At 71.6% G+C, this 57671-nt stretch carries 47 protein-coding genes (2 of these 47 only partly in view); 32 read left to right on the top strand and 15 right to left on the bottom strand.

Going from position 1 to position 57671, the window contains the following annotated elements; genetic code table 11:
• On the bottom strand, nucleotides 1–353 hold the 5' end (the start) of the coding sequence (locus OF819_RS13850; protein ID WP_267243789.1) for a hypothetical protein. It extends 583 nt beyond the left edge of the window; only the first 353 of its 936 coding nucleotides appear in the window; its start codon is at nucleotides 351–353; its stop codon lies beyond the left edge, outside the window.
• 79 nt (nucleotides 354–432) lie between these two features.
• Between OF819_RS13850 and OF819_RS13845 the strand changes: the two genes are divergently transcribed.
• From OF819_RS13845 to recX, 4 genes are all read left to right on the top strand, one after another.
• A complete protein-coding gene (locus OF819_RS13845) occupies nucleotides 433–627 on the top strand; it encodes a DUF3046 domain-containing protein (RefSeq protein WP_267243788.1) in 195 nt (64 codons plus the stop codon).
• A gap of 610 nt (nucleotides 628–1237) precedes the next feature.
• Nucleotides 1238–2347, top strand: a complete 1110-nt coding sequence (locus OF819_RS13840; protein WP_323748924.1) for an AI-2E family transporter — start codon at nucleotides 1238–1240, stop codon at nucleotides 2345–2347.
• A 206-nt stretch (nucleotides 2348–2553) separates the two neighbouring features.
• Nucleotides 2554–3687 (top strand): recombinase RecA, encoded by a 1134-nt coding sequence (recA, locus tag OF819_RS13835; protein WP_267243787.1) that lies wholly within the window; start codon nucleotides 2554–2556, stop codon nucleotides 3685–3687.
• A 3-nt stretch (nucleotides 3688–3690) separates the two neighbouring features.
• On the top strand, nucleotides 3691–4263 hold the full coding sequence (gene recX / locus OF819_RS13830) for a recombination regulator RecX (RefSeq protein WP_267243786.1): 573 nt from the start codon (nucleotides 3691–3693) through the stop codon (nucleotides 4261–4263).
• 202 nt (nucleotides 4264–4465) lie between these two features.
• Here recX and OF819_RS13825 read toward each other — a convergent pair whose 3' ends face one another.
• A complete protein-coding gene (locus OF819_RS13825) occupies nucleotides 4466–4810 on the bottom strand; it encodes a hypothetical protein (protein ID WP_267243785.1) in 345 nt (114 codons plus the stop codon).
• A gap of 347 nt (nucleotides 4811–5157) precedes the next feature.
• Here OF819_RS13825 and OF819_RS13820 point away from each other — a divergent pair, with 347 nt between their 5' ends.
• Complete coding sequence (locus OF819_RS13820; RefSeq protein ID WP_267243784.1) at nucleotides 5158–6285, top strand: helix-turn-helix domain-containing protein; 1128 nt, start codon at nucleotides 5158–5160, stop codon at nucleotides 6283–6285.
• Nucleotides 6286–6350: 65 nt separating this feature from the next.
• Here OF819_RS13820 and OF819_RS13815 read toward each other — a convergent pair whose 3' ends face one another.
• The 5 genes from OF819_RS13815 to OF819_RS13795 all read right to left on the bottom strand — a co-directional run bounded on the left by OF819_RS13815 (nucleotide 6351) and on the right by OF819_RS13795 (nucleotide 11472).
• The gene (locus OF819_RS13815; protein ID WP_267243783.1) at nucleotides 6351–7946 is read right to left on the bottom strand and encodes an FAD-dependent monooxygenase; all 1596 of its coding nucleotides are present in this window, start codon (nucleotides 7944–7946) and stop codon (nucleotides 6351–6353) included.
• Nucleotides 7947–8134: 188 nt separating this feature from the next.
• Nucleotides 8135–9013, bottom strand: coding sequence for an amino acid ABC transporter permease (locus OF819_RS13810; protein WP_267243782.1), 879 nt, complete (start codon nucleotides 9011–9013; stop codon nucleotides 8135–8137).
• Nucleotides 9010–9684 (bottom strand): amino acid ABC transporter permease, encoded by a 675-nt coding sequence (locus OF819_RS13805; protein WP_267243781.1) that lies wholly within the window; start codon nucleotides 9682–9684, stop codon nucleotides 9010–9012. The genes OF819_RS13810 and OF819_RS13805 overlap by 4 nt, the downstream gene beginning before the upstream one ends.
• A 77-nt stretch (nucleotides 9685–9761) precedes the next feature.
• The gene (locus tag OF819_RS13800; protein ID WP_267243780.1) at nucleotides 9762–10589 is read right to left on the bottom strand and encodes a glutamate ABC transporter substrate-binding protein; all 828 of its coding nucleotides are present in this window, start codon (nucleotides 10587–10589) and stop codon (nucleotides 9762–9764) included.
• Nucleotides 10590–10677: 88 nt separating this feature from the next.
• Complete coding sequence (locus OF819_RS13795; protein WP_267243779.1) at nucleotides 10678–11472, bottom strand: amino acid ABC transporter ATP-binding protein; 795 nt, start codon at nucleotides 11470–11472, stop codon at nucleotides 10678–10680.
• Between the two features lie 340 nt (nucleotides 11473–11812).
• Between OF819_RS13795 and OF819_RS13790 the strand changes: the two genes are divergently transcribed.
• Nucleotides 11813–12535, top strand: a complete 723-nt coding sequence (locus OF819_RS13790; protein ID WP_267243778.1) for a response regulator transcription factor — start codon at nucleotides 11813–11815, stop codon at nucleotides 12533–12535.
• Nucleotides 12536–12554: 19 nt separating this feature from the next.
• On the top strand, nucleotides 12555–14033 hold the full coding sequence (locus tag OF819_RS13785) for a sensor histidine kinase (protein WP_267243777.1): 1479 nt from the start codon (nucleotides 12555–12557) through the stop codon (nucleotides 14031–14033).
• Between the two features lie 15 nt (nucleotides 14034–14048).
• Here the strand turns inward: OF819_RS13785 and OF819_RS13780 are convergent, their stop codons facing one another.
• Entirely contained in the window at nucleotides 14049–15092 is a 1044-nt protein-coding gene (locus OF819_RS13780; protein WP_267243776.1) for a TAXI family TRAP transporter solute-binding subunit, read from the bottom strand.
• A gap of 97 nt (nucleotides 15093–15189) precedes the next feature.
• On the opposite strand from OF819_RS13780, the gene miaB reads away from it, so the two are divergent.
• Entirely contained in the window at nucleotides 15190–16680 is a 1491-nt protein-coding gene (gene miaB / locus OF819_RS13775; RefSeq protein ID WP_267243775.1) for a tRNA (N6-isopentenyl adenosine(37)-C2)-methylthiotransferase MiaB, read from the top strand.
• Nucleotides 16681–16690: 10 nt separating this feature from the next.
• Nucleotides 16691–17404: a class III extradiol dioxygenase subunit B-like domain-containing protein gene (locus tag OF819_RS13770; protein WP_267243774.1), complete on the top strand. Its 714-nt coding sequence runs from the start codon at nucleotides 16691–16693 to the stop codon at nucleotides 17402–17404.
• A 149-nt stretch (nucleotides 17405–17553) separates the two neighbouring features.
• Here the strand turns inward: OF819_RS13770 and OF819_RS13765 are convergent, their stop codons facing one another.
• Both OF819_RS13765 and OF819_RS13760 read right to left on the bottom strand, forming a co-directional pair.
• Nucleotides 17554–17814 carry an antitoxin gene (locus OF819_RS13765; RefSeq protein ID WP_267243773.1) on the bottom strand — a complete coding sequence of 87 codons (261 nt, stop codon included), beginning with the start codon at nucleotides 17812–17814 and terminating at the stop codon, nucleotides 17554–17556.
• A gap of 22 nt (nucleotides 17815–17836) precedes the next feature.
• Nucleotides 17837–18283: a hypothetical protein gene (locus OF819_RS13760; protein ID WP_267243772.1), complete on the bottom strand. Its 447-nt coding sequence runs from the start codon at nucleotides 18281–18283 to the stop codon at nucleotides 17837–17839.
• A 181-nt stretch (nucleotides 18284–18464) separates the two neighbouring features.
• Between OF819_RS13760 and miaA the strand changes: the two genes are divergently transcribed.
• The 6 genes from miaA (at nucleotide 18465) to hflX (ending at nucleotide 26941) form a co-directional block, all read left to right on the top strand.
• Nucleotides 18465–19403: a tRNA (adenosine(37)-N6)-dimethylallyltransferase MiaA gene (gene miaA / locus OF819_RS13755; RefSeq protein ID WP_267243771.1), complete on the top strand. Its 939-nt coding sequence runs from the start codon at nucleotides 18465–18467 to the stop codon at nucleotides 19401–19403.
• Nucleotides 19404–19669: 266 nt separating this feature from the next.
• Nucleotides 19670–20086 carry a hypothetical protein gene (locus OF819_RS13750; RefSeq protein WP_267243817.1) on the top strand — a complete coding sequence of 139 codons (417 nt, stop codon included), beginning with the start codon at nucleotides 19670–19672 and terminating at the stop codon, nucleotides 20084–20086.
• Between the two features lie 147 nt (nucleotides 20087–20233).
• A complete protein-coding gene (dapF, locus tag OF819_RS13745) occupies nucleotides 20234–21121 on the top strand; it encodes a diaminopimelate epimerase (RefSeq protein WP_416370530.1) in 888 nt (295 codons plus the stop codon).
• Between the two features lie 177 nt (nucleotides 21122–21298).
• A complete protein-coding gene (locus OF819_RS13740) occupies nucleotides 21299–23611 on the top strand; it encodes a RelA/SpoT family protein (protein ID WP_267243769.1) in 2313 nt (770 codons plus the stop codon).
• 113 nt (nucleotides 23612–23724) lie between these two features.
• Nucleotides 23725–25248, top strand: a complete 1524-nt coding sequence (locus OF819_RS13735) for a M1 family metallopeptidase (protein WP_267243768.1) — start codon at nucleotides 23725–23727, stop codon at nucleotides 25246–25248.
• 190 nt (nucleotides 25249–25438) lie between these two features.
• Nucleotides 25439–26941, top strand: coding sequence for a GTPase HflX (gene hflX / locus OF819_RS13730; RefSeq protein ID WP_267243767.1), 1503 nt, complete (start codon nucleotides 25439–25441; stop codon nucleotides 26939–26941).
• A gap of 135 nt (nucleotides 26942–27076) precedes the next feature.
• Here the strand turns inward: hflX and OF819_RS13725 are convergent, their stop codons facing one another.
• Nucleotides 27077–28252 (bottom strand): trypsin-like serine peptidase, encoded by a 1176-nt coding sequence (locus OF819_RS13725; RefSeq protein ID WP_267243766.1) that lies wholly within the window; start codon nucleotides 28250–28252, stop codon nucleotides 27077–27079.
• 347 nt (nucleotides 28253–28599) lie between these two features.
• On the opposite strand from OF819_RS13725, the gene OF819_RS13720 reads away from it, so the two are divergent.
• From OF819_RS13720 to OF819_RS13700, 5 genes are all read left to right on the top strand, one after another.
• Nucleotides 28600–29973, top strand: coding sequence for a diaminobutyrate--2-oxoglutarate transaminase family protein (locus OF819_RS13720; RefSeq protein ID WP_267243765.1), 1374 nt, complete (start codon nucleotides 28600–28602; stop codon nucleotides 29971–29973).
• 40 nt (nucleotides 29974–30013) lie between these two features.
• Nucleotides 30014–31957, top strand: coding sequence for an IucA/IucC family protein (locus OF819_RS13715; protein ID WP_267243764.1), 1944 nt, complete (start codon nucleotides 30014–30016; stop codon nucleotides 31955–31957).
• Nucleotides 31958–32025: 68 nt separating this feature from the next.
• Entirely contained in the window at nucleotides 32026–32778 is a 753-nt protein-coding gene (locus tag OF819_RS13710; protein ID WP_416370529.1) for a GNAT family N-acetyltransferase, read from the top strand.
• 225 nt (nucleotides 32779–33003) lie between these two features.
• Nucleotides 33004–34770 (top strand): IucA/IucC family protein, encoded by a 1767-nt coding sequence (locus tag OF819_RS13705; protein ID WP_267243815.1) that lies wholly within the window; start codon nucleotides 33004–33006, stop codon nucleotides 34768–34770.
• Nucleotides 34771–34843: 73 nt separating this feature from the next.
• Nucleotides 34844–36847: an ATP-dependent DNA helicase gene (locus OF819_RS13700; protein WP_267243763.1), complete on the top strand. Its 2004-nt coding sequence runs from the start codon at nucleotides 34844–34846 to the stop codon at nucleotides 36845–36847.
• Nucleotides 36848–37032: 185 nt separating this feature from the next.
• On the opposite strand, the gene lexA is transcribed toward OF819_RS13700, so the two are convergent.
• Nucleotides 37033–37830, bottom strand: coding sequence for a transcriptional repressor LexA (lexA, locus tag OF819_RS13695; protein WP_267243762.1), 798 nt, complete (start codon nucleotides 37828–37830; stop codon nucleotides 37033–37035).
• 554 nt (nucleotides 37831–38384) lie between these two features.
• Between lexA and nrdR the strand changes: the two genes are divergently transcribed.
• Complete coding sequence (gene nrdR / locus OF819_RS13690; protein WP_267243761.1) at nucleotides 38385–38897, top strand: transcriptional regulator NrdR; 513 nt, start codon at nucleotides 38385–38387, stop codon at nucleotides 38895–38897.
• A gap of 184 nt (nucleotides 38898–39081) precedes the next feature.
• Nucleotides 39082–41979 (top strand): vitamin B12-dependent ribonucleotide reductase, encoded by a 2898-nt coding sequence (locus OF819_RS13685; RefSeq protein WP_267243760.1) that lies wholly within the window; start codon nucleotides 39082–39084, stop codon nucleotides 41977–41979.
• A gap of 109 nt (nucleotides 41980–42088) precedes the next feature.
• On the opposite strand, the gene OF819_RS13680 is transcribed toward OF819_RS13685, so the two are convergent.
• Complete coding sequence (locus tag OF819_RS13680) at nucleotides 42089–42622, bottom strand: TerD family protein (protein WP_267243759.1); 534 nt, start codon at nucleotides 42620–42622, stop codon at nucleotides 42089–42091.
• A 123-nt stretch (nucleotides 42623–42745) separates the two neighbouring features.
• On the opposite strand from OF819_RS13680, the gene OF819_RS13675 reads away from it, so the two are divergent.
• The 5 genes from OF819_RS13675 (at nucleotide 42746) to OF819_RS13655 (ending at nucleotide 46875) form a co-directional block, all read left to right on the top strand.
• Nucleotides 42746–43351 carry a YdbC family protein gene (locus OF819_RS13675; protein ID WP_267243758.1) on the top strand — a complete coding sequence of 202 codons (606 nt, stop codon included), beginning with the start codon at nucleotides 42746–42748 and terminating at the stop codon, nucleotides 43349–43351.
• A 119-nt stretch (nucleotides 43352–43470) separates the two neighbouring features.
• Nucleotides 43471–44130, top strand: coding sequence for a histidine phosphatase family protein (locus tag OF819_RS13670; protein ID WP_267243757.1), 660 nt, complete (start codon nucleotides 43471–43473; stop codon nucleotides 44128–44130).
• 12 nt (nucleotides 44131–44142) lie between these two features.
• A complete protein-coding gene (locus OF819_RS13665; RefSeq protein WP_267243756.1) occupies nucleotides 44143–45051 on the top strand; it encodes an ADP-ribosylglycohydrolase family protein in 909 nt (302 codons plus the stop codon).
• Between the two features lie 411 nt (nucleotides 45052–45462).
• Nucleotides 45463–46164 carry a ribonuclease HII gene (locus OF819_RS13660; protein ID WP_267243755.1) on the top strand — a complete coding sequence of 234 codons (702 nt, stop codon included), beginning with the start codon at nucleotides 45463–45465 and terminating at the stop codon, nucleotides 46162–46164.
• A gap of 84 nt (nucleotides 46165–46248) precedes the next feature.
• Nucleotides 46249–46875 (top strand): hypothetical protein, encoded by a 627-nt coding sequence (locus OF819_RS13655; protein WP_267243754.1) that lies wholly within the window; start codon nucleotides 46249–46251, stop codon nucleotides 46873–46875.
• Nucleotides 46876–47144: 269 nt separating this feature from the next.
• Here OF819_RS13655 and OF819_RS13650 read toward each other — a convergent pair whose 3' ends face one another.
• Both OF819_RS13650 and OF819_RS13645 read right to left on the bottom strand, forming a co-directional pair.
• Entirely contained in the window at nucleotides 47145–47774 is a 630-nt protein-coding gene (locus tag OF819_RS13650) for a hypothetical protein (RefSeq protein ID WP_267243753.1), read from the bottom strand.
• A gap of 216 nt (nucleotides 47775–47990) precedes the next feature.
• A complete protein-coding gene (locus OF819_RS13645; RefSeq protein WP_267243752.1) occupies nucleotides 47991–50165 on the bottom strand; it encodes a RecQ family ATP-dependent DNA helicase in 2175 nt (724 codons plus the stop codon).
• A 114-nt stretch (nucleotides 50166–50279) separates the two neighbouring features.
• Here OF819_RS13645 and OF819_RS13640 point away from each other — a divergent pair, with 114 nt between their 5' ends.
• The 5 genes from OF819_RS13640 to OF819_RS13620 all read left to right on the top strand — a co-directional run.
• Nucleotides 50280–51695: a DUF4192 domain-containing protein gene (locus OF819_RS13640; protein ID WP_267243751.1), complete on the top strand. Its 1416-nt coding sequence runs from the start codon at nucleotides 50280–50282 to the stop codon at nucleotides 51693–51695.
• A 106-nt stretch (nucleotides 51696–51801) separates the two neighbouring features.
• The gene (locus OF819_RS13635) at nucleotides 51802–53961 is read left to right on the top strand and encodes a glycogen debranching N-terminal domain-containing protein (protein WP_416370528.1); all 2160 of its coding nucleotides are present in this window, start codon (nucleotides 51802–51804) and stop codon (nucleotides 53959–53961) included.
• 79 nt (nucleotides 53962–54040) lie between these two features.
• Nucleotides 54041–54805 carry an NUDIX hydrolase gene (locus OF819_RS13630; RefSeq protein WP_267243749.1) on the top strand — a complete coding sequence of 255 codons (765 nt, stop codon included), beginning with the start codon at nucleotides 54041–54043 and terminating at the stop codon, nucleotides 54803–54805.
• Nucleotides 54806–54962: 157 nt separating this feature from the next.
• Nucleotides 54963–56759, top strand: a complete 1797-nt coding sequence (locus tag OF819_RS13625) for an ATP-binding cassette domain-containing protein (RefSeq protein WP_267243748.1) — start codon at nucleotides 54963–54965, stop codon at nucleotides 56757–56759.
• Nucleotides 56760–56935: 176 nt separating this feature from the next.
• A protein-coding gene (locus tag OF819_RS13620; RefSeq protein WP_267243747.1) for a FadR/GntR family transcriptional regulator crosses the window boundary here: on the top strand, nucleotides 56936–57671 show its 5' portion. Its footprint extends 152 nt past the window's final position; 736 of the gene's 888 nt are visible here — the first part of the coding sequence; it begins with the start codon at nucleotides 56936–56938; the stop codon falls past the right edge of the window.

The following is a 57671-nucleotide window of genomic DNA, read 5'->3' as shown; positions in this document are numbered from 1 at the left end:
TGGACGGCGGGCAGCGCGCCCTCGTGCGTGGACACCTCGGTGAGATAGCGGCAGATGCGCTCCGCGCGCAGCCCGCCGCAGCGGCCGATGGAGTCCAGGATGCGCAACGCGTGCGCGGTGTGCAGCGGCTGGCTCACCGGGCCGCGCAGATCCGGTTCGAGGGCGTGGCCGTAGCCCCCGTCCTCGTTGAGATAGGCGGAGAGGGCGGTCTCCACGGCTTCCGAGTCGCCGCCCAGGAAGTGATATGCGAACCTCCGCTGTTCCAGCACCCGGGCCGTGAGCCAGATGAAGCGCTCGGCACGGGCGAGGGGGGACGCGGGCGGGGTCGCGGGGTGTGCTCCGGTTCCGGCCATGCTCTGACCGTAGGGCGAAAAGAGCGCAGGACAAGGCGGACGGACACGGCTGCACTCTCAGGGGCGGGATACTGGCGTCATGCGGTTGACGACTTTCTGGGAGAGGATGGCCGAGCACTTCGGCACGGCATATGCCGACACGTTCGCGCGCGACCATGTGATGTCCGAGCTGGGCGGTCGCACGGTGAACGAGGCGCTGGCCGCCGGGTGGGAGGCGAAGGACGTCTGGCACGGCGTCTGCGCCGCCGTCGGCGTCCCCGCTGACAAGCGATGAGACGCATGCGACACGGTCCGGGCGGGGGATCGCCCGGACCGTAGGTGACACTTGCCGGGTGGCCGCGACCGACGAAACCGCACAGAACAGCCCCGCCGACGACGCTCGGCGGAGGAGCCGGGCGAGCGCCGACGCCCCACCCGGCCTGATCGCCGCATCCGCAGGCGCCACGGCCCCGGACGACGGCGGCGCACCCGCCGGATCCGGCGGTCTCGCCGACCGGGGTGCGTCCGCCGCCGACGGCCGGGGTGCGTCCGCCGCCGCGACCGGGGCGGCCGACGTCCGCGGCGCGTTCGCGGGGTCCGGCGGTTCCGGTGACGGGGGTGCGCCCGGCCCCGACGGCACGGATGCGTCCTCCGCGGCGGGCGGTCCCCTCGACCCGGTTGCGCGCGCCGGGGTCCCCGGCCGCGACGAGCGACGTACACCCCCCGCCGTAGGCGGCTCAGCCGTGGCCGGGCAGCCCGCCGGGGCGGACGGCACCGCATCTGGCGCGCCGGGCGCGGCCGCGTCCATGGGCGCACGGGCCTCGGTGCCCGCCCAGGGGCACGCGCCGGCGCAGCCGCCCCCGCCGCCGCCCGCCTCCGCCACCGGGGCGGCGGGCCCCGTCCGGATGCCGCGCTGGCTGCCGCGCGCGATGGTCCTCGCCCTCGCCCTCTACGCCTGCTTCCAGCTCGGCAGCTGGGCCTTCCACCAGCTCATCGGGCTGCTCGTCAATATCCTCATCGCCTTCTTCTTGGCGCTGGCCGTCGAGCCAGCGGTCGGGCGGATGGCGGAGCGGGGCATGCGGCGCGGACTCGCCACGTTCCTGGTGTTCCTGGGCGTGCTGGTCGCCGGGATCGGCTTTGTGGTGCTGCTCGGCTCGATGCTGGCCGGGCAGATCGTCGAGATGGTCGAGCGCTTCCCCCGCTATCTCGACGACGTGATCAACTGGATCAACCAGACCTTCCACACCGAGCTCTCCCGGGTGGAGGTGCAGGACAGCCTGTTGCGCTCCGACTGGCTGCGCAAGTACGTCGAGGACAGCGCCAGCGGCGTGCTCGACGTCTCCGCCACCGTGCTCGGCGGGCTGTTCAAGCTGCTGACGATCTTCCTGTTCTCGTTCTACTTCGCGGCCGACGGGCCCCGCCTGCGGCGCGCCCTGTGCTCCGTGCTGCCGCCGAGCAGGCAGGCGGAGGTGCTGCGCGCCTGGGAGATCGCGGTCGACAAGACGGGCGGCTATCTCTACTCCCGCGGGCTGATGGCGCTGATCTCCGGGGTCGCGCACTACATCCTGCTGGAGATCCTCGAAGTGCCGTACGCGCCGGCGCTCGCGGTCTGGGTGGGCCTGGTCTCGCAGTTCATCCCCACCATCGGCACCTACCTGGCAGGCGCGCTGCCGATGCTGATCGCCTTCCCGGTCGACCCCTGGTACTCGCTGTGGGTGCTCGGCTTCGTCGTGGTCTACCAGCAGTTCGAGAACTATGTGCTGCAGCCCAAGCTCACCGCCAAGACCGTGGACATCCACCCGGCGGTCGCCTTCGGCTCGGTGGTGGCGGGCACGGCGCTGCTGGGTGCGGTGGGCGCGCTGATCGCCATCCCCGCGGTGGCCACGCTCCAGGCGTTCCTGGGGGCGTACGTCAAGCGGTACGACGTGACGGACGACGCCAGGGTGCAGGGGCGCCGGCAGCGGGTTCCCGGCCGCAGGATGCTCGCACGGGCGCGGCGGGCGCTGCGCCGCTGACGCGAGCCGCCGCCCGGTCGGCAGGAGTGTGAAGAGCGCGCCGCGCGGGCCCGTGTGGCGCGCTTGACACCAAAATCGAACATCCATTCTTATGGGATTCCGGCCGCGGTTGTCCACAGGCTGGAAGGCGTCGGGGCCCATTGTCAGTGGCAGGGGTTAGCGTCTTTGACGTGAAGCGATCGACTCAAGCAAACCGGGTGGAACCCATGGCAGGAACCGACCGCGAGAAGGCGCTCGACGCCGCGCTCGCGCAGATTGAACGGCAATTCGGCAAGGGCGCCGTGATGCGCATGGGCGAGCGGTCGAAGGAGCCCATCGAGGTCATCCCGACCGGTTCGACCGCGCTTGACGTCGCGCTCGGCGTCGGCGGTCTGCCGCGCGGCCGTGTGGTGGAGATCTACGGCCCGGAGTCCTCCGGCAAGACGACCCTGACCCTGCACGCGGTGGCCAATGCGCAGAAGGCGGGCGGCCAGGTCGCCTTCGTCGATGCGGAACACGCCCTCGACCCCGAGTACGCGAAGAAGCTCGGCGTCGACATCGACAATCTGATCCTGTCCCAGCCCGACAACGGCGAGCAGGCGCTGGAGATCGTGGACATGCTGGTCCGCTCCGGCGCGCTGGACCTGATCGTCATCGACTCCGTCGCGGCCCTGGTGCCCCGCGCCGAGATCGAGGGCGAGATGGGCGACTCGCACGTGGGTCTGCAGGCGCGGCTGATGAGCCAGGCGCTGCGGAAGATCACCAGCGCGCTCAACCAGTCGAAGACCACCGCGATCTTCATCAACCAGCTCCGCGAGAAGATCGGCGTGATGTTCGGCTCCCCGGAGACCACGACCGGTGGCCGCGCGCTGAAGTTCTACGCCTCGGTGCGCATCGACATCCGCCGTATCGAGACCCTCAAGGACGGCACGGAGGCCGTCGGCAACCGCACCCGCTGCAAGGTCGTCAAGAACAAGGTCGCGCCGCCCTTCAAGCAGGCCGAGTTCGACATCCTCTACGGGCAGGGGATCAGCCGCGAGGGCGGGCTGATCGACATGGGTGTGGAGCACGGCTTCGTCCGCAAGGCCGGCGCCTGGTACACCTACGAGGGCGACCAGCTCGGCCAGGGCAAGGAGAACGCCCGCAACTTCCTCAAGGACAACCCCGACCTCGCGAACGAGATCGAGAAGAAGATCAAGGAGAAGCTGGGCGTCGGCGTCGGCGTCGTGCCGGGCGCGTCGGACGCCGAGCAGGGCGCGGACGCGGCCGGTGCGGCCGCCCCCGCCGAGGACGCGGCGAAGTCGGTGCCCGCACCCGCCTCCAAGGCCAAGTCGGCCAAGTCGGCGGCAGCCAAGGGCTAGCGCATGCCCCGGCGAACCGAATGGCCGGGTGACAGCGCCGACTCGTCGAGGGCCGAGAAGGAGCTGTCACCCCAGGACCCGGCGGAGCGGGCGCGGGCGATCTGCCTGCGCCTGCTCACCGGCACCCCGCGCACCCGCAAACAGCTCGCGGACGCGCTGCGCAAGCGGGAGATCCCCGAAGAGGTGGCCGAGGAGGTCCTCTCCCGCTTCGAGGACGTCGGCCTGATCAATGACGCGGCGTTCGCGGACGCCTGGGTGGAGTCCCGGCACCATGGGCGGGGGCTGGCCAGACGCGCCCTCGCCCGGGAGCTGCGGACCAAGGGCGTGGACTCCGCGCTGATCGACGAGGCGGTCGGACAGCTCGACTCGGAGCAGGAGGAGGAACGAGCCCGCGAGCTCGTCGCCCGCAGACTCCCCGCCACCCGCGGCCTCGACCGCGACCGCCGCGTCCGCCGCCTCGCCGGCATGCTCGCCCGCAAGGGCTACCCGGAGGGCCTGGCCCTCCGGGTGGTCCGCCAGGCACTCGAAGCGGAGGGGGAGTCACTGGACGACCTTCCGGAGCCGGACGCGCTCTGACGCCTGTCGCCGTCCGGCGGCGGGGGCTTGTGACAGGCGCACGCGCACCGGAGCGTGAACACCGGCCGCTCACCGGGTCGCGGGGTGCCGCTGGCGTAGACGTCCTGCGGGTGGCAGAAAGAGTGCTCGCCCATCTCGCACTCACCAGACCGGCCCGAACGCTCCGCGTCCGCCCGTACTTGGACGACTGACCGGCGGGCGCTCACCGCTCGCCCTCCGCCCGCTCGCGCCGCCCTGTCGTCAGCAGCTCCAGCGCATCGGGCAGGGCCGGGAACGACGGCGCGCACTCGGGGCACGCGTACACGTTGAAGCCGGGCCCGGACCCTGCGTGCACCTCGGAGACGACCACGGGACATGACGTCAGCGAGCTGCACCGCACGCACATCCGCATCGGCACCCTGCCGACACCGCCCGCCGCGCACGACTGGCACACCGCCCGGTGCCACCCACCGCGCGCCGTATCTGTCGTCACAGCGGCCAGCGGGCCCGCGGTCGCCCCGCACACCTCACACGCCTCCGCCGCAGGCGACTCAGGGGAGTCAGTCATCGAACACCCTCCGCGCCGACCGCGTGCACGTCAGGGCCGAGGCCCAAGTCCGCGGCAGCCGTCAGCGCGGCCGGACTGTAGGCCACGGGCCGGTACGCCAGAACGGCGGGACGGGCATGATGTCGGCCGTCGACGCGGGGCCGACCTAGCAGTCTCGCCCGCACGACGAGCACACGGATAGGGTCAGTCATGTCGACCTGCTCTCTCAGGTTGGCCATGCCCCGGGGCCCTGCCAGGCCGCCGGGGTCCTTGTGTCCCCGTCATCCTTGCCGCTGGGCGTGCGCAAAGGGAGTTGACAGCCGTTGACGGCTACTCTGGAGACGACGGTCAACACCAGGGGGCACACGATGACCGCCGATTTCGGGATCCGGCTCCGCGCACTGCTCGCAGACAGGGGAATGAGCCTGCGCGGCGCTGCCCGTGCTCTGAGATACGACGTCGCCTATCTGTCCCGCGTCGTCAACGGCCGTCAGCACCCCTCAGCGCAGTTGGCCGCCGGGCTCGACAAACTACTGCAAGCGGAAGGGGAATTGGCGGCACTCGCCGAGCGCATGACGCCGCCCGCCCGCCCAGACGGCAAGCCCCCCGGCCCGGCCTCAGACATCGCGCGCATGCAGGAAAGCGCTGCGTACCTGCTCGTACACGCCGACCGGTACGGCGGAGACACAGCTGCTCCCGCCGCCGTCCAGGTCTGGCGATCCGCGCAGAGCAAACTCGACTCTGGAGCGATTCCGGACAGGGCTCAGCGACGCTATCTGTCGGCCGTCTCCGAGGCCGCCCAAGTCGCCGGATGGCTCCTCTTCGACGCTGGTGACTGGGATGCCGCCCGCCGGGCATTTCTCGAAGCACACATGCTCGCCAGGCATGCCGGCGACCGGCCCAGGCAGTGGTTCGCCCTCGATATGCTCGCCATGCTCGACACAGAACTCAGCCGACCGGGCGGGACGCGGCGCATCGCAGAGGAGCTGTTGTCTGAGCGCCGTATCCCACCGCGCGTAGCGCTCTTGGCGCGCATGAGACGTGGCAGGGCCCAGGCCCAAGCAGGAGACCGCACCCGCGCGCTGGCGGATCTTGACGCGGCGCACGGTGGGCTGGAGGAGTCCCTGCATCCCCGTGACCCCGAGTGGACATGGTGGGTCAACCATTGCGAGGTCACAGGCCACGCCGGACACGCGCTGCTGAGTCTTGGAAACCCCGAAGCGGCGGTCCGCAAGCTCCGATCCGTTCTTCCGCAGGCCACACCTCGGGGGGTCATGCTCTACCGCATCGGACTCCTGCGCGGCTACGCGACAGCCAAGGCGTGGGCCGACGCCGAGGAAGAGCTACAGAAGATCACAACGCTCCTCGGCCAGATCAGCTCAGGCAGGAACCGACACCTGCTGCGAGAAGCCCTGAAAACTGCCGACGCGGCCTCCGGGGCCCCTGCCCGACTGCGGGCCTTGTGCGGAGAAACAGCTGCCAGCCTTGCGGCCTGAGCCAGGTTGCGGGGTGGGAGGTCCCCCACCTGCTCGGGGCGCAGAGGGAGGCGCCCCACACCCCGTCAGGTGACGTCCGCCGTGCGGTCCGTACGCGCCGCGGCAGGCGCGCCGCCGCGCACGGCGTCGGCCGCGGCGTACAGCTCCGCAGGCCGCACACCGGCAAACGCGGCGGCCAGATGGCCGTCCGGCCGCACCAGGAGCACCGTGTGCGCCGACGCACCGGGATAGCTCTCCGTCACCAGCAGCTCCGCCCGCATCGGCAGCGCCGCCACCGCCGCCGCCAGCCGTGGCATCACGCCCGCGGAGACCCAGTGCCGCCGGTCCCAGACACCCGTGCCCGGAGCGACGAGCACCACCAGCAGCCGGCCGTGCCCCAGCCGGTCCCACAGGCGGGCGGTGCTGCCGTCGGGTGCGGTGACCCGTACGTCGTCCACCGGAGCACCCGTCTCCGTGCCGACGGCCGTCTGGGAAGAGGCGTACTCGGGCGCGAGAGGGGAGTGCGTATGGACGGACGGCGCACCGAGCGGCCCCCGCCCCAGATGCGCCTCGCCCAGCAGGGAGTCATGCGCCCGCGCCGCGCCCGGCACACGGCCCCGCAGCCCCCCGCCGCCCCGCAGTACCGTCAGCCACTGGTCGGCGGCTCGCAGCCGGGCCGCCACCGCGGCCCGCCGCTCCGCCTGGTAGCTGTCGAGCAGCGTCTCCGAGGTGCCGTGGTGGCGGCACTGCGCCAGCTTCCATGCGAGGTTGTCGGCGTCCCGCAGCCCCTCGTCCAGGCCGTGGGCGCCGACCGCCCCCAGCAGATGCGCCGCGTCCCCCGCGAGGAACGCCCGCCCCACCCGCCAGCGCCGTGCGAGCCGGTGGTGCAGGGTGTGCACTCCGGTGTCGAGAAGGTCGTACGGCGGGGTCTCGCCGCACCAGCCCGCCAGGGTGTCCCTCACCCGCGCCACCAGCGCGTCGGGGGTGACCAGTTCCCCGCGCGGCGGCAGCAGCCAGTCCAGCCGCCAGACCCCGTCCGGAAGGGGCCGGGCCGTGATCTCCTCGCCGCCCGAGCGCCATGGCGGCCGGCGGTGCAGCAACGCTTCGCCTGGCCACGGCAGTTCGGTGCGCAGCGCGGCCACGGCATGCCGTTCCACCGCGGTCCGGCCGGGGAAGCGGATGCCGAGGAGCTTGCGCACGGTGGAGCGCGCCCCGTCGCAGCCCACGACATGGCTGCCGCGCCACCACGCGTCCTGCGACCCGCGGGTGTGCACGGTGACGCCCGCGTCGTCCTGTTCCAGCGAGTCCAGTCGGCTTTCGGGGACCAGACGGATCAGCTGATGGGACGCGGCCGCGCCGCGCAGCCCCCGTGTCAGGGCGTGCTGAGGGATATGCAGCGGGGCCGGGGTGACCCCGTCCCCGAGGGGCACGCTGCGCACCGTCTGGCCGCGCCGCAGCAGCCGCCACCCGGCCCAGCGGCCCCCCTCGTCACGGAGTGTCGTACAACCGAGGCGTTCCACCAGCGCGGCCATGTCCGGGCGCAGCACCGCCGTACGGGCGGGGCGCGGCTCGTCCACGGGCGGGCCCTCGTCGAGCACGACGGACGGCACCGCCTGGCGGGCGAGCGCAAGGGAGAGGGTGAGTCCGACGGGACCGGCCCCGACGATGATCACCGGGTCCACGGCGCGGCTCCCGGGGCCCGGAGGTTCATACGGGGAGGTACGGAGGGAGCCCGGTGCTTGATCACAGAACGTATGCAACCCACTGCCGGTGTCCGCGTCAAGTGACGGGGCTTCAGCCACCGCGGGCGGCACACGGGGAGGGGCGGTGACGCCGTCGCCACCGCCCCTTGCCGCTCTCTGTCAGCCCGTCAGGCGGCTCCGCCGCCCCCGGCGTCCACCGTCTTGATGTCGACGACCGCGCCGCTGCCCTTCTTCGCCCGCCGGACCCGGCCCTCCAGCCAGCTCGCAAAGCTGGTCAGCGCGAAGTTGACGACGACGTACAAACCGGCGATCACGGTGAGCGCGGCGATGGTGTTCGCGCCGTAGTTCGCCGGGATGTTGCGGGTCTGCGTCATCAGTTCCGCGAGGCCGAGGAGGGCGCCGCCGAGCGCCGTGTCCTTGACGATCACGACCAGCTGGCTGACCAGCGCCGGCAGCATCGCCGTCACGGCCTGCGGCAGCAGCACATGGGTCATGGTCTGGCCCTTGCGCATGCCGATGGCCTTCGCCGCGTCGGTCTGGCCGCGAGGCAGGGAGAGGATGCCCGCGCGCACGATCTCGGCGATGACCGAGGCGTTGTACAGGACCAGGCCGGTCACCACCGCGTACAGCGGCCGGATGTCCGACGAGAGCGTCGTGAACTGCACGAACAGCGCGCTGGCGAACACCATCATCAGCAGCACCGGGATGGCCCGGAAGAACTCGACCACGGCCCCGACAGGCACCCGGATCCAGGCGTGGTCGGAGAGCCGGGCGATGCCGAGCAGCGCGCCCAGCGGCAGTGCGATCACCAGGGCTAGAGCGGCCGCCTTCGCGGTCTCCCACAGACCGGGCAGCAGATAGGTGGTCCACACCCGGGAGTCCGTGATGAACGGGCTCCACTTGTCCGCCGCCAGCTGGTCCTTGTCGGCCATCTTCGCCAGGACCCACCAGGCGGCGAGGGCGAAGACCACACAGAACACGGCTGTGTAGACGTAGTTGCGCACCTTGGCCCTGGGGCCGGGGGAGTCATACAGAACGGAGGTCATCGCTTCACCGCCACACGCTTGGCCACCCAGCCGAGCAGCAGGCCGGTGGGGAGAGTCAGAACGACGAAGCCGAAGGCGAAGACGCCGAAGACGGTGAAGAGCGCCTGGGCCTCGTTCTCGACCATTTCCTTCATCAGGAGTGCGGCCTCGCCGACACCGATCGCCGCGGCCACGGTGGTGTTCTTCGTCAGAGCGATCAGCACGTTCGCCAGCGGGGTGACGGCCGAGCGGAACGCCTGGGGCAGCACGATCAGCCTCAGCACCTGGGTGAAGCTCAGTCCCAGGGCGCGGGCCGCCTCCGCCTGTCCGACCGGCACCGTGTTGATGCCGGAGCGCAGCGCCTCACAGACGAAGGTGCCGGTGTAGGCGGTGAGGCCCAGGACGGCGAGGCGGAACCCGATGTCCTTGAAGTTGTCGGCGCCGAGGTTGATGCCCAGTGTCTGGCTGAGCCCGAGCGAACAGCCGATGATGATGATCGTCAGCGGAGTGTTGCGGACGACATTGACATAGCCGGTTCCGAAGGTCCGCATCAGCGGCACCGGGCTGACCCGCATGCCGGCCAGCAGTGTTCCCCATATCAGGGAACCTATCGCCGAGTAGAGGGTGAGCTGGACCGTCACCCAGAAGGCGCCGAGCAGGTCGTACTGCCCGGAATCAAGAAAGTCGAACACGTTGCCCCGCGCTCTCCCGTGGTCGGATCGTGGCGCGCGCCGCCGACCAATGCGGTCGGCGGCGCGTCACCGCTGCCTCAGCTGGCCTCGGTGATCTCCGGGGCGGGCTCGTTCTTGTAGTTGGCCGGGCCGAAGTTCGCCTTCACGAACTTGTCCCAGGACTTGTCGGACTTCATCTTCTCCAGCGCCTTGTTGATCTTGCTCTGGAGGTCCTTGTCGCCCTTCTTGAGCCCGATGCCGTAGTGCTCGTCGCTCATCTTCAGGCCGGCGAGCTTGAACTTGCCCTGGTGCTGCTGCTGCGCGGCGAAGCCGGCCAGGATGGAGTCATCGGTGGTCAGGGCGTCGACCGCGCCGTTCTCCAGGCCGGTCAGGCACTCCGAGTACCCGCCGAGCTGCTGCAGATCGGCATCGGGGGCCAGCTTGTTCTTGACGTTCTGCGCCGAGGTGGAGCCGGTCACCGAGCACAGCTTCTTGGTGTTGAGGTCCTCGACCTTGGTGATGGAGGAGTCATCGGCGCGGACCAGCAGGTCCTGGTGGGCCAGCAGATACGGGCCTGCGAAGTCCACCTCCTGCTTGCGCTTGTCGGTGATCGAGTAGGTGGCGACCACGAACTTCACATCGCCGTTCTTGATCAGGTTCTCGCGCTCGGCGCTGGGCGCCTGCTTCCAGACGATGTCCGAGGCCTCGTAACCCAGCTCCTTGGCGACATATGTGGCGACGTCGACGTCAAAGCCGGTGTACTTGCCGTCCGGCGTCTTCAGGCCCAGGCCGGGCTGGTCGAACTTGATGCCAATGGTGATCTTGTCACCGTCGCTGCCCGAGCCCTCGCCGGAGCCGCAGGCCGTGGCGGCCAGGGAGAGGGTCAGAACGGCGGCGACGGCCGCGCTTGCCTTGTGGAGCTTCATGGGTGAACTTCCCTCGGATAGATCGATCGATGGTGAGCTGGTCCTGTCGAACTGCAATCAGCGCCCGCCGCTGAGGCCGGCACCGCGATCAGTGGTGAAGGATCTTCGACAGGAAGTCCTTGGCCCGGTCGCTGCGCGGGTTGTTGAAGAACTCGTCGGGGGTCGCCTCCTCGACGATCCTGCCGTCCGCCATGAACACCACGCGATTGGCGGCGGAGCGGGCGAAGCCCATCTCATGGGTGACGACCACCATCGTCATCCCGTCCCGCGCCAGCTGCTGCATGACCTCAAGGACCTCGTTGATCATCTCGGGGTCCAGGGCGGAGGTCGGCTCGTCGAAGAGCATGACCTTGGGGTCCATCGCCAGCGCCCGCGCGATGGCGACGCGTTGCTGCTGACCGCCGGAGAGCTGCGCCGGGTACTTGTCCGCCTGGGAGCCCACCCCCACGCGGTCAAGCAGGGCGCGGGCCTTCTCCTCGGCCGCCTTCTTGTCCGTCTTGCGGACCTTGAGCTGCCCCAGCGTCACATTCTCCAGCACTGTCTTGTGTGCGAAGAGATTGAACGACTGGAACACCATTCCGACGTCGGCGCGCAGCCGGGCCAGCTCCCTGCCCTCCTGGGGCAGCGCCTTCCCGTCGATCGTGATCGCGCCGGAGTCGATGGTCTCCAGGCGGTTGATCGTGCGGCACAGCGTGGACTTCCCGGACCCCGACGGTCCGATCACGACCACGACCTCGCCGCGGGCGATCGTCAGGTCGATGTCCTGGAGCACATGCAACGCGCCGAAGTGCTTGTTGACACAGCTCAGCACGACCAGGTCGCCCGACGCGGGAACGGCGTCCCCGGCGTCCCCGGCGTCCTTGGTCACTGACACTCCGCTCATCGGCTTCTTGCTCCGTCCTCCTCGGTTGAGGGGACAGTAATCACCGGGTCCGACCAGCGTCAGTACATCTGAGCGGAAATTGAGCATAACGATCCGGCCGCAACCGGACACTATGTGTGAACGGGGCCGGGTTCGGAGTACCGGGTGCATAACGGAAACCGCCCAGTAACGGGAAGCCCCTTGACTGCATGGCGGGCATCGGACTTGATGCCCTGGGTGCCTCACGTTCGGATGCCGGACGAGCGGACGAACCGCGCACGCACCACAGCACCGGATGACCATGAACCGCGCACTGGGTGAAGATGACGACCGCGCGAACGGAAGGGGGAGAGGGGGAGTCATGAGACTGCTGCTCGTGGAGGACGACGACCATGTCGCCGCCGCTCTCTCCGCCGTGCTCGCACGCCATGGCTTCGAAGTGGTGCACGCGCGCAACGGCGAGGAGGCGCTGCACTCGCTCCTGCCCGCGAAGAACGAAGGCAGGCCCCCCTTCGGGGTCATCCTGCTGGACCTGGGCCTGCCCGACCAGGACGGCTACCAGGTCTGCGGAAAGATCAGAAAGCTCACCTCCACCCCCGTGATCATGGTCACCGCGCGCTCGGATGTGCGCTCGCGGATACACGGACTGAACATCGGCGCGGACGACTATGTCGTCAAGCCCTATGACACGGGAGAACTGCTGGCCCGCATCCACGCCGTCAGCCGGCGCACCACGGGGGGAGACGACGCCGTCCCGGGCTCCGAGGAGGATGCGCTGCGGCTCGGCGCCGTCACCGTCGAACTCCCGACGCGGCGCGTCAGCGTCGACGGCGAGACGGTGCAGCTCACCCGCAAGGAATTCGATCTGCTGGCGCTGCTCGCCCAGCGGCCCGGTGTCGTCTTCCGCCGGGAGCAGATCATCAGCGAGGTGTGGCGGACGAGTTGGGAGGGGACCGGACGCACGCTGGAGGTGCATGTCGCCTCGCTGCGCTCCAAACTCCGGATGCCGTCCCTGATCGAGACCGTGCGCGGCATCGGCTACCGCCTCGTCGTACCGGCGTCCGGCGTCGCGTCCGGCGACTGACCAGGGCCCGCAGACCCCCGTGCGCACCCGACTTCTCCCGCTGCTCATCGTCCTCATGGCGGGCGTGCTGCTGGCGCTCGGCTTTCCGCTCGCCGTCAGCCTCGCCGCAGCACAGCAGCAGCAGGTCGTCGTCGACCGGATCGACGACACCGTGCGATTCGCGGCCCTGGCGCAGTTCGTCACCGAGGGGCCCGTCCTCGACGAACGGCGCTCCACCCTTCAGGCGCAGCTCGACCGCTACCACGACACCTACGACATCAATGCGGGCGTCTTCTACTACAACGACTCCACGATGGCCCGCGCCCCGCAGGACTGGTGGGTGCCCGAAACCGGTGACAGCCGGGAAGCCTTCCAGGAGGCGCTGTCCGGGCGGCGCAGCTCGGACCCGCCGCAGGTCTGGCCCTGGCAGACCGACGCCCGGCTCGTCGTCGCCTCGCCCGTGGTGCGGGACGGCGATGTGGTCGCCGTCGTCTTCACCGACTCGCCCACCGATCAACTGCGCTCTCGGGTGCTGCGCGGCTGGCTGCTGATCGTCGCCGGCGAGGCCGCGGCGATGCTGCTCGCCGTGGGCGCGGCCTTTCGGCTCACGGGCTGGGTGCTGCGGCCCGTACGCATCCTTGACGCGGCCACCCACGACATAGCGACGGGCCGGATGAAGTCGCGCGTCGCGGCGGCGAGCGGTCCCCCGGAGCTGCGCAGGCTCGCCCGCTCGTTCAACGAGATGGCCGACAACGTGGAAGAAGTCCTCGAACAGCAGCGGGCCTTCGTCGCCGACGCCTCCCACCAGCTGCGCAACCCCCTGGCCGCGCTGCTGCTGCGTATCGAGCTGCTCGCGCTCGAACTGCCCGCGGGCAATGAGGAGATCGCCTCGGTGCGCACGGAGGGCAAGCGGCTGGCGCAAGTGCTCGACGACCTCCTCGATCTGGCGCTGGCCGAGCACGCCGGTGCGGACCTGCAGCTGGTCGACGTGGGCGAGCTGGCCGCCGAGCGGGTCGCGGCCTGGCGTCCCCTCGCCGACGAGCGAGGCGTCCGGCTGAGCGACCGGACGGCCCCCGTCACCGCATGGGCCGACCCCGTCGCGCTCTCCAGCGCCCTGGACGCAGTGATCGACAATGCGCTGAAGTTCACCCCGCGGGGAGAAGACGTCACCGTCTCCGCCGCCGCGCACGGCGAGGTGTCGCGGATCGACGTCATCGACCGCGGCCCCGGCCTGACCGACGAGGAACTGGCCCGTATCGGCGACCGCTTCTGGCGCAGCGGCCGGCACCAGAACGTCAAGGGCTCGGGGCTGGGCCTGTCCATCTCGCGCGCCCTGCTCTCAGCGGGCGGCGGCTCGATCTCCTACACCCACCAGGAGCCGCACGGCCTGAGGGTGACGGTCACCGTCCCGCGTACGGCCCCGGACGACACCGCCGCAGTGACGAAGCGGGGAACTGCGGGGCAAGGCCCTGCTCGCACCGGGGGCGGACGTACGCCTCAAGGCCTGAGCGAGCGGTAGTCCTCAGGGCTTGCCTCAGGGCTTGACCGAGCGGTAGTAGTGCCGGGCGCCCCGGTGCAGCGGCAGCGGGTCCGTATAGACGGCGGTGCGCAGATCCACGCGCTGGGCCGGGTGGACCGACTGGCCTATGCTGTCCCGGCTGTTGATCACTGTGCGGGTGACTCCCTCGGCCATCTCCGGGTCCATCCGGTCCGTCGTCACCAGCAGATTCGCCACCGCGACCGTCGGCACGGCCTGGCCGTCCTGCACATGGAAGTACGCATTCGGCTGTATCACGGCCGAGCGGTAGTAGCTCGTGGGGTCGCCAGCCGCGTGCAGCCGCTCCACCAGCTCCTCCTCCAGCGGCACCAGCCGGATCGAGAACCGCTCCGACAGCTGCTGCACCGTGGCCGTGGGCAGCCCGCCCGACCAGAAGAACGCGTCTATCTCGCCGCGCTCCAGCCGGCCCGGCAGTGTGTCCAGACCCTCCGGAACGGGTGTGATGTCCTTCTCTGGGTCCAGGTCCGCCGCCTTCAGCAGCCGGTCGGCGATGATCCGCACACCCGAGCCGTCATGCCCCACGCCGACCCGCTTGCCCCGCAGATCCCCCGCCGACTTCACATCCGACGCCATGGGCACGATCAGCTGCACATAGTCGTCGTAGAGCCGGGCGCAGCCGCGCAGCTCCGCCGCGCCGGGCAGCCCGTCCCGCTTGTACTTGGCGACGGCGTCGGCCGTGGCGATGGTGAAGTCCGCCTCGCCGGATGTCACCCGAGCCAGATTCTGCTGTGAGCCCTCGCTGGTCCGCAGCTCTATGTCCACATCCGGCAGATCACGGTCGAGGGCGCCTTTGAGCAGCGCCCCGTACCGCTGGTAGACGCCCTTGCTCACCCCTGTGCTGAAGACGAGAGAACCGCTCGGCGACGACGCCCCGATCGGCAGCAGCCACCACAGCAGCAGCCCGGACACCGCCAGCCCGGCCACCGCGCCGGTCAGCGCACGGCGGCGGCTCAGGCGGCGGAACACCGGGAGAGCGGTGAATGCAGTGAACGCCGAAAGCGCTCGGGACGCCGAGAACATGCCGCGATCCTGCCAGCTCACTCGCTGTAGTTGCCAGGCCCTGGCTTGGAGAAGCCAGAAGCGGAAGGCGACTGTCACCCCGTACCCTGGTGGCGCGATGAGTGCCAAAACATACGAGGTGCGCACCTACGGGTGCCAGATGAACGTCCACGACTCCGAGCGGCTCTCCGGCCTGCTGGAGGACGCCGGCTATGTGCGCGCGCCCGAAGGCGCGGAGGGCGAGGCCGACGTCGTCGTCTTCAACACCTGCGCCGTGCGGGAGAACGCCGACAACAAGCTGTACGGCAACCTCGGCCGGCTCGCGCCGGTGAAGTCCAGGCGGCCCGGCATGCAGATCGCCGTCGGCGGCTGCCTGGCGCAGAAGGACCGTGACACCATCGTCAAGAAGGCGCCGTGGGTCGACGTCGTCTTCGGCACCCACAACATCGGCAAGCTGCCGGTGCTGCTGGAGCGCGCCCGCGTCCAGGAGGAGGCGCAGGTCGAGATCGCCGAGTCGCTGGAGGCGTTCCCGTCCACGCTGCCGACCCGCCGGGAGTCCGCATACGCCGCGTGGGTCTCGATCTCCGTCGGCTGCAACAACACCTGCACCTTCTGCATCGTGCCCGCGCTGCGCGGCAAGGAGAAGGACCGCCGCCCCGGCGACATCCTCGCCGAGATCGAGGCCCTGGTCGCCGAGGGCGTCTCCGAGATCACCCTGCTCGGCCAGAACGTCAACGCGTACGGCTCCGACATCGGCGACCGCGAGGCGTTCAGCAAGCTGCTGCGCGCCTGTGGAAAGATCGAGGGCCTTGAGCGGGTCCGCTTCACCTCGCCACATCCCCGCGACTTCACCGACGACGTGATCGCCGCGATGGCAGAGACGCCGAACGTCATGCCGCAGCTGCACATGCCGCTCCAGTCCGGCTCGGACGCCGTCCTGAAGGCGATGCGCCGCTCCTACCGGCAGGAGCGCTTCCTGACCATCATCCGGAAGGTCCGCGAGGCCATCCCGCACGCGGCGATCTCCACCGACATCATCGTGGGCTTCCCCGGCGAGACCGAGGAGGACTTCGAACAGACCCTCCACACGGTGCGCGAGGCGCGCTTCGCCAACGCCTTCACCTTCCAGTACTCCAAGCGGCCCGGCACGCCCGCGGCCGAGATGGACGGCCAGATCCCCAAGGAGGTCGTGCAGGAGCGCTATATGCGGCTGGTCGCCCTTCAGGAGGAGATCTCCTGGGAGGAGAACAAGAAGCAGGTCGGCCGCACCCTCGAGGTCATGGTCGCGGAGGGCGAGGGCCGCAAGGACGACGCCACCCGGCGGCTCTCCGGCCGCGCTCAGGACAACCGCCTCGTCCACTTCGCCAAGCCCGAGGAGGAGGTGCGCCCCGGCGACGTGGTGACCGTGGAGGTCAGCTACGCCGCGCCGCACCATCTGCTGGCCGAGGGCCCGGTGCAGGCGGTGCGCCGCACGCGCGCGGGCGACGCCTGGGAGAAGCGGAACGCGGCGGAAGCGGCCAAGCCGGCCGGGGTGATGCTGGGCCTGCCCTCCGTCGGCGTCCCCGCCCCGCTGCCGCAGGCGACGAGCGGCTGCTCCGTACGCGGCTAGGCTGCCGATCATGCTCGTAGCCGCCGCTGTCTGCCCCTGTCCTCCCCTGCTCGTGCCCGAGGTCGCCGCAGGGGCCGCCCCCGAGCTGGACGCCGCCCGGACCGCGTGCGCCGACGCCCTGGGTGTGCTCGCCGCGGCCAGACCCGATCGCCTCGTGGCAGTCGGTCCGGCGGCCCCCGGGCAGGCGGGGGACCATCCCGAGGGGGCCCGGGGCTCTTTCCGGGGCTTCGGGGTGGATCTGTCCGTCACCCTCGGGCGGGCGGGCGGCGCAGTGCCCGAGCGGCCGCTGCCGCCCTCGCTCGCCGTGGGCGCCTGGCTGCTGGACAGGGTGCGCTGGGCGGACACTCCGCTGGAGGGCGTCGCCGTCGAGGAGAGTCTCGCCGCGGACCGCTGTGCGGCCCTGGGCCGGGAGCTCTCCGCCCGCGCCGGTCGGGTGGCGCTGCTCGTGCTGGGAGACGGCGCCGCGTGCCGCACCCTCAAGGCGCCCGGCTATCTGGACGAGCGCGCCGCCGGCTTCGACGCGGAGGTCTCCCGGGCCCTGGCCGGCGCCGACATCCGAGCGCTGACGGCGCTGGACGCGTCGCTGGCGCGGGAGCTCCAGGCGGCAGGGCGCGCCCCGTGGCAGGTGCTCGCGGGCGCGGCCGAGGGGGCGCGGCTGTCCGGGCAGCTCCTCTACGACGACGCCCCTTACGGCGTCGGCTACTTCGTCGCCGCCTGGTCCTAGCGCGGCTCGGCCCTCCGGCCGGAACGCCTGCGGCCGGAACGCCTCCTGTCGGAACGCCTGCGCGCAGCAGCCTTGGTGCAGAGCGCCTCCGCGGCGCAGAACGGCGGACGGCCGCGGAACGCGTGTTCCGCGGCCGTCCGCCGTAACCGTCAGGCAGCCGGCGGCGCAGTGCCGTCGTCCTTGTGGCCGCCCTTGTGGCCGTCCTTGTGAGAGAGGCGGCCCAGGGCGTCCTTGGCCTTCCCGGCGCCGGTCTCGATCTTGCTGCTGTACTTGTGCTTGGTCTTTTCGTCGACCGCCTTCGCGGCCTTGTCCAGACCGTGCTCGATCCTGCCCCCGTGCTGGTGCGCGAGGTCAGAGACCTTCTCTCTGGCCGGGGCAAGCCGGGCCTTCAGCGTATCCAGGAGCCCCATGGGTCACCATCCTCATCACGGACTACTTACGGGCACCCTCTCCGGCTTCGTTGTCCGCCGCCTCCTCGGCCGACTGCTGCTTGGGAATCTCCACGCCGTCGACGGCGGGACTCTCGGCCTCCTCGGCGGCCGCCGCTTCGGCTTCCGTCCCGGTCTTGGCGTCCGGCGACGCCTCTGCCGCGTCAGACGCCTCCGTGGCCTTCGCCGCCGTCGACTCGGCAGCCTCGGCCGGCTCAACAGACTCCACAGAGTCGGCCTTGTCGGCCCTGTCGGTCTTGTCGGTCGATTCAGCGGCCGCGGCCGGCTCCGCCGAGCCGGCGGCGGACCCGGACCCGGCGGACTCGGGGGATTCCGCCGTGGATTCCGCCGGGGGCTCGGCCGTCACCGTACCGGCAGCCGCCTCCTCGGCCGTGGGCTCAGCAGCCTCCTTGGTGCTCGGCTTACTGCGAAACCGTGAAAAAATGCCCATACCTACTCCATAGCCTACTCGTGTGGGCGAAGTTCCGGGCTGCCCCGGAGCGTCCCATTGCGCCGCCCGCGGGCGTCGGTCGAAAACCGGCGTGCGGAACCTCGCAACAGGCAACGAACCCACCCTCGTGCCGTCACCTCGCTCGTTCGGGGACGGCCGGGGAGTTTGCGAGACTGGGACGGTGAGAAGTGCAGTTCCCGCACCGCGGGTCATCGCCGTCGTCGGCCCCACCGCGGCCGGAAAGTCCGATCTGGGGGTATTCCTCGCGCAGCAGCTGAACGGGGAGGTCGTCAACGCCGACTCCATGCAGCTGTACCGGGGGATGGACATCGGCACCGCCAAGCTGACGGACGAGGAGCGCGGCGGCGTCCCGCACCGGCTTCTCGACATCTGGGACGTCACGGTGACGGCCAGCGTCGCCGAGTACCAGAGACTGGCCCGCGCGGAGATCGACCGGCTCCTCGCCGAAGGCCGTACGCCGGTTCTCGTCGGCGGCTCCGGGCTGTACGTACGCGGGGCGATCGACGCCCTGGAGTTCCCCGGCACCGACCCCGGGGTCCGCGACCGGCTTGAGGAGGAGCTCGCCGCACGGGGCTCCGGAGCGCTGCACACCCGGCTCGCCGCCGCCGACCCCGCGGCGGCCAGGGCCATCCTGCCCAGCAACGGCCGCCGCATCGTGCGGGCCCTTGAGGTCATCGAGATCACCGGCCGGCCCTTCACCGCCAACCTCCCCGGCCATGACGCCGTCTACGACACCGTCCAGATAGGCGTCGGCGTCGCCCGTCCCGAGCTGGACGAACGCATCGCCCGCCGCGTGGACCGGATGTGGGAGGCGGGGCTCGTCGACGAGGTGCGCGCCCTGGAGGCGCAGGGGCTGCGCGACGGGCGTACGGCATCGCGCGCCCTCGGGTACCAGCAGGTGCTCGCCGCGCTCGCGGGGGAGTGCACTGACCAGGAGGCGCGCGCGGAGACGGTGCGCGCCACGAAGCGCTTCGCGCGCCGACAGGACTCCTGGTTCCGCCGCGACCCCCGCGTCCACTGGCTGAGCGGGGCCGCCGAAACCCGGAAGGAACTTCCGCACCAGGCGCTGACGTTGGTCGAACGAGCGATTACAGCCTGATCACGTGATGGCATCGGGACGCGCTGCCCGTCAGTTCGGCACCCGTAAGCGTGCCATCATCGAGCATCGATCGACCAGTGGAGTCCGAGTTGGGAGGGCGCGTGGCGATGGAGGCCGGCCCTCGCGACACCGAGCAGCAGCGCCGCGACGCGGCGACCCGCGCCGGTGACACGGACCGCGCGGACCGTGCGCTGGACGTCCACGGAGTGGACCGCGGAGCAGATCACGACGTGGACGGCCTCGATGGCCTTGACGGTCTCGACGGCATGGACCGCACGGGCGGCGAGGCGGACGCCGGGCCGCGGCTCAGCCCGGACGGACCCGACGAGCAGGAACTGATCGCCGACGAGGTCGAGGTGGAGCTGCGGCCCCAACGGCGGCTGCGGATCTGGCAGCTCGCCCCGATCGTGATGCTCGCCGCGCTCGGCTCGCTGATGTTCGCCTTCCCCCTCGCCTTCGGCAGCGGGGACGGAGGCGCGGTCGTCGCCATGCTCGGCCTGCTGATCAGCTGCTGCGCGGCCGGATGGGGCGTGATGGCGGCGCGCAAGGTCGGCCACACCTGGCCCGGCCTGCCGGCCCGCGGCTCCGGCGAGCGCCCCGACTGGCGCGTCCTCGCCCTGTACGTGTGCGTGGCCGCGGCCCTCGTCGCCCTGGCCGTCTGGCGCGTCGCCCGCCTTCGCTGAAGCGCCCCGGAGGTCCGTCCCCCGCCGGGCCCCCGAGGGTCCGCTCCGCGGCCCCGGATCCGGGCGGCCCCCGCGCCCGCCGGCGCTCCCGTACAGCCCCGTACAGCCCCGTACCGGCCGTGCTGCTCCGCCGCGCCGCCCCGTACGATGGTCCGCGTGACTGCCCCGCACTCCGCGCCCCTCGCCTTCCTCAAGGGCCATGGCACCGAGAACGACTTCGTGATCGTTCCCGACCCGGCCAATGAGATCGGTCTGCCTGCCTCCGTCGTCGCCCGGATCTGCGACCGGCGCGCCGGGGTCGGCGGCGACGGCCTGCTGCACGTCGTGAGGTCCGAGGCCCACCCCGAGGCGCGGGCGATGGCCGGCGAGGCCGAGTGGTTCATGGACTACCGCAACGCCGACGGCTCGATCGCCGAGATGTGCGGCAACGGCGTACGGGTCTTCGCCCGTTATCTCCAGCGCGCGGGCCATGCCGAGGCCGGGGAGCTCGCCGTCGCCACCCGGGGCGGCGTCAAGCGGGTCCACCTCGCCAAGAACGGCGACGTCACGGTCTCCATGGGCCGTGCCCGGCTGCCCGAGGAAGGCGTCACGGTCACCGTCGGCGGCCACCGCTGGCCCGCCCGCAATGTGAACATGGGCAATCCGCACGCGGTCGCCTTCGTCGACGACCTCGACCAGGCGGGCGATCTGTTCACCGCCCCCGCGTACACCCCGTCCTCCGTCTACCCGGACGGCGTCAATGTCGAGTTCGTCGCCGACCGCGGCGAACGGCATGTGGCCATGCGCGTCCATGAGCGCGGCTCCGGCGAGACCCGCTCCTGCGGCACGGGCGCGTGCGCCGTCGCCGTCGCCGCCGCCCGTCGCGACGGCCTCGACCCCGCCCTCACCGGCGCCCCCGTCACCTACACCGTGGACCTCCCCGGCGGCCGTCTGGTGATCACCGAGCTGCCGGACGGCGAGATCGAGATGACCGGCCCCGCGGTGATCGTCGCCGAGGGCAGTCTCGACCTCGCGCTCCTGGCCCCGCCGCATTAGCACCCCGGCCCGCCGCATTCCAAACCGAGATCGCATAGACCTTCGCTCGAATGGGTGATCCGGTTCATGCTCGGCGAGAGCCGGACTGCGCCACGTGGTGGGCTCGATAGCATCAAGCACCGGTCCGGAGGGGCACACCGCCTCCCATCGCCGGTCGATCGCTGCCGGAGGTGCCCCATGAGCGCAGAGGCCGCCAACCCTGGCGCCCACAGCCGCAGGCGCGGCCGTCCCCGCATCGACCTCCGCAGACTGGGCCGGGCCGCCGTGCTCGGCCCCGCCGCGCGGGACCGGCTGCCCGACGCCATCGGGCATGTCGCGGAAGCCCACCGCGCCCACCACCCGGACGCCGATCTCTCCGTCCTGCGCAAGGCGTATGTCCTCGCCGAGTCCTCGCACCGCGGACAGTTCCGCAAGAGCGGCGAGCCGTACATCACCCATCCGCTCGCCGTCACACTGATCCTCGCCGAACTGGGCGCGGAGACCACCACCCTGACCGCCTCGCTCCTCCATGACACCGTCGAGGACACCGATGTGACGCTCGACCAGGTGCGCGACGAGTTCGGCGCGGAGGTCAGCTATCTCGTCGACGGCGTCACCAAGCTGGAGAAGGTCGACTACGGGGCGGCCGCGGAGCCCGAGACCTTCCGCAAGATGCTCGTCGCCACCGGCAATGACGTCCGCGTGATGTCGATCAAGCTGGCCGACCGGCTGCACAATATGCGCACCCTCGGGGTGATGCGCCCCGAGAAGCAGGCCAGGATCGCCCGAGTCACCCGCGATGTGCTGATCCCGCTGGCGGAACGGCTCGGCGTCCAGGCACTCAAGACCGAACTGGAAGACCTGGTCTTCGCGATCCTCCACCCGCGGGAGTACGAGCACACCCGCGCCCTCATCGCCGACAACGCCACCGCCGGGGACGCCCTCGAAGCCACCGCCGAGGAGTTCAGAACCGTCCTCAAAGACGCCGGAATCGCCGCCGAAGTCCTCGTACGGCCGCGGCACTTCGTCTCCGTGCACCGTGTCCGCCTCAAACGGGGCGAGCTGCGCGGCACCGACTTCGGCAGGCTGCTGGTGCTCGTCTCCGACGACGCCGACTGCTATGCCGTCCTCGGTGAGCTGCACACCTGTTTCACCCCGGTCATCTCGGAGTTCAAGGACTTCATCGCGGCGCCCAAGTTCAACCTCTACCAGTCGCTGCACACCGCCGTCGCCCGCCCCGACGGCGCGGTCGCCGAAGTCCTCATCCGCACCCAGCGGATGCACACGGTCGCCGAGGCCGGCGTCGTGGCCCTCGGAAACCCCTACGCGCCAGGCGAGACGACAGGGGAGCCCGCGGCCGACGGCGAGCGCGCCGACCCCACCCGCCCTGGCTGGCTCTCCCGCCTCCTCGCCTGGCAGCGGGCCACCCCCGACCCGGACGCTTTCTGGACCTCCCTGCGCGCCGACCTCGCGCAGAACCGGGAGATCACCGTCTTCCGCGCGGACGGCGGCGCCCTCGGCCTGCCGGCCGGGGCCACCTGCGTGGACGCGGCGTACGCGCAGTACGGCACACAGGCCCACGCCTGCATCGGCGCCCGCGTCAACGGCCGGCTCGCCACCCTCAGCACCGTCCTGCGCGACGGCGACACCGTCCATGTGCTGCTCGCGCAGGACGCCGCCGCTTCCGGCCCCTCGCCCGAGTGGCTCGACCACGCCCGCACTCCGGCCGCGCGCATCGCCATCAGCAGCTGGCTCGACGCACACCCCGAAGGCGCGAAGATCCCCGCTGCCACGCCCCGCCGGCCGGCCCCCCTGACCGCCGGCCGGCCGGCAGCCGCGAACGCGGTCGTCGAGCTGCTCGACGACCGCTGTGGCGCCGATCCCCGTGGCGCCGATCCCCGTGGCGCCGATCCCCGTGGCGCCGATCCCCGTGGCGCCGATCCCCGTGGCGCCGATCCCCGTGGCGCCGACTCCCGTGGCACCGAGCCTCGGCACGCCGACTCCCGGCACGCCGAACCCCGCGACGCCGACTCCCGTGACGCCGACTCCCAGAACCACGGGCTCCGAAGCCCCGAAGGCCGCACCCACGCGTGCGTGCGGCTCGCCGGCTGCTGTACGCCCGTCCCGCCCGACGCCGTCACCGGCTTCGCGGTACGCGGCGGAGTCGTCACGGTCCACCGCGAGGAGTGCCCCGCCGTCGCCCGGATGACGGCCCTCGGCCGCGCCCGCCTCCCCGTACGCTGGAAAGACGCCACCGAGTGCCGTGTGACGCTCGTCGCCGAGTCGTTCGGACGGCCCCGGCTGCTGGCCGACCTCACCGAGGTCATCGCCGCCGAAGGCGCGGCGATCGTCTCCGCCACCGTCGAACCGCCCGCCCAGCAGCGCGTCCGGCACACCTACACCCTGCAACTCCCCGACGCGGCGGGCCTTCCCGCACTGATGCGCGCCATGCGCGACGTACCCGGCGTCTACGACGTCAGCCGCGCCCGGCACCCGGCGGCGACCGGCTGACACGGCGGCCCCGTCCCCCGTGCGGGCCGACCGGGTTCGGACGGCCGACCCCGTTCGGGTGGTGTGACGCGTGCCGCGTCCGGCCGGGACCGGCGCGCTGATAGCCGTAGGGCATGCCGCACACCTCACCGCCGACCCGCCGGCCGCCCGCCCGCCACCGCCGCCGGCTGCGTGCCGCCCTGCTGACCGCGGCCGCGGCCGCCCTCGTCGCCGCCGCGCTGCCCCAGCCCGAACCGCTCGGCATCGGGGACCCGCTCTTCCCCCACCTCGGCAATCCCGGCTATGACGTGGTCGCGTACGACATCGCCTTCACCTACCACGGCAGCAATGCCAAGCCCCTCGACGCCATCACCAAGATCGATGCCCGGACGACGCAGCCGCTGGACCGCATCAACCTCGACTTCACCCATGGGACCGTCCGCAGCGTCGAAGTCAACGGCGCCCCGGCCGAATTCGCCGCCGCGGGCGAGGACCTGGTCGTCGAGCCCGCAGCGCCCCTGACCCCCGGACAGTGGCTGCACATCACCGTCGACCACACCAGCGACCCCCGCGGCGACAAGAACGCCGGAGGCTGGGTGCGCACCGGCGACGGACTGGCCATGGCCAACCAGGCCGACGCCGCCCACCGCGTCTTCCCCTGCAATGACCACCCCGCGGACAAGGCGTACTTCACCTTCCGCATCACCGCCCCCAAGGAGCTGACTGCGGTGGCCAACGGCGTGCGCACGGCGCGCACCGCCACCGGCGCGGGAGACGACATCACCTGGTCGTACAGCAGCGGCCACCCCATGGCCACGGAGCTCGCCCAGGTCTCCATCGGCCGCTCCGCCGTCCTGACCCGCACCGGACCGCATGGACTCCCGGTGCGGGACGTCGTGCCCGCCGCCGACGCACAGAAGCTGGAGCCCTGGCTGAAGAAGACCCCCGCACAACTGGCGTGGATGGAACGGAGGGTCGGTCCGTATCCCTTCGAGACCTACGGCGTGCTGATCGCCGACGCCCGCACCGGATTCGAGCTGGAGACACAGACGCTGTCCCTGTTCGAGCGGGTGCTCTTCACCGATCCCGGATTCCCCGAGTGGTACGTCGACTCGATCATGGTGCATGAGCTGGCGCACCAGTGGTTCGGCAACAGCGTCTCCCCCCGCCGCTGGTCCGACCTCTGGCTCAACGAAGGCCACGCCACCTGGTACGAGTCCCTGTACGCGGAGGAGCACAGGGGCTACACGCTGGAGCGGAGAATGCACTACGCGTACACGCAGTCCGACATCTGGCGTGCCCAGGGCGGACCGCCCGCCGCACCCGAGCCGGCCTCCCCCGGGAAGAAGCTCAGCCTCTTCCGCCCCGTCGTGTACGACGGGAGCGCCCTGGTGCTCTACGCGCTGCGGCAGGAGATCGGCGAGACGGCCTTCGACCGGCTGCAGCGGGAGTGGGTGCGTGCCCACCGGGACGCCACGGCGAGCACCGCGGACTTCACCGCGCTCGCTTCCGACATCGCCGGACGCGACCTCTCGCGCTTCTTCCGGGACTGGCTCTACGGCAAGCGCACCCCGCCCATGCCCGGCCACCCCGACTGGAAGGCCGAGCCCGTCACCGCCGCCCGGCAGCCCGCCGAAGCCCTTCCGGCAGCGCACTGAAACCCGGATGACGGGCCCGGCCGGGGCGTGGGACCATCGAGGTGTCGGCGACACGGCCGGGCCCTGCGGGCCCGCCGCCCGGGCAGCCCGGGTTGTGCCCGGGAATCATCCGGCCATGTCACACGTTGTGACGGACACAACGGCGACGACCGTCGCCGCCACTCGACACCCCCATCGACGTAAGGATCCAATGACCTCCTCTTCATCCCCTTCCCAGGACGAGCAGCGCTTCGCCCAGACTCCCGGCGCAAGCCGTCGCTCCGAGAGCCTTCGGGCCGATGCCCTGATGGAAGAGGACGTCGCCTGGAGCTACGAGATCGACGGAGACCGGGACGGCGATCAGCTCGACCGCTCCGAGCGCGCCGCGCTGCGCCGCGTCGCCGGCCTCTCCACCGAGCTCGAAGACGTCACCGAGGTCGAGTACCGGCAGCTGCGCCTGGAGCGCGTGGTGCTCGTCGGCGTATGGACCTCGGGGACGGTGCAGGACGCGGAGAACTCCCTCGCGGAGCTCGCGGCCCTCGCCGAGACGGCGGGCGCTGTGGTGCTCGACGGCGTCATCCAGCGCCGCGACAAGCCGGACCCGGCCACGTACATCGGCTCGGGCAAGGCGCAGGAGCTGCGCGACATCGTGCTGGAGTCCGGCGCCGACACCATGGTGTGCGACGGTGAACTGAGCCCCGGCCAGCTGATCCACCTGGAGGACATCGTCAAGGTCAAGGTGGTCGACCGCACCGCCCTGATCCTCGACATCTTCGCCCAGCACGCCAAGTCCCGAGAGGGCAAGGCGCAGGTCGCCCTGGCCCAGATGCAGTACATGCTGCCCAGGCTGCGCGGCTGGGGCCAGTCGCTGTCCCGGCAGATGGGCGGCGGCAGCGGCGGCATGGCCACCCGCGGCCCCGGTGAGACCAAGATCGAGACGGACCGGCGGCGGATCCGCGAGAAGATGGCGAAGATGCGCCGGGAGATCGCGGAGATGAAGACCGGCCGGGAGATCAAGCGGCAGGAGCGGCGGCGCAACAAGGTGCCGTCGGTCGCCATCGCCGGTTACACCAACGCCGGAAAGTCCTCACTGCTCAACCGCCTCACGGGCGCGGGCGTCCTGGTGGAGAACGCGCTGTTCGCCACCCTCGACCCGACCGTGCGGCGGGCCGAGACGCCCAGCGGCCGGCTGTACACGCTGGCCGACACCGTCGGATTCGTCCGGCATCTGCCGCACCATCTGGTCGAGGCGTTCCGCTCCACCATGGAGGAGGTCGGCGGCTCCGATCTCATCCTGCATGTGGTGGACGGGTCGCATCCGGCTCCGGAGGAGCAGCTCGCTTCCGTGCGTGAAGTGATCCGCGAGGTGGGCGCGGTGGACGTGCCCGAGATTGTGGTGATCAACAAGGCGGACGCGGCCGATCCACTCGTGCTGCAGCGGCTGCTGCGCGTCGAGCGGCATGCGATCGCGGTCTCCGCACGCACCGGCGAGGGCATCGGCGAGCTGCTGGCGCTGATCGACGCCGAACTGCCGCGGCCGCAGGTCGAGATCGAGGCGCTGCTGCCGTACACCGAGGGCGCACTGGTCTCGCGGGTGCACGTGGACGGCGAGGTGATCTCCGAGGAGCACACCACGGAGGGCACACTGCTCAAGGCCCGTGTGCACGAGGAACTGGCCGCCGCGCTGGCCCCGTATGTGCCGGTGGCCGGCTGACGTGTCCCGGCAGCAGGCCGAGCGGCTCCGCTGAACGCACAGAGTCTGCAGGCACAAGGCCCGCGCTCTCGTACCTGAGAGCGCGGGCCTTGCGCTGTCGCGGTGTACGGCGGGAGAGTGCCGTCCGCCGGGGTGTTACCGGCCCGCGAACTTCTCGCTGACGGCCGTGTAGACGCCCTCGGCCTCCTTGCCCAGCCGCGGCCCCGCCAGCCAGCCGGCCGTCACCGGGCCGATGGAGGTGTTGGACACCAGAGCAGGCCTGCCGTCCCGGCCCTTGGCGACCCAGCCGCCGCCGGACGAACCGCCCGTCATGGTGCAGCCGATGCGGTACATCGTCGGCTCGTCCGCCTTGATCGACAGTCGGCCCGGCTTGTCGGAGCACTGGTACATGCGCTGACCGTCGAACGGCGGCGCCGCCGGGTAGCCGGTGGCGGTCATGGCCGCGATGTCCGGGGCGGCCGGCGCGTCGAACTCCACGGGCAGCGCCGAACCGACCGTCTCCTCCAGCGACTTGCCGCTGCCGCCCTTCTCCGGCGTCACATGGATCACCGCGAAGTCGTACGGCGCGCCCTGACCGCCGGTCGTCGCACCCTCGGAGATCCACTGCTCGGAGGTCTGCGCCCAGTCGCCCCACCAGACGCCGAATGGAGCGATCTCCTCCTTCGGCGTGTTCTCCAGCTCGGCCGTGGGCCTGGCGTTGTCGTTGTACGACGGCACGAAGGCGATGTTGCGGTACCAGCCGCCCTGCTTGCCCGCGTGGACGCAGTGGCCCGCCGTCCACACCATATTGGACTTGCCGGGGTTGGCCGGGTCCTTGACGACGGTGGCCGAGCAGACCATGGAGCCCTTCGGGCCGTCGAAGAACAGCTTGCCCGCCTCGGGGACGCCTGCGTGGTACGGAGCCTTCACCGGCCGGGCGTCCACGGGCTCAGGCGTCGGGTCCGTGACGCCCCCGTCATCGGGGATGTCGTCCTCGACGGGCTCCTCCGGCAGCGGGTCGGCCTCACGCATCCGGTCCGGGTCCCACAGGTCCTCGATGATGGGGTTGACGAAGTCCTTGGCCTCACGCAGCCAGGTGTCCTTGTCCCAGTTCTTCCACTCGCCGTTCTTCCACTTGTCCAGATCGATCCCGTGCTCTTTGAGCTTGTCCTTGAGATCGTCCGGGATGGTGATCTTCTGATCGGCGGGCTGGCTCGCCGGCGCGCTCGGCTTGTCGCCGGCCACGTCTTCGCTCGGACCGCACGCGGTGGCGGTCAGCGCCAGCACGGCGGCCGTGGAAACCGCCGCCAGCGTCGGGCGAATGGGTCGCATCTCGTGATCCCCCTGGGACTTCAGAACGGACGTCAGAAATCTGTTCGCTGCGTTCACCGTCGAACGCGCACAGGCGCATCCCGGCCGATGTGTGTTCACGGCCGGGATGCGGCCCCCCACTATGCCGGTGCCGACAGGGACGGCACGCGGCAGGTCCGCGGTTCCGGTCCGACAGTGCAAGATCTTTGAAGGATCTTCGAATGATCTTCGGATGACCCGTGATCCCCGAGGCCCTCCGTCGTTGGTACGTACGGGGGAATGGGAGTTCACCCCTCGCCCCCGTCGCCTGGGTGTGTCGGCACCGCGCCGCCGGGCGGCGCACCTGTCATCGCGGGAGGACGAACACCGTGGCCGTGACCGAACCTGCCCCTGCCGCGCCCCCCGCGGCACATGAGGGGATTCTGCGCAGGCAGTCGCTGCGTGAGTCCGCCGCCCGCACCTATGCCCGCTCGCTGCCCATCGTTCCCGTCCGGGCCAGAGGGCTGACCATCGAAGGCGCTGACGGACGCCGCTATCTCGACTGTCTGTCCGGGGCCGGCACGCTGGCCCTGGGCCACAACCACCCCGTCGTCCTCGAAGCGATCAAGAAGGTCCTCGACTCCGGCGCCCCGCTGCATGTCCTGGACCTCGCCACCCCCGTCAAAGACGCCTTCACCACCGAGCTGTTCGCCACACTGCCGGGTGAACTCGCCGCCGACGCACGCATCCAGTTCTGCGGCCCTGCCGGCACGGACGCCGTCGAGGCCGCGCTCAAACTCGTGCGCACCGCGACCGGCCGCGAGGGGCTGCTCGCCTTCACCGGCGCCTACCACGGCATGACCGCCGGGGCGCTCGACGCCTCGGGAGGAGCCACCGATGTACGGGTGACGAGGCTGCCGTTCCCGCACGACTACCGCTGCCCCTTCGGCATCGGCGGCGAGCGCGGGGCCGAACTGGCCGCCCGCTGGACCGAGCACCTCCTCGACGACCCCAAGGGCGGTGTGCCGTCCCCGGCCGGAATGATCCTCGAACCGGTCCAGGGCGAAGGGGGCGTCATCCCTGCCCCTGATGAGTGGATGCGCCGGATGCGCGCCCTCACCGCCGCCCGCTCCATCCCTCTGATCGCCGACGAAGTCCAGACAGGCGTCGCCCGCACCGGCACCTTCTGGGCCGTCGAGCACAGCGGCGTCGTCCCCGATGTGCTGGTGCTGTCCAAGGCCATCGGCGGTTCGCTGCCGCTCGCCGTGATCGTCTACCGCTCGGAGCTGGACGCCTGGCAGCCGGGCGCCCACGCGGGCACCTTCCGCGGCAATCAGCTCGCCATGGCCGCAGGCGCCGCCACCCTGGCCTTCGTGCGCGAGAACGGCCTCGCCGACCGCGCCGCCACACTCGGCGCCCGGATGCTCGGCCAGCTCCAGGGGCTGTCCGTCGCCCACCCCAGCATGGGGGACGTGCGCGGCCGCGGCCTCATGATCGGCGTCGAGCTGGTCGATCTGGACGCCCCGGCCACCGACGCCGCCGCCCCGCCGCCCGCGCCCGCCCTCGCCGCCGCCGTACAGCAGGAATGCCTGCGCCGCGGGCTCATCGTCGAACTGGGCGGACGGCACTCCAGCGTCGTCCGCCTGCTGCCTCCCCTCACCCTCACCGACGAGCAGGCCACAGCCGTCCTCGACCGCTTCGCCGACGCCTTGGCCGCCGCGGAGAGAACCGCCCCGAGACCCGACAGCGGGCAGTCGTACTGACCCCGGCCGACATCGCACGCGACAGCACAAGGAAAACCCCGTGAACTCCACCCCCTCGCCTGATGTGCCCGAGCCCGACGGCCGCCCCGCCTCCCGCGCCTCAGGAGCGAACAGACTCCGCGGACACCTGGCCGTCGAGACGGTGACGGTGCCCCGACAGCAGTCGGGAGGCCATGCCGACGACTGCCTCCCCTCCGCCGGCCGGGAATCCTCCGGCCCCGCCGCCGAGACCACCCTGCCGGCCCCCGCCGCCCCGTCGGCCGATGACCCGCTCGACCACCCGGACCCGCACCGCGCGGCCGACGCCGCCGGAGTCGAGAACCTGCTCCGCTGCTGGGTACGGGAGAACGACCTCCCCCAGCCCGAGGGCGGCCGCCTGCGCCTCACGCTGAAGGCGGGCGGCGGCGCGCTCCTCGTCCCCGTCCGCTACTGGTCTCCCACCGGCTGGCACCGCTTCGACCCGCCCGTTCTCGAAGGCAGTCCCCGAGACGCCCCACCCGTGGACGCCGTCACCCTCGCCGCCCTCCTCGGACGCGAGTCCGGCCGACGTGAAGGCGGCGTCGAGCTGGTGGGCCGGGTCGCCGACTCCGTACGCCGTACGGCGGAGTTCATCGCCGACCGCAGGGCCAGCCCCGCCCCGCGCCCCGCCGCGGACCTCTTCCTCACAGCCGAGCAGTCGCTGCTGCTCGGCCACCCCCTGCACCCCACACCCAAGAGCCGCGAAGGGCTCTCCGACACCGAAGTCCGCCGCTACTCACCCGAGCTGCACGGCTCCTTCCCGCTCCACTGGATGGCCGTCGACCGCTCCGTCCTGGCCAGCGCATCCGCCTGGACGGAAAGCGGCCGCACCGTCCCCGCCGAACAGCTCATCCACAGGCTCTGCGGCGAACTGCCCCACCCCGAAGGCGCCGTCCCCCTCCCGCTGCACCCCTGGCAGGCCCGCGACCTGCCGCACCGCCCGACCGTCGCCGCGCTCCTCGACGCCGGGCTGCTGCACGACCTGGGCCCCCACGGCGAGCCCTGGCACCCCACCTCCTCGGTGCGCACCGTCCACCGGCCGGGCGCCCCCGCCATGCTCAAGCTCTCCCTCGGCGTCCGGATCACCAACTCCCGCCGTGAGAACCTCCGCAAGGAACTCCACCGCGGCGTCGAGGTCCACCGGCTGCTCCGCACCGGCCTCGCCGAGCAGTGGCGCGCCGAACACCCCGGCTTCGACATCGTGCGCGACCCCGCCTGGCTGGCGGTCGACACCGGCGACGGCGAACCCGTCCCCGGACTGGACGTCCTGCTGCGCCACAACCCCTTCGGGCCCGCGGACGACGCCGTCTGCATCGCGGGCCTGACCGCCCCCCGGCCCTGGCCGGGCCGGACGGGCATGCACTCCCGGCTCGCCGGCACGGTGCGCGCCCTCTCCGCCCGCACCGGCCGGCCCGTCGGCGCCGTCGCCGCCGAGTGGTTTCTGCGCTACCTCGACCAGGTGGTGCGCCCGGTGCTCTGGCTGGACGGCGTCGCGGGCATCGCCCTCGAAGCCCACCAGCAGAACACCCTGGTGCTTCTCGACCCCGACGGCTGGCCCGCGGGCGGCCGCTTCCGCGACAACCAGGGCTACTACTTCCGCGAATCCCGCCGCGCCGACCTCGACCGACGGCTGCCCGGCGTCGGCCGGGACAGCGACACGTTCGTCTCCGACGCCGTCACCGACGAGCGCTTCGCCTACTACCTCGGCATCAACAACGTCCTCGGTCTCATCGGCGCATTCGGCGCACAGCACCTCGCCGACGAGCGGGTGCTCCTCGCCGCCTTCCGGCAGTTCCTCGCCTCCGCCGCGGACCTGGGCTCACCGCTGCCCGCCCTGCTTCTCGACGCGCCCACCCTGCGCTCCAAGGCCAATCTGCTCACCCGGCTGCACGGCCTTGACGAACTCATCGGCCCCGTCGACACCCAGTCGGTGTACGTCACCATCGCGAACCCGCTCCGTTCCTGAAGGAAGACACCCTGCGGCCGCCGCCCGCCGGCGCCGGCCTCCCCACGTGAACACAAGGAGAGCCCACCGTGCCTCCCACCGATGCGAGCACCGACACGGGCCCCGGCGCCGGCTCGGGCCCCGGCCCCCAGCTCGGCGACGGCGCCGACGACACCCTGGATCTGCGGCTTTCCGACGAACTGCTCGCGCTGTTCCGCGAGGACGAACTCGCCTCCGTACCAGCAGACGCCGACACCGGCCCCGGCTCCTCGGATCTGCTGGACTCCCTCGCCGCATGGGGCCCGGTCGCCACCGCGGCCGGACGGTTCCAGCTCGTCCCCGTACGAATGGAACGCGACCTGCCGCTGATCACCCGCTGGATGAACGACCCCGCCGTGGCCGCCTTCTGGGAGCTGGCGGGGCCCGACTCCGTGACCGCGGCCCATCTGCGCGGCCAGCTTGACGGCGACGGGCGAAGCATCCCCTGCCTCGGCGTCCTCGACTCCGCCGCCATGAGCTACTTCGAGATCTACCGCGCCGACCTCGACCCGCTCGCCCGTCACTATCCGGCCCGGCCGCATGACACCGGCATCCATCTGCTCATCGGGGGCGTCGCCGACCGCGGCAGGGGCATCGGCTCGACCCTGCTCAACGCCGTCGCCGACCACATCCTCGACCACCGCCCCCGCTGCACCCGCGTCATCGCTGAGCCCGACCTGCGCAACACCCCGTCCGTCTCCGCCTTCCTGAGCGCCGGATTCCGCTACTCCGCGGAAGTCGACCTCCCCGACAAGCGAGCCGCCCTGATGATCCGCGACCGAGCCCTGCGCCATCTGCTGTGAACGACCCGCTGATCCACGTATCCGGCATACCCCGCTTATCCGCATCGGTTTTCCACCCGAGGAGTCCCCGTGCCGAAGACCTCAGCCACCCATGACTCCACCGACTCCACTGACTCCACCGACTCCGCTGACGTCGCCGGTTCCGTGCCGCCACCCCACGCAGCCCCCGCGCCTCCTGCGACTCCAGCGGCTCAGCCCGCGGCCGTCCCGCAGCCGCCCACGGCCCTGTACGCCCCGCCCGGCCTGAACCAGCAGGCATGGGAGCGTGCGGCCCGCCGGCTGTTCGCCAAGATGCTCGGCGAATTCGCCTATGAAGAGATCATCGAACCTGTCCCCGTGCCCGACCGCGCCGGCCAGTACCGCCTCGCCCTGGACGACGGAGCGGCCCTGACCTTCCGCGCCCGCCGCGGCGTCTACGACTGCTGGCGCGTCGACCCGCACTCCATCACCGAGGCGGGCAGCCCCTTCACCGACCCGCTCGCCTTTCTCGCCCGCGCCCGCACCCTCCTCGCTCTCGACGGCGCCACCCTCGGCCACCTCCTAAGGGAGCTCACCACCACCCTCCTCTCCGACATCCGCCTCGACCACGGAGCGCTCAGAGCCGCCGAGCTGGCCGAACTGGAATACGCCGACATCGAAGGCCATCAGACCGGCCACCCCTGGCTGGTCCTCAACAAGGGCCGGATCGGCTTCTCCGCCACCGACACCGCCCGCTGGTCACCCGAAGCCCGCACCCCCGCCCGGCTGCCGTGGATCGCGGTCAGCCGCCGCATCGGCGTCTACCGCGGCGTCCCCCGGCTGGCCGCCCCCGAGGACCTCTACGCGCACGAACTGGACCCGTCCGTCCGCACCTGTTTCGCCACCGAGCTGCGCGAGGCGGGGTGCGACCCGGACGCCTATCTGTATCTGCCCGTCCACCCCTGGCAGTGGGACGAGGTGCTGCTCCCCCTGTTCGGCCCCGCCATCGCGGCGGGCGACATCGTCCCGCTCCCGGCAGACGGGGACCGTCGGCTGCCGCAGCAGTCGATCCGCACATTCGTCAACGCCGACCGGGCCGACCGGCACACCGTCAAGCTGCCGCTGTCGATCCTCAACACCCTGGTGTGGCGCGGGCTGCCCACCGAGCGCACCAGGGCGGCGCCCGCGGTGACCTCCTGGGTGCACAGCCTCCGCGACGCCGACCCCTTCCTGCGCGACACATGCGGAGTGATCCTGCTCGGCGAGGTCGCCTCGGTCACCGTCGAACACCCGCAGTACGACCAACTCCCCGAAGTGCCCTACCAGTACAAGGAACTGCTGGGGGCCATCTGGCGCGAGCCGCTCCAGCCGCAGCTCGCACCCGGCGAGCGCGCGCGCACCCTCGCCTCCCTGCTGCACACCGACCCACAGGGACGCGCGTTCGCCGCGGAGCTCGTCGAGCGCTCCGGACTCGCCCCCGCCGACTGGCTGCAGCGGCTCTTCGCCGCTCTGCTGCCCCCGCTGCTGCACTTCCTCTACCGCTACGGCACCGTCTTCTCCCCGCACGGCGAGAACGCCATCGTCGTCTTCGACGACCGCGATGTACCGGTCCGGCTCGCGATCAAGGACTTCGTCGACGACGTCAACATCTGCGCCCAGCCGCTGCCGGAGCACGACACGATGCCCGACGAGGTACGGCGCGTCCTGCTCACCGAAGAGCCCGCATTTCTCACCCAGTTCATCCACTCCGGGCTCTTCGTCGGGGTCTTCCGCTTTCTCGCCCCCCTGTGCGAGGAGCAGCTCGGGGTGCCGGAGGACGCCTTCTTCTCCCTCGTACGGGCCGAGATCCTCCGCCACCAGCAGCGTTTTCCGGAGCTCAAGGAGCGCTACGAACTGTTCGATCTGCTCACCCCGCGTATCGAACGGCTCTGCCTCAACCGCAACCGGCTCCACCTCGACGGCTACCGGGACCGCGCGCAGCGCCCCCACGCAGCCGTGCACGGCACCGTCCCCAACCCGCTCGGCGCGTGCTGATGGGCCGGATCCGGATGCTCGGTAGGTGCTCCCCGACCGGGCTGTCGGCGCCGCACCGTAGGGTGGACGGCCTATGACGAAGCCATCCCTCTCCGAGCTCCTCCACGCCGCCGTCACCGCCGTCGGCGGCACGGAGCGCCCCGGCCAGGCGGCCATGGCCGACGCCGTCGCGGAAGCCATCGACGACGGCTCCCATCTGCTGGTCCAGGCGGGCACCGGCACCGGCAAATCGCTCGGCTATCTCGTACCGGCGCTGGCACATGGAGAGAAGGTGGTGGTGGCCACGGCCACGCTGGCGCTGCAGCGTCAGCTCGTCGAGCGGGATCTGCCCCGCACGGTCGACGCGCTGCACCCGCTGCTGCGCCGCCGTCCCGATTTCGCCATGCTCAAGGGCCGCTCCAACTATCTGTGTCTGCACCGGCTGCACGAGGGCGCGCCACAGGACGAGGAGGAGGGGCTCTTCGACGTCTTCGAGTCCGCCGCGCCGACGAGCAGGCTCGGCCAGGACCTGCTGAGGGTGCGCGACTGGGCGGACGAGACGGAGACCGGCGACCGCGACGATCTCACCCCAGGCGTCTCCGACCGCGCATGGTCGCAGGTGTCCGTCTCCTCCCGCGAATGCCTTGGCGCGTCGAAGTGCGCTTACGGGGCGGAGTGCTTCGCCGAGGCGGCCCGGGAGCGCGCCAAGCTCGCCGAGGTGATCGTCACCAATCACGCCCTGCTGGCCATCGACGCGATCGAGGGCGCGCCGGTGCTTCCGCAGCATGAGGTGCTGATCGTCGACGAGGCGCATGAGCTGGTCTCACGGGTGACCGGCGTCGCGACCGGAGAGCTCACCCCCGGCCAGGTCAACCGCGCGGTGCGGCGTGCGGCGAAGCTCGTCAACGAGAAGATCGCCGACCAGCTCCAGACGGCCGCGGAGGGCTTCGAACGGCTGATGGAGCTGGCCCTGCCGGGCCGTCTGGAGGAGATCCCCGAAGACCTCGGCTATGCCCTGATGGCGCTGCGCGACGCGGCCCGCGCGGTCATCTCCGCCCTTGGCGCCACCCGCGACCAGTCAGTGCAGGACGAGGACGCGGTGCGCAAGCAGGCCCTGGCCGCGGTGGAGACCATCCACGATGTGTCGGAGCGCATCACCCAGGGCTCCGAGTACGACGTCGTGTGGTACGAGCGCCATGACCGCTTCGGCGCCTCGCTGCGGGTAGCGCCCCTGTCCGTCTCCGGGCTGTTGCGCGAGAAGCTCTTCGCGGAGCGTTCGGTGGTGCTGACCTCCGCCACGCTGAAGATCGGCGGGGATTTCAACGGCGTCGGGGCGTCTCTCGGCCTGGCTCCGGAGGGCGCCGAGGGCGAAGGCGTCCCCCGGTGGAAGGGCGTGGACGTCGGCTCTCCCTTCGACTATCCGAAGCAGGGCATTCTCTATGTCGCCAGACATCTGGCGCGACCGGCGCGGGACGGCGAGCGCGGCGACATGCTGGATGAGCTGACGGAGCTCATCCAGGCAGCCGGCGGCCGCACGCTGGGCCTGTTCTCCTCGATGCGGGCGGCACAGGCCGCGGCCGAGGAGCTGCGGACGCGGATTCCGGAGTACCCGATTCTGCTCCAGGGGGAGGAGACCCTCGGTGAGCTGATCAAGAACTTCGCCGCGGATCCTCAGACCTGTCTGTTCGGCACGCTGTCGCTGTGGCAGGGCGTGGATGTTCCTGGGGCGAGCTGCCAGCTGGTGGTGATGGACAAGATCCCCTTCCCGCGCCCCGACGACCCGCTGATGAGCGCCCGTCAGCGGGCCGTGGAGGAAGCGGGCGGCAATGGCTTTATGTCGGTGGCCGCGACGCATGCGGCCCTGCTGATGGCTCAGGGGGCCGGCCGTCTGGTGCGCGCCACGGGCGACCGGGGCGTCGTCGCGGTGCTGGACCAGCGGCTGGCGACAGCCCGGTACGGCAGCTTTCTGCGCGCTTCACTGCCGGACTTCTGGTACACGGTGGACGGCAATCAGGTGCGGCGCTCCCTGGCGGCGATCGACGCCGCTGCGAAGGAGGCCGCTGCGAAGGAGGCCGCCGCGAAGGCGGATGGCGCGTAGGCCGCCGGTCGTTCTGATAGGCCGCCGGTCGTTCTGGACGCCCGGTCGCCCCGGTTCGCTGGTGCCCCACAGGGCGGTCGCCATGGGGTCTCCGCTGGGATACAGCGGGGCTCTGGGCTTGGATACAGCGGGGCCCCGGGACCGGCGCAGTGGGTCCCGGGGCCCGGTCGAGGGCCCGGCGTTGGTCACACGCGCCGCAGCACGGCGACGACCTTGCCGAGGATGGTGGCGTCATCACCGGGAATGGGCTGATAGGCGGCATTGTGCGGAAGCAGCCAGACATGGCCGTTCTCCCGCTTGAAGCGCTTGACCGTGGCTTCGCCGTCCAGCATGGCGGCCACGATGTCGCCGTTCTCCGCGACGGGCTGGCGGCGGACGGTGACCCAGTCGCCGTCGCAGATCGCTGCTTCGATCATGGAGTCGCCGACGACCTTCAGGACGAAGAGCTCGCCGTCGCCGACGAGCTGGCGGGGGAGCGGGAAGACGTCTTCGACTGATTCCTCGGCGAGGATCGGGCCGCCGGCCGCGATCCGGCCGACGAGGGGCACATAGGAGGCGGCGGGCTTGCCCGTGGTGTCGGTGGGCTGGGTGCTGGGCTGGTCAGAGCCCCGTACCTCATAGGCCCGGGGGCGGTGCGGGTCCCGGCGGAGAAAGCCCTTCCGCTCCAGGGCCATCAGCTGGTGGGCGACCGAAGAGGTGCTGGAAAGCCCCACCGCCTGGCCGATCTCTCGCATCGACGGTGGGTATCCACGGCGCTGCACGGAGTCACGGATCACTTCGATCACACGCCGCTGCCGATCGGTGAGGCCGGAGCTGTCGGCGCGGATGCCTGGAGGTCGACCGGGCAGCGAACGTGCAGGTCGTGGCGGTTCTGTCCCCTCCGGGGTCGTGGCAGCGTTGTTCATGGCATGCACCGGCTCGTATCGGGTCTGCTGGGAGCGGTCCTGGGCAGTGATGGCGGCACTGTCTGCGGTGGTGGTCACGTCGGCCCCTCTCGAATGGTCTCCCTAGCTGGACAACGGTAGTTGGTTTCGAAAGGTTGCGCCAAACACACGTTCGAGTGAAAAATCGCAGATTGGCTGACGTGAACGCCTCGCTGGGTGTATGTGCGAACGATCGGCTCGCACGGCACGCCGGGCCGCCGCGCCGACCCCGCGGTGTCGTTACGGACTGTGATGGGCTGTGACGGCCGGCGGGGTCGGTCCAGGGGGGACGGCCTCCAGTCTGACATCCGTCACCCCTGAGTCGGTGCAGCGGTGCGTCGCCCGCTACTCTCATGGCCGGTCTCCGGTGGATCCGGCGAGGTCCAGAACCGCTCCCGGCGGCGTCGCGCGACCGGTCGCGCATTGCGTGCCCACGCGACACGCGATGTGCGCCCGAAGCTCGACCAAGCCCTAGATGTAGTGGTTGAGTTACCTCGGCAGCCCACAAGTTGTGGTCCACGGTTGGTTATCGCCTATGCTGGGGGCTGCTTCGAAGGGCTGCGACCGCCCTGGCGAGGCCATTTCATCGTGCTTGTGAGGGAGGGTTGGGAGCCATGCACTGCCCCTTCTGCAGGCACCCGGACAGCCGTGTCGTCGACAGCCGCACCACGGACGACGGCACGTCGATCCGCAGACGCCGTCAGTGCCCCGACTGCTCCCGCCGCTTCACCACGGTGGAGACCGCCTCACTGATGGTGATCAAGCGCTCCGGCGTCACCGAGCCCTTCAGCCGTACCAAGGTCATCTCCGGTGTGCGCAAGGCATGCCAGGGGAGGCCGGTCACCGAGGACGCCCTCGCCCAGCTCGGCCAGCGGGTCGAGGAGGCGGTGCGCGCCACCGGCAGCGCCGAGCTGACGACCCACGACGTGGGTCTGGCGATACTCGGCCCCCTGCAGGAACTCGACCTCGTCGCGTACCTGCGTTTTGCATCGGTCTACAGAGCCTTCGACTCACTGGACGACTTCGAGGCCGCCATCGCGGAGCTCCGTGATCAGCGGCCGCCCGCAGAGGAGAGCGGGGCCGGCGAACCCCTGGAGGTTCCGGCGCCCGCCACTGCCGCCGACTGAACAGCCCCGGCCGCTTCCGGCCGGGATGTGCAGCAGTGACGGCGGCCGCCCGGCGATAACGGCCGGAGCGGCGTAAGACGTGTCACGGGCGGTGCTGAGTGCGGCGTCCGCGACAAGAGACAGATACGTGCCACGGGAAGATCTGGGCACTTCAGGGCGTTTTTGCCCGTATATGGGAGGCGGCATGACAGAGACGACGAGCGGCCCGGCGCGGGGGTCCCGTTCCAAGGGATCCAAGGCGAGCAAGGGCCTGCGCATCGAGCGCATCCACACCACCCCCGGCGTGCATCCGTACGACGAGGTGGTCTGGGAGCGCCGTGACGTCGTCATGACCAACTGGCGCGACGGCTCGGTCAACTTCGAGCAGCGTGGCGTCGAGTTCCCCGACTTCTGGTCGGTGAACGCGGTCAACATCGTCACCAGCAAGTACTTCCGCGGGGCCGTCGGCACCCCGCAGCGGGAGACCAGCCTCAAGCAGCTGATCGACCGGATCGTGAAGACCTACCGCAAGGCCGGCGAGGACCACGGCTACTTCGCCTCGCCCGCGGACGCCGAGATCTTCGAGCACGAGCTGGCCTACGCCCTCCTGCACCAGATCTTCAGCTTCAACTCCCCGGTGTGGTTCAACGTCGGCACGCCCCAGCCGCAGCAGGTCTCCGCCTGCTTCATCCTGTCCGTCGACGACTCGATGGAGTCGATCCTCGACTGGTACAAGGAAGAGGGCATGATCTTCAAGGGCGGCTCCGGCGCCGGCCTGAACCTCTCCCGCATCCGCTCCTCCAAGGAGCTCCTCTCCTCCGGCGGCAACGCCTCCGGCCCGGTGTCGTTCATGCGCGGCGCCGACGCCTCCGCCGGAACGATCAAGTCGGGCGGCGCCACGCGCCGCGCGGCCAAGATGGTGATCCTCGACGTCGACCACCCCGACATCGAGAATTTCATCGAGACCAAGGTCAAGGAAGAGGAGAAGATCCGCGCGCTGCGCGACGCGGGCTTCGACATGGACCTGGGCGGCGACGACATCACATCCGTCCAGTACCAGAACGCCAACAACTCGGTCCGGGTGAACGACGCGTTCATGAAGGCCGTGGAGTCCGGCGGGAAGTTCGGGCTGCGCGCCCGGCTGTCCGGCGAGATCATCGAGGAGGTCGACGCCAAGGCGCTCTTCCGCAAGATGGCCGAGGCCGCCTGGGCCTGCGCCGACCCCGGCATCCAGTACGACGACACCATCAACCAATGGCACACCTGCCCGGAGTCCGGCCGCATCAACGGCTCGAACCCGTGCAGCGAGTACATGCACCTGGACAACACCTCGTGCAACCTCGCCTCGCTGAACCTGATGAAGTTCCTCAAGGACGACGGCGAGGGCAATCAGTCGTTCGACTGCGAGCGCTTCGCCAAGGTCGTCGAGCTGGTGATCACCGCGATGGACATCTCCATCTGCTTCGCCGACTTCCCGACCCAGAAGATCGGCGAGAACACCCGCGCCTTCCGCCAGCTCGGCATCGGCTACGCCAACCTCGGCGCCCTGCTGATGGCCACGGGCCATGCGTACGACTCCGACGGCGGCCGCGCCCTGGCCGGGGCGATCACCTCCCTGATGACGGGCACCTCGTACAGGCGCTCCGCCGAGCTGGCCGCGGTCGTCGGCCCGTACGACGGCTACGCCCGCAACGCCACCGCTCACAAGCGGGTGATGAAGCAGCACGCCGACGCCAATGCGCAGGCCAAGCGGATGGACGACCTGGACACCCCGGTCTGGGCCGCTGCGACGGAAGCCTGGCAGGACGTGGTCCGCCTCGGCGAGAAGAACGGTTTCCGCAACTCGCAGGCGTCCGTCATCGCCCCGACCGGCACCATCGGTCTGGCGATGTCCTGTGACACCACCGGTCTTGAGCCCGACCTTGCGCTGGTCAAGTTCAAGAAGCTGGTCGGCGGCGGCTCGATGCAGATCGTCAACGGCACGGTGCCGCAGGCCCTGCGCCGCCTCGGCTACCAGCCGGAGCAGATCGAGGCGATCGTCGCCCACATCGCCGAGCACGGCAATGTGATCGACGCTCCGGGGCTGAAGCCCCAGCACTACGAGGTCTTCGACTGCGCCATGGGCGAGCGCGCCATCTCCCCGATGGGCCACGTCCGGATGATGGCCGCGATCCAGCCGTGGATCTCCGGCGCCCTGTCCAAGACGGTCAATATGCCGGAGTCGGCGACCGTCGAGGAGGTCGAGGAGATCTACTTCGAGGCGTGGAAGATGGGCGTCAAGGCGCTCGCGATCTACCGCGACAACTGCAAGGTCGGCCAGCCGCTCTCCGCCAAGACCAAAGCGAAGGAGAAGGAGGCCGAGGCGGTCGCCGAGAAGACCGAGGAGACCATCCGCTCCGCGGTTGAGAAGGTCGTGGAGTACCGCCCGGTCCGCAAGCGCCTCCCCAAGGGCCGTCCCGGCATCACCACCTCCTTCACGGTGGGCGGCGCCGAGGGCTATATGACCGCCAACTCCTACCCGGACGATGGTCTCGGCGAGGTCTTCCTGAAGATGTCCAAGCAGGGTTCGACCCTCGCGGGCATGATGGACGCCTTCTCCATCGCCGTCTCGGTCGGTCTGCAGTACGGCGTCCCCCTGGAGACGTACGTCTCGAAGTTCACCAACATGCGCTTTGAGCCGGCCGGCATGACGGACGACCCGGACGTGCGGATGGCCCAGTCCATCGTCGACTACATCTTCCGCCGTCTGGCGCTGGACTTCCTGCCGTTCGAGACGCGGTCCGCTCTTGGCATCCACTCGGCCGAGGAGCGTCAGCGCCACCTGGAGACCGGTTCGTACGAGCCCTCTCTGGACGACGACGAGGTCGACGTCGAGGGTCTGGCCCAGTCCGCTCCGCGCCAGCAGGAGTCGCTGAAGTCCGTCAGCGACCCCCGAGACGAGACGCCGGCCCCCAAGGAGGCGCACACCTCGGCGGAGCTGGTCGAGATGCAGCTGGGCGTCAGCGCGGATGCGCCGCTGTGCTTCTCCTGCGGCACCAAGATGCAGCGGGCTGGCTCCTGCTACATCTGCGAGGGCTGCGGGTCGACGAGCGGCTGCAGCTGAGCACCGCGGTGAGCTGAGCCCGTAAGGGCGTGATGAGAAGCGAACCAGAGAGATGATGTAAGGGGCGTCGGCCATGGGGCCGCGCCCCTTACTCATGCCCGAGGGTGCGCTATCGGGGCGAATCGAGGCCCATCAGCGAGATGAAGGACTGCGGGTCGGCGTCGTAGCCGCGGACCACGTCATGGAATGCCCAGCGGCCCTCGTCGTCGCGGGAGAACTCCGCGATCACGGCGCAGGTGGCGTCAGAGACCCCGGAGAAGTCGTGCTCGGACAGCTCCGTATGCCCCTCCCGCACACGGACGAGGGCGTTCCCTATGTCCTCGAAGACCCTCCGGCCGGCCGACTGCTGGATGGCCACGCCCACCACCACGCGCGCGTACACCGGGGCCAGCCGGTCGAACTCCAGGGTCATGACCTCGTCGAATCCGAAGCCCTGCCCGGTGCGGCTGTCCCTGGTCAGAGTGATCGTGCCGTCGGGTGAACGGCTGTCGAAGTGCACGACGTACGCCGGAGCCCCACGCGGTGCGTCCCCGGTGTAGACGGCGGCCACGATGTCGAGATCGTGATCGGGCTCCCCCAGGGGACTGGGATCCCATTTGAGCGCCACTTCCGCTTTGCGGACCCCCTTGTTGAGACTGCTCACCAGATGTCCCTCCCGATCGCTGTCGCAACTGCCGGGAATTCCCGGTCCGTTGACCATGCTGCCACGCCCGCCTGCCCGCACGACCTGGCCTGGGGAGGCGGATCGGGGCCGTACGATGGCGCGGTGCTGGTGAAGTGGATTCGCTGCACCGTGGTGGACCGTCGAGGGTTCGAACGGGGTCAGCGAAAGTGGGCGGGGCTGCTGGGCGAGCCGGGATTCCGGGGGCAGGGGGGTGGATGGAGCAGGGCGAGGCCGGATGTCGCCCATGTCTTCGCCTTCTGGGAGAGCCGGGCGTTCTACGACTCCTTCATGGCGCGCTCCCACGACCGCCTCGCCTCCGCCCAGTCGGGCACCTTCAGGGACGGCCAGGTCAAGCTGTTCGAGCACAGATTCGATGTGAAGACCGGCTTTGAGCCGCGCTTCACCGGTGTGGACGTCGTCCGGGTCGCGCACAGCAAGGTGCGCGAGGGGCGGGTGGAGCACTACGCCCTGATGCAGGAGAAGGTGTGGAATCCGGCCATGGCCGGGTCGCCCGGAATGGTGCGGGGACTGTTCGGGGAAGCGCCGGGAAACGAGTTCCTGGTGATGTCGATGTGGGAGTCGGCGGCGGAGCACGGAAAGTACCGCGTGGAACGGGTGGAGCGGCTGCTGCTGCGGACCCAGACCGAGGCGGACATCGAGGCGCTGACCGGGGATGTGGTGGAGCTTGAGGCGTCCTGGACGGTCTGAGCGGCGGCCACAGCGACGCCGGCCGGCCTTGACGCGCGGCCGGCCGCGCTCGCCCGGCGTACGCCGTATGGGCCGGGTGGACCGCTCGGCCGGACAGGGGGCGACTTAGAGTCGGGACCATGGCGCGACCGCGACGCATCGTCCTCGTCCGGCACGGAGAGTCGGAGGGCAACGCCGACGACTCCGTGTACGAGCGCGTGCCGGACCACGCCCTCGGGCTGACCGCAGCCGGACGGGCGCAGGCCGAGCGGACCGGCGCCCGGCTGCGGGAACTCTTCGGGCAGGAGCGTGTCAGCGTCTATGTCTCTCCCTACCGGCGCACTCACCAGACCCTCCAGACCTTCGGCCTCGACGCGGGGCTGGTACGGGTCAGGGAGGAGCCCCGGCTGCGTGAGCAGGACTGGGGGAACTGGCAGGACCGGGAGGACGTCCGCCTGCAGAAGGCGTACCGGGACGCGTACGGCCACTTCTTCTACCGGTTTGCGCAGGGGGAGTCAGGCGCGGACGTCTACGACCGGGTCGGGGCGTTCCTGGAGAGCCTCTTCCGCAGCTTCGAGGCTCCGGACCACCCGCCGAACGTCCTGCTGGTCACCCATGGACTGACCATGCGGCTGTTCTGCATGCGCTGGTTCCACTGGACGGTCGCGGAATTCGAGTGCCTGTCCAACCCCAGCAACGGCGAGACGCGGATACTCGAGCTGGGCGTCGACGGACGGTACACGCTGGACCGGCCGTTCGAGCGGTGGCGTACACCTGAACCGTACGGTGTCACCGGTTAGAGTGGCAGGAAGATGACCGCTGACTCCACTTGCGACCGGCGCTTCGAACGCGCCCTGGACAGCCTGCGCGGGCTGTCCGTGGGAGACGCCCTGGGCTCCCAGTTCTTCGTTCCCTCGAACTATCCGCTGCTCAAGCGGCGCGAGCTGCCCGCCGGCCCCTGGCAGTGGACCGACGACACCGAGATGGCCTGTTCCGTGCTGGCCGTGCTGGCCGCGCACGGCCGTGTGGACCAGGACGCGCTCGCCTCCTCCTTCGCCGAGCACCATGACTTCGACCGCGGGTACGGGCCGGCGGTCAACCGCATGCTGCGGCTGATCAGAGAGGGCGGCGACTGGCGGGAGCTGGCCGCCGGGCTGTTCCAGGGGCAGGGCTCGTGGGGGAACGGGTCGGCGATGCGGATCGCGCCGCTGGGCGCGTGGTACGCGGACGACCCCGAGCAGGCGACGCATCAGGCGGAGATCTCCTCGTACACCACCCATCAGCACCGCGAAGCGGTGGTGGGCGCCATGGCCGTGGCCGCGGCGGCCGCCCTCGTCGCGGCCCCCGAAGGCCCCCCGGGGCCGGAGGAACTGCTCGACGGGGTGATCGCCCTGGTGCCGCGCAGCGCGGTCGGCGCGGGGCTGCGGCGGGCGCGGGACATGCTCGACTACAGCGACGCCGGGACGGTGGCCGCGGTGCTCGGCAGCGGCCGGCGGACCAGCGCGCACGACACCGTGCCGTTCGCGCTGTGGTCCGCCGCGCGCGGCCTCGGCGACTTCGCACGGGTCTTCTGGACCACGGCCCAGGCCGGCGGCGACATGGACACGACCTGCGCCATCGCCTGCGGCGTCACCGCGGCGTCCAAGCCGGGCGCTCCTCCGGCCGACTGGCTGACCCGCACCGAGCCCCTGCCGTCCTGGCTGCCGACCGCGGCGGACTGAGCCGGAGCCGGCATCAAGCGGGGGAGAGCGACGGCCTCTTCGCTGACGACGGCTCCCTCGCTTTCGAATGCCGCTGCCCCTTCGCGTTCCGTGTGGTGATTCGCGAATGCGACCTCCTGGCGGTGGGGCGATTCCGCCGGATGATCGCCGGCCGGGAGGGCGAGCGCTTTGCGTGGCCGCTCCGGGCGGTGGTGTGCCGCGGAATCTCACATGGAAGTGTGCGGTCGACGCCATGGGCGACCTTGTTCTCGATGGCGTCTCCTGGCCGATGAAATGGCGATCGAAGGTGTGCGCAAGTGAATGGCGTGCCCTGGGATAGCAAGGGCGCGGGCGGGCCGACCGGGCCCGGGGCGCTGCTACCCGAATCCGGTTGTCGTCGGCCCGGGGCGGCGGCGTACCCTTGCTGGCGCCATGGCGTACGAACCACCCACCCACACAGTCGAGCGCTCGATCAGGGCGATCACCGGCGCGAAGATCGTCGCAGGCGTCGATGAGGTCGGACGCGGGGCGTGGGCCGGTCCTGTCACGGTGTGCGCGGCGGTCACGGGGCTCCGCAGGCCGCCCGCCGGGCTGACCGACTCCAAGCTGCTCAGCCCGAAGCGCCGTACGGAGCTTGCCGCGCTGCTGGAGGACTGGGTCACCTGCCATGCCCTCGGGCATGCGTCGCCCCAGGAGATCGACGAACTGGGCATGACCGCTTCCCTGCGCCTGGCGGCCGTCCGCGCGCTGGAGGGGCTGCCGGTGCGCCCCGACGCCGTCATCCTCGACGGCAAGCATGACTACCTCGGCCGGCCGTGGCAGGTGCGTACGGTGATCAAGGGCGACCAGTCCTGTGTCGCGGTCGCAGCCGCCTCGGTGATCGCCAAGGTGCGCAGGGACGCGATGATGGCCGAACTGCAGGGGGAGTTCGCCGCCTTCGGGTTCGCCGCCAACGCCGGCTACCCCTCGCCTGTGCACAAGGCGGCGCTCGCGGAGTGGGGGCCGACGCCCCATCACCGGCTCTCCTGGTCCTATCTCGATGCGCTGCCCCAGTGGCGGCACCTCAAGAAGGTCCGCGTCGCGGCGGTGGGGGACGACCTAGAAGACGGGGGACAGCTGGGATTCGACTTCTGACCTGAACTCCTGACCAGAGCCGGTCGCAACTCATGTACCCACCCGCCGATGCCTGCAGCACCGGCATTTGATAGACATCCACCCATGCCTCTCATTCCCGAGGAGCCTCAGATTCACGAGAGTGCCCAGGGTCCCCGCGCCACTCCGGCAGCAGGCCGGACCGCGCCGACCCCTCGTCCCGTACCCGGTCCGCGTTCCGCGGCGTCGCCGCGTCCTGGTCACCCGGGCCCCGGCCCGGCCAGGCCCACGCCGCCGCAGCGCCCCCACGGCAACGCTGGGAAGACGCAGCAGTCCCAGCAGACCCAGCAGGAGAATCGTTCCCTGCCGCAGATCCAGCTGATCCCCGCCTCGGCCGACGGCGCGCTCGACGCCGCGGGCGAGGCCGTCGATCTGCTGCTGGACTCCGGGCGGTCCCCAGGCGACGTACTGGTGCTCACCACCGGCGAACAGCACCCCTGGGCGGCTCATGAGCTGTCCTTCGGCGAAGCCGCCTACTGGGCCCAGCACGACGCGGGCGACGACGTCTTCTATGCGGACGCCGCCGTGGCCGACCGCGCCGCCGCCCGGCCCGTTGTGGTCGTGGCGGTCAACGGAGGTCCCGACGACGACGCCGCTCAGGCCCTTCCGGCCGCGCTGAAGAAGGCCGCAGCCCTGCTGATCGTGTGCGGCGACCCCAAGAGGATCAACGCCGTGCTCGGCGCGGGCGTCTGAGCGTCCGACAAGAGCCCGCACCGCCCGGCCCGGGGCCGAGCGGTCGCGGTCACGGCCGTGTCCGACGCTCGGCGCACGACAGGTTCCCTCATGAACCGGTGTGGTCCGGTGTGATCCGGCCGTCGGCGGGGGCGGCCGGACGGCGTGCACCGGGGGTCGGCGCGTCCCGGGTCTGAGCCGGTCGCCGCGCCCCCCACCCTGCCGCTGTGCCCTGCCCTCGCCGGGTCCTCGGCCGGGGGTCTCGGCCGGACCTCGTCCGCCGGGCGCCTTCAGCGGGCCGCCGTGCGCCGCAGAGCCTCGGCGGCGCCGCTGGCAGTGCGCACCGCCGTCGCCGGGGCGCGGGCCATGGAGTCGGCCAGATCCGCAGGCTGCGAGGCGGAGTTGGGCCGGCGGCCGCCGCGCCCCTCGCCCAGCACCTGCCAGCCGCCGCGCGTCAGCGTGATGTAGGCCCCGCACCGCAGCCCGTGCAGGGTGCAGGCGTCCCGCAGGCCCCACATCCAGGCCCCGTCCTCCTCGGTCCACCGCTCGTCGCCATCGCGGCAGTAGAGCAGCACCGCGGTGCGCACCGGCTCACGCCGCCGCAGATCGTGCGGGATGACCCGGCGGAGATGGGCCAGCAGCGCGTTCCGGAACTCCCAGCCGTCGGCCGCCGACGCGCGTTTGCTGAACGACGCGCTCGCGGCGAGCCGTTCCTCGTGGTCGAGCACGGCGACCACGGCTGTCGCCGGCACCGGCCGATGACGGGCGTGCAGTCCGCTGACCACCTCGCGTGGATTGCGCAGCAGCGGAATCCCGGCTGCGGACCACTCGGCGGGCTCGAGCAGCCGGGTGACATGACTGGCGACGTGGGCCGGGGCGCTGATCGAAGTGGCTGCAGACGGGGCGAATCCGAAGGTCACGGTCCTCCCTTCGCATACGCGCCCAGAGTGCGGGCAGGGTCGGGCAGGGCGCACCGCAACACGGCCCATCCAGACCGCTCATATGCCGTGAGGGGAGCATCCCAATTCTTGCGGGCGCATCGGCATGCGGCAACGAGCAATTGGGGAACGCCGACGGTAATCGGCTGGTTTGACTCTCATATTCCTGCCCAGTCACCTCGCATGTCACCCCTTGAGTCACGCTTGCACAGCCAGGACCAGAGGAAACACCCCCTTCGCGCCGGCTCTGCGCAGCAGCCGGGCGGCCACCGCCACCGTCCAGCCCGTGTCCGAGAAGTCGTCCACGAGGAGCACGGGCCCCTCCGCGCCGGCCAGCGCCCCGGCCAGCCCCTGCGGCACGGTGAACGCCTCGTGCAGGGCGCGCACACGCTGTGCGCTGTTGCTGCGGGGCGGCGGCCCCGACTCCTGTGTCTGCGGCGCGTACTCGACCGAGCCGAGCAGCGGCATCCGTCCCACCTGAGCGATCCGGGCGGCCAGCGACCCGATCAACTCGGGCCTGCTGTGCGAGGCCACGGACACCACCCCCACGGGGCGCACGGGCGCGTCCGCCTCGCCGGAGGCCCAGCCGCCCGGCCCCTTCGCCCAGTCGGCGAGGACTGACACCACCGCATCCGCCACATCCCCGGGCACCGGGCCGTCAGCCGACTGAGGGGCCAGCAGCGGCCGCAGCCGATTCCCCCAGCCGATGTCGGAGAGTCTGCCCAACGCCCGCCCGGCGAGGGCCTGTTCCCCTTCGGGAATGCGCCCCTTGACGTTCACCCCCACCGCGGCCATGCCGGTGGGCCACATCTTGCGCGGCTCCACCTCCACACCCGGCCGGCCCAGCTCGCCGCGCGCCGCGTCCAGGGCGCCCGCGGACACCTTGTCGCTGAACCGGACGCCCGAGCAGTTGTCACAGCGGCCGCACGGGGCGGCGGCCTCGTCATCGAGCTGACGGCGCAGAAACTCCATACGGCAGCCGGCGGAGCCGGCGTAGTCGCGCATCGCCTGCTGCTCCGCCGCCCGCTGCCGCGCCACCCAGGCGTAGCGGCCGGAGTCGTACGACCACGGCTGTCCCGTGGCCGTCCAGCCGCCCTTCACCCGGCGGACCGCGCCGTCCACATCGAGGACCTTGAGCATCGTCTCCAGACGGGTGCGCCTCAGCTCGACCAGCGGCTCCAGGGCCGGCAGCGACAGCGGCCGCTCCGACCGCCCCAGCACATCCAGCGTGCGCCGCACCAGCTCCTCTGGAGGGAAGGCCACCGAGGCGAAATACCGCCAGATCGCCTCGTCTTCCCTGCCGGGCAGCAGCAGCACCTCGGCGTGCTCCACGCCGCGGCCCGCCCTGCCGACCTGCTGGTAATAGGCGATCGGCGAGGACGGCGACCCCAGGTGCACGACGAACCCCAGATCGGGCTTGTCGAATCCCATGCCCAGCGCTGATGTCGCGACCAGGGCCTTGACGCGATTGCCGAGCAGATCCTCCTCGGCCTGACGGCGGTCCGCGTCCTCGGTGCGGCCCGTATAGGACGCGACCGTGTGCCCGCACTGACGCAGATACGCCGTGACCTCCTCTGCCGCGGCGACCGTGAGCGTGTAGACGATGCCGGAGCCCGGCAGCTCGCCGAGGTGGTCGGCGAGCCAGGCGAGCCGGGTCGCCGCATCGGGCAGCTGCAGCACGCTCAGGCTCAGGCTCTCCCGGTCGAGGGGACCCCGCAGCACCAGGGCGTCCGTGTCCGCCCCCGTGCCCAGCTGCTCCGCGACATCGGCCGTGACGCGGGCATTGGCGGTGGCGGTGGTCGCGAGCACCGGGACCCCGGACGGCAGGTCTGCCAGCATCGTGCGCAGCCGGCGGTAGTCGGGCCGGAAGTCATGGCCCCAGTCGGAGATGCAGTGTGCCTCGTCCACCACGAGCAGCCCGGTCGCCGCGGCCAGGCGGGGAAGCACCTGATCCCTGAAATCCGGATTGTTCAACCGCTCGGGGCTGACCAGCAGCACATCCACGTCGCCCGCGGCGACCTCGGCGTGGACCGTCTCCCACTCTTCCGTGTTGGACGAGTTGATCGTGCGGGCGCGGATGCCCGCACGCGCCGCCGCCTCCACCTGGTTGCGCATCAGGGCCAGCAGTGGGGAGACGATCACGGTCGGTCCGCTGCCGCGCTCCCGCAGCAGCGATGTCGCGACGAAGTAGACGGCGGACTTGCCCCAGCCGGTGCGCTGGACGACCAGGGCGCGGCGCTTGTCGGCGACGAGCGCCTCGATCGCGCGCCACTGGTCCTCGCGCAGCCGGGCCGTGCCCGTCGTGTCCGATACCAGGCGGGCGAGGACTGCGTCGGCGGAGGCCCGGAGATCCGAGCGGTCTGCGTGGGTCATGCCTCCATGCAACCCGATGCCGCCGACACTGCGCGAATGTGCCGGCGAACCTGTGGAGAATCGTTTTTCCACAGGGGTCGCGGCGGGATGGCGGCTCGCGGGACCGTCATCGGCATGAACAGTCACCGCGAACCGACCGGACCCGCCGACGAACAGGTCACTCTGCGCGGCCCCGCCGAACTGGTGGACGCGCTTCCGTATGTGCTGGGCTTCCACCCGACCGACTCGATCGTGATGGTCGCGCTGCACGGCAGCAGCGGCCGCTTCGGCGGCCGGCTGAGGCTGGGCATTCCGCGTGCCGCGCAGGAGTGGCCCGCCGTGGCGAAGCAGCTCGCCGAATGCCTGGTGGAGGGCAGCGAGCGGCGCGGCGCGCGGCCCGACGGCATCGTCGTCTTCCTCTGCCAGGACCCGCCCGAGGGCGGGACCGGCCGTCAGGTGATGGAGCGCCTGCGGCCCCTCGCGCAGAGGCTGCGCACCGCCTGCGGCACCCTCGATGTGCCGGTGTACGAGGCCTTGTGCATCTCCGACGGGCGCTTCTGGTCCTACTGCTGCCCGGATGCGCGCTGCTGCCCGCCGGAGGGAAACCCCCTGGGCGTGCCCGGCACCTCGGCCATGGCGGCGGCCGCCGCCTATGCCGGGATCCACGTCCGCGGCACGCTGCGCGAGATGGAGGCACGGCTGACGCCGTGGACCGCAGGGGACACGGCGGGCCAGGTCCGTGCGCTCGACGCCGCAGGGTCCGCGATCGTGCCGCGCATCCTGGACGCTCAGGGCCGACAGCAGGTGGCCGCGGAGACCCTCGCACTGGCCGAGCAGCTCCGCAGGCGTCTCGCCGAGGCGGAGACCGCCACGGGCTGGGCCGAGGCGGACGCCGCAGACGACCGGCTGATCAGCCATGAGGAGGCCGCCTCCGTCATCCTCGGCCTCCAGGACCGCACCACCCGGGACCGTGCCGCGGAGTGCATGGAAGGTCCGGACGCGGCACCCGCGTTGCGGCTCTGGCGGGCCCTGGCCCGCCGCTGCGTGGGCGGCTACGCCGAACACGCCGCCGCGCCTCTGACGCTCGCCGGCTGGGTCGCCTGGTCCACCGGGGACGAGCCCGGCGCCCGGGTCGCCCTCGGGCTCGCCCTGCGCGCCGACCCCGGCTATCTCTTCGCCCGTCTGCTCCATCAGGCGTGCAACGACGGCCTGGATCCGGAGGACCTGCGCATCTGTCTGCGCACGGAGCGCACGGAGCGCGAGACGCGCGAGGCCGCCGGCGAGGGGGCGGCGCGCCATGAGCCGGGGCGGCCGCGCGGGCCCCGCCGCCGGGGCCGTCGTGTGCGGCTCGTGGGCGCGGGCCGCACGAGCCGACCGAGCCGCTCCGGGGCGCCCAAGCCCCCGGTGACACTCCGCAAGAAGCCGCGGCCGGCAGCGGCAGGCCCCGCGGCCGTTTCGTCCCGCAGGCGGCCCGGCGCACGCGCGGCCGGGAGCCGACGCGGGGCCCAGAGTGGGGCCCAGAGTGGGGCCCAGAGCGGTCGGCAGCCGTGACCCGGACGCCCGTGCCGCCGTTCACTCCCGTGGCGGGGCTCTCCCACCCGTCCCGCCGTGTTCGTCGCGGCTGCCCGGAGTGCACGGAAGGCACAACACACCACCCATGGCCCCCACAGCCCCCCGCCGTCCCCGCAGACCACAGACCGGCACAGGACCGCAGCCTGCTCCAAGATCACGACCGTCCACACGGCCGGGCCCGGGTGTGCGGACCGGTCCGGAGGAGCAGCCGGGGCCAGGGCCGCATCGAGGCCCGGCGGCGCAGCCCGCGGAACAGCCTGGACCGGCGGCGGCGCCTCCGCCGCCCGCCGCTCGCCCGCGGGAGCCGGCCCCGGTGCATCACCTGCTCATCTGCGCCGCTCTGCCATGCCTCGCCCTCTCGGCGGAGCACGGACAGCTCACCGGAAGAGGAGTCGAGGGCGTCTACCACTCGGGGCGGCGGCTGCTCTCCCGCTGCCTGCTGCGGGTCGCGGGCCGGGAACCGGTCGCCGTCCAGGGCAGGCTGGTCTCCGCCGGGCTCGCCGTGTTCAAGGCGGTCGTCCGAACCCCCGCCGACACCGGACCGGACCCCGAAGTCGGCGTCGAACGGTCACGCCACGCCGACGGCGCCGAGAGGATCACGCTGCGCAGCTTCGCGGCCAGGCCGCTGCGCCTGTCCGTCGAGGTGGCGCTCGGCACCGACCTCGCGGAGTTCGGAGCGATCGCGGCGGGGCGCACCTCTCCCGAACTGCCCGCCAGCGTCCACGACGCAGGCCTCCGCTGGGCCGCTGCCGGAGCCGGCCATGCGATCGTCACCGCGGATCCGCCCCCGCGCGACACCCTGGCCTCCGCGGGCCTGCTGCGCTGGGAGGTGGAGTTGTCGCCCGGCGGCGCGCGCTCGATCGAGCTGCGCGTCCGCTCCGACCGCCCCGCCCGCACCTCCGGCAGAACGAGCGGTCTCGCTCTGGCCGAGGCCCGCGCCGAGGGCGACGACCCCCGGCTGGGGGCGCTGCTCTCCACCGGGCTGGGGGACTTCACGGCACTGCTGCTGCGGGACCCCGAGCATCCGGCCGATGTGTATCCCGCCGCGGGCGTCCCCTGGCGGTGCGGGCCCGCACCGGCCGAGGCTCTCTGGGCGGCCCGCATCGCGCTGCCGCTCTCCACCGGGCTCGCCGCGGCCGCACTGCGCCGGTTCGCCCGCAGCCAGTTTACCGGCCGTGGGCGGGACTTCGGCAGGATTCCCGGCCCTCTGCGGGACGCGGGGCCCCATCTTCCGCCGAGCTGCACGGGCGTGGAAGCGACCCTCGCCTTCCCCGCCGTCCTCGCGGAGGCAAGGCGCTGGGGAATGCCCGACAGGGAGCTCGCCGAACTGCTGCCCGCGGCGGAGCGCTGTCTGCGCTGGCTCGGACAGGCGGCGGACGGGGACGGGCTGCTTCCAGAGCCCGGTCCCTCGGGCGTCCGCCGCACCGAGACTCAGGCCCATGCTCACCGCGCGGCGCTGCTCGGCGCGGATCTGCTGGAGGGCTGCGGCAGGCCGGGCGCGGAGGAGTGGCGGCAGCTGGCCAGCCGGATGCGCCGCAGCTTCCGGGAGCGGTTCTGGGTCGACGATCTGACCGGTGGCCGTCCCGCGGCGGCCCTGCTGGCCGGCGGGCGGCCGGCGCCGCTGATAGGCGCGGGTGCCGTGCATCTGCTCGACACCGGACTGCTGGGGCTCGGACAGTCCGCCCCCGGTCTGCTCGACAAGGTCCAGACGGAGCAGCTGGCCCGGCTGCTCGGCAGCCCGGCCATGGACTCCGGCTGGGGACTGCGCGGCCTGGGCGTCAAGGAACCGGGGCACAACCCCTTCGGTCACCGCTCCGGGGCCGTCCGGGTCCATGAGACGGCGGTCGCGGTCGCGGGCCTCGCCGCCGCAGGATACGAAAAGGAGGCAGGATCCCTGCTGCGCGGTCTCCTCGACGCCGCACCCGGCTTCGGCCATCGGCTGCCCGAGATGTACGCGGGCGAGCAGCGCACGGCCGACGCGGTCATGCCCGCGCCGCATCCGGCCGCCTGCCGCCCGGCCGCCCTGTCGGCGCTCACGGGGCTCCACCTGCTGATGAGCCTGGCCGGGATCCGGCCGGATGTACCCTCGGGCACGGTCGCGCTGCGCCCCATGCGCAGCGCCCCGCTCGGAGCCGTACAGATTTCGGGGCTGCGCGTGGCCGGGGAGCCGTTCGCCGTGCGCATCAGCAGGCTCGGCCAGGTGATGGTCGAGCAGGCGGCCGCCGGGCTGCAGCTCGGTGTGTAGCCCGGTGTGTAGCGGGAATCGGCGGGAGCACATGGCGAAGGGAGTGTTTATCGTCAGGCAGACGACTATGATCACGGACATGCCCCCCTACGACCCGTCGGCCTTTCCGCCCTTCGCTGTCACCGTCGATCTGGTCGTGCTCACCGTGCGCCGCCATGCGCTGTGCGCGCTGGTTGTACGCCGCGGCGAGCCGCCGTTCCAAGGCCGATGGGCCCTGCCCGGGGGCTTCGTCAGAGCGGATGAGGACCTGGCGGCGGCCGCGGCGCGCGAGCTCGCCGAGGAGACCGGGCTGTACGCCCACGACCCGGCCGCGCCCGTCCCGGGCAACGGCGCGCACCTGGAGCAGCTGGCCACCTACGGCGACCCGAAGCGGGATCCCCGGATGCGTGTCGTCAGCGTCGCCCATCTGGTGCTCGCCCCCGATCTGCCCGCTCCCCGCGCCGGCGGCGACGCCAACAGCGTGCGCTGGGCGCCGGTCGAGGAACTCCTCAAAAAGGAGCACGGCCTGGCCCGTGAGGAGGAGCAGCCCGCGCAGCTCGCCTTCGACCACGACCGGATCCTCGCGGACGGCGTGGAAAGAGCCCGCTCCAAGATTGAGTACTCCTCGCTGGCCACCGCCTTCTGCCCGCCGGAATTCACCGTCGGCGAACTGCGCCGGGTGTACGAGGCGGTCTGGGGTGTGGCGCTCGACCCGCGGAACTTCCACCGCAAGGTGACCGGCACCCCGGGCTTCCTCGTACCGGCGGGAGGCACCACGACCCGCCAGGGCGGCCGCCCCGCCCAGCTCTTCCGGGCCGGCGGAGCAACCCTGCTCAACCCGCCGATGCTGCGTCCCGAGGTCTGAGCCGTCGAGCCCGTCCCTCCGGGACACCCGGACCCCGGCAGCTGCACAGATACACAGAAAGTCCGAATTATCGCGTTATCGTGCTGCGGTACCCGCCCGACCGAGCCACAAAAAGCCCCAGCCGCCGAGCGGTTCTCCACCCTCCGCGAGAGAAGCGATGCTCCAGGCCATCGGACTCACCAGCGCGTACCGCCGCGACCGCCGCCGAGACGGGCCGCCCGCCGTCGAGAACGTCAGCTTCGAGGCGAGGCCCGGCCGCGTCACGGCACTGCTCGGCGCTCCCGGCGCGGGCAAGACGACGACGCTGAGGCTGCTGCTCGGCCTCACCCCCGGTCGGGGCCTCGCCTACTTCCGCGGGCGGCCGCTCCACAGAATCGCCCACCCCGCCCGTGAGGCAGGGGTGCTGCTCGGCGATGTGCCCGGCCACCCCGCGAGGACCGTACGGGGGCAGCTGCGGATGCTCTGCGCCGCCGCGGGCGAGCCGGCGGCGCGGGCGGACGAACTGCTCACGGCCGTCGGTCTCGCCGGAGTCGGACACCACCGGCTGGGAACGCTGCCGACCGGGGCGGACCGCAGGCTCGGCATGGCCGCCGCCCTGATCGGCGACCCCCACTCGCTCATCCTCGACGAACCCGCCCGAGGGCTGTCGCCCCGCGAGGCCGGCTGGCTCTTCGGGCTGCTCCACGCGCACGCCGCCCGCGGCGGAACCGTCCTCTACACGACGAGCGACCCCAAGGAGGCCGCGCGCAATGCCGACCACGTGGTCACCCTGCACAAGGGCCGGCTGGCCGCCGACCAGGACGCGGCGGACTTCGCACGCACGAGGCTCCGGCCCCGCGTCGCGGTGCGCACCCCGCACGCGGCCCGGCTCTCCGCCCTCCTCGGCCGGGAGGCCCGAGCCGCCCAGCGGTCCGTCGAGGTGGTCGTCGAAGGAGGCGCCCGGCTGTCCGTCTACGGCAGCAGCTGCGCGGAGATCGGCGAGACCGCCTTCCGCCATGGCGTCCTGCTGCACCGTCTCACGGAGGAGACCGGAGACGCGGGGCCGGCCGCCGCAGCGGCGGAGCGCCCCGCCGCGGACGCCCCCGCCGCCGAACCCCCCGCGCCGGACACCGCCGCGCCCGCCGGCCGCCGCGCCCGCCGGCCGCACACCGGAGACGCCCTCCCCCCGCCGCTCCCTCGGCGCGCCCTGCGCGGCCCCCTGCGGCCGCTGCGCTACGAGCTGAGCCGCCTCCTCGGAGTCCGCACCGCACTGCTGATCGCGCTCGCCGCGGTCATCGCCTCCCTGGCGCTGTCCGTCCCGCTCGCGCGTACCGGAGCCGTGCCGCTCCCCAGGCTGCTCGCCGCCTGGCCCGGTCTGCTCCCCCTGCCGCCGGCCGCCTTCGCCGCAGGCCTGATCGGCGCGCTGTCGTACGGGGAGGAGTACCGCTACCCCGCACTCGCCGTGCCCCCCGGCGCCGTCCCGCGCCGCCTCGGACTGCTGCTGGCGAAGCTGGCGGTCACGGCCCTGTCCGCCCTGCTGCTCGCCTGGCTCGTCGCCGCGGCCGATGCTCAGGCCCTCCGCCTGGTGTACGGGACGGACTTGACGCCCCTCGCCGAGAACGGGCCGGTCATGGCAGCGAGTTGGAGCGGGCTGGCCGTGGGGTGCGCCTGGGCGGGGCTTCTCGCCGCCGGAGTCTTCCGCGCCACCGCCGCCGGAGTGGCCGCCGTGCTCGCCGTGCCGGTGCTCCTCGCGCCGCTGGTGCAGCAGGCGCTGCTCGTCCCGGCGGTCCGCTCGGTCGCCGGGTTCCCGGGCAGGCTGCGCGAGCTGGCGTGGGCAGAGCTGCCCCGCGAGGCCGACGCCTGGCTGGCGTCGGGGCTCCGGCTGCTCGCCCAACCCGTGGGGGCCGCACTGGCCTTGTCGCTCGCGGCGCTGGTGTGCGCCTTCCTCGCCGCCGAGGCCCGAAGGGGCGTGTGAGGATAGCCGCATAGGGTGCGATCGCCCGGCGGTGCTCACAACTCCTTGAGAACGCCCGTTTCTTTGCCCGCTCCTGTCCGATAAGGCGTCAATTGAGGAGCGAGCGCCGATCACCCTTTCGTGTGCTTTTCACCAAAGACCTCAAGGGGCCCGGAAGCCGCGCCGACAAAGGATGCGTGAGTACCCTTGCGCACACCATGATGACCGCCGCCCGCCCCGCCGAGTCCGGTCTCGCCGGCCCGGGCGAACTCGACCGCTACCCCTACGCCGAGGCGCCAGCCGTCGACCGCGTCAGCCCGCCCGCCTGGGACGGCTCCGAGGCCGACCTGGGCCGCGCGGGCCGCCGGGCGGCCGGCAGCCGCGGCCGCGGACTCCACGGCCAACTCGTCCAGCAGCTCGGCCAGATGATCGTCTCCGGCGACCTGGGGGCCGACCGCCCCCTTGTGCCCGAAGAGATCGGCCAGCGCTTCGAGGTATCCCGCACCGTGGTGCGGGAGTCCCTGCGCGTCCTCGAGGCCAAGGGGCTGGTCAGCGCCCGCCCCAACGTCGGCACCCGGGTCCGCCCCGTCAGCGACTGGAACCTCCTCGACCCCGACATCATCGAGTGGCGCGCCTTCGGCCCCCAGCGCGACGATCAGCGCCGCGAGCTGAGCGAGCTGCGCTGGACCATCGAGCCGCTCGCCGCCCGCCTGGCCGCGGGGCACGGACGCGAGGACGCTCAGCAGCGGCTCGCCGACATGATCGAGATCATGGGCCACTCCCTGGCCCAGCAGGACGCGATCACCTTCTCCCGGGCCGACGCGGAGTTCCACTCCCTGCTGATCCAGCTCGCCGGAAACCGCATGCTGGAGCATCTCTCCGGGATCGTCTCCGCCGCGCTCCAGGTCTCCGGCGGGCCGGTCACGGCGTGTG

The sequence above is a fragment of the Streptomyces sp. PR69 genome (assembly GCF_026420845.1).
Taxonomy (GTDB): Bacteria; Actinomycetota; Actinomycetes; order Streptomycetales; family Streptomycetaceae; genus Streptomyces.
The sequence above is the reverse complement of the archived record's forward strand: the minus strand, read 5'-3'. Positions and strand labels throughout refer to the sequence as shown.

Coding starts and splice junctions, on each gene's coding strand:
- OF819_RS13845 (WP_267243788.1), top strand. CDS start 433: ATGCGGTTGACGACTTTCTGGGAGAGGATGGCCGAGCACTTCGGCACG.
- OF819_RS13840 (WP_323748924.1), top strand. CDS start 1,238: ATGCCGCGCTGGCTGCCGCGCGCGATGGTCCTCGCCCTCGCCCTCTAC.
- recA (WP_267243787.1), top strand. CDS start 2,554: ATGGCAGGAACCGACCGCGAGAAGGCGCTCGACGCCGCGCTCGCGCAG.
- recX (WP_267243786.1), top strand. CDS start 3,691: ATGCCCCGGCGAACCGAATGGCCGGGTGACAGCGCCGACTCGTCGAGG.
- OF819_RS13825 (WP_267243785.1), bottom strand. CDS start 4,810: ATGACTGACTCCCCTGAGTCGCCTGCGGCGGAGGCGTGTGAGGTGTGC.
- OF819_RS13820 (WP_267243784.1), top strand. CDS start 5,158: ATGACCGCCGATTTCGGGATCCGGCTCCGCGCACTGCTCGCAGACAGG.
- OF819_RS13810 (WP_267243782.1), bottom strand. CDS start 9,013: ATGACCTCCGTTCTGTATGACTCCCCCGGCCCCAGGGCCAAGGTGCGC.
- OF819_RS13800 (WP_267243780.1), bottom strand. CDS start 10,589: ATGAAGCTCCACAAGGCAAGCGCGGCCGTCGCCGCCGTTCTGACCCTC.
- OF819_RS13795 (WP_267243779.1), bottom strand. CDS start 11,472: ATGAGCGGAGTGTCAGTGACCAAGGACGCCGGGGACGCCGGGGACGCC.
- OF819_RS13790 (WP_267243778.1), top strand. CDS start 11,813: ATGAGACTGCTGCTCGTGGAGGACGACGACCATGTCGCCGCCGCTCTC.
- OF819_RS13780 (WP_267243776.1), bottom strand. CDS start 15,092: ATGTTCTCGGCGTCCCGAGCGCTTTCGGCGTTCACTGCATTCACCGCT.
- miaB (WP_267243775.1), top strand. CDS start 15,190: ATGAGTGCCAAAACATACGAGGTGCGCACCTACGGGTGCCAGATGAAC.
- OF819_RS13770 (WP_267243774.1), top strand. CDS start 16,691: ATGCTCGTAGCCGCCGCTGTCTGCCCCTGTCCTCCCCTGCTCGTGCCC.
- OF819_RS13765 (WP_267243773.1), bottom strand. CDS start 17,814: ATGGGGCTCCTGGATACGCTGAAGGCCCGGCTTGCCCCGGCCAGAGAG.
- OF819_RS13760 (WP_267243772.1), bottom strand. CDS start 18,283: ATGGGCATTTTTTCACGGTTTCGCAGTAAGCCGAGCACCAAGGAGGCT.
- OF819_RS13750 (WP_267243817.1), top strand. CDS start 19,670: ATGGACCGCACGGGCGGCGAGGCGGACGCCGGGCCGCGGCTCAGCCCG.
- dapF (WP_416370530.1), top strand. CDS start 20,234: ATGGTCCGCGTGACTGCCCCGCACTCCGCGCCCCTCGCCTTCCTCAAG.
- OF819_RS13740 (WP_267243769.1), top strand. CDS start 21,299: ATGAGCGCAGAGGCCGCCAACCCTGGCGCCCACAGCCGCAGGCGCGGC.
- OF819_RS13735 (WP_267243768.1), top strand. CDS start 23,725: ATGCCGCACACCTCACCGCCGACCCGCCGGCCGCCCGCCCGCCACCGC.
- hflX (WP_267243767.1), top strand. CDS start 25,439: ATGACCTCCTCTTCATCCCCTTCCCAGGACGAGCAGCGCTTCGCCCAG.
- OF819_RS13725 (WP_267243766.1), bottom strand. CDS start 28,252: ATGCGACCCATTCGCCCGACGCTGGCGGCGGTTTCCACGGCCGCCGTG.
- OF819_RS13700 (WP_267243763.1), top strand. CDS start 34,844: ATGACGAAGCCATCCCTCTCCGAGCTCCTCCACGCCGCCGTCACCGCC.
- nrdR (WP_267243761.1), top strand. CDS start 38,385: ATGCACTGCCCCTTCTGCAGGCACCCGGACAGCCGTGTCGTCGACAGC.
- OF819_RS13685 (WP_267243760.1), top strand. CDS start 39,082: ATGACAGAGACGACGAGCGGCCCGGCGCGGGGGTCCCGTTCCAAGGGA.
- OF819_RS13670 (WP_267243757.1), top strand. CDS start 43,471: ATGGCGCGACCGCGACGCATCGTCCTCGTCCGGCACGGAGAGTCGGAG.
- OF819_RS13665 (WP_267243756.1), top strand. CDS start 44,143: ATGACCGCTGACTCCACTTGCGACCGGCGCTTCGAACGCGCCCTGGAC.
- OF819_RS13660 (WP_267243755.1), top strand. CDS start 45,463: ATGGCGTACGAACCACCCACCCACACAGTCGAGCGCTCGATCAGGGCG.
- OF819_RS13655 (WP_267243754.1), top strand. CDS start 46,249: ATGCCTCTCATTCCCGAGGAGCCTCAGATTCACGAGAGTGCCCAGGGT.
- OF819_RS13645 (WP_267243752.1), bottom strand. CDS start 50,165: ATGACCCACGCAGACCGCTCGGATCTCCGGGCCTCCGCCGACGCAGTC.
- OF819_RS13640 (WP_267243751.1), top strand. CDS start 50,280: ATGAACAGTCACCGCGAACCGACCGGACCCGCCGACGAACAGGTCACT.
- OF819_RS13635 (WP_416370528.1), top strand. CDS start 51,802: ATGGCCCCCACAGCCCCCCGCCGTCCCCGCAGACCACAGACCGGCACA.
- OF819_RS13630 (WP_267243749.1), top strand. CDS start 54,041: ATGCCCCCCTACGACCCGTCGGCCTTTCCGCCCTTCGCTGTCACCGTC.
- OF819_RS13625 (WP_267243748.1), top strand. CDS start 54,963: ATGCTCCAGGCCATCGGACTCACCAGCGCGTACCGCCGCGACCGCCGC.